Here is a 47,627-nt window from a genome sequence, read left to right as displayed (position 1 = left end):
GGCGTTGATTTTTGGCACGCTGTTGAGTTCTCAAGGAACGGTCGCTTCCTTTGTACTCACCCTCTCGGGCTTTCCTCCGGGCGCTTCCCTTCGGTGTTCCAAACTCTATCAGGGTTTTTCCGGCCCTCTGACCACCCTGCTGCGGACATGCAGAAGGGGATCCAGAGTTAGGATCCGACGAGTTTGGGTACTGCCGAGCGTGGTCGCTTTCGCGCCCCTCCGCCTCAGCAGGAGTTACGAATGTACACCCAGCCCGGAAGACGGTGCAAATCCATGAGGTTGGTGGTCTAGACCACTTCCTGGTAGCTTCCAGACGGAACGGCCCCTTCATATGACATACGCTGCTGCTCAGTGCCGGCAGCTCCACTCCTTGGAGGCTTCCCATGACCACCGTGACGTCCCCGCTCGCTGGACGCGCCATCGGACTGGCCGCCGTGCCGGATCCGGTCTTCTCCGGGGCCATGGTCGGCCCGGGCACTGCCATCGACCCGGTGCGCGAGCCCTCCGAAGCCGTGGCGCCCGTGGACGGCGTCATCGTTTCTCTGCACCCGCACGCGTTCGTCGTGGTCGACGGGAACGGACACGGCGTCCTTACGCATCTCGGCATCGACACCGTGCAGCTCAATGGCGAGGGCTTCGAGCTGCTCGTCAACAAGGGCGACACCGTGGCCCGGGGGCAGGCAGTCGTGCGCTGGAACCCCGCCGCGGTCGAGGCGGCCGGCAAGTCGGCGGTCTGCCCCGTCGTCGCGCTCGAGGCCACGGCCGAGGCCCTCTCCGACCTGCGGGACAGCGGTGATGTGAAGGCCGGCGACAGCCTCTTCACCTGGAACTGACGGCAGTGCCGTCGTGATGACGGCACACAGGACAACCATCGCGGCGGCGGGACCCGCCGCACTATCGGAGACGGGTGAGATGGAGACAACGCTGCGAGGCGTCGGCGTGAGCCATGGCGTGGCGATCGGCGAGGTTCGGCACATGGGTACGGCGGTGCTGGAGCCGCCCGCCAAGCAGATCCCGGCGGAAGAGGCCGAGCGGGAGCAGGGGCGCGCCCGCCAGGCCGTGGACGCGGTGGCCGCCGACCTGATGGCGCGTGGCAACCTGGCCGGTGGCGAGGCCCAGGCGGTGCTCGAGGCGCAGGCCATGATGGCCCAGGACCCCGAGCTGATGGCGGACGTGGACCGGCGGATCGCCGTCGGCAGCACGGCCGAGCGTGCGGTGTACGACGCCTTCGCCGCGTACCGGGAGCTGCTGGCGGCTGCCGGTGAGTACCTCGCCGGCCGGGTGGCCGACCTCGATGACGTGCGGAATCGTATCGTCGCCCGGCTACTGGGCGTGCCGATGCCGGGCGTGCCGGACAGCGACGAGCCGTATGTGCTCGTGGCGCGGGACCTGGCGCCTGCGGACACCGCCCTGCTGGACCCGTCTCTGGTGCTCGGTTTCGTGACCGAGGAGGGCGGGCCGACCAGTCACAGTGCGATCCTGGCGCGGGCGCTGGGTGTGCCGGCCGTCGTGGCGCTGCCGGGGGCCGGTGAGCTGGCCGAGGGCACGGTCGTCGCGGTGGACGGCAGCACGGGTGATGTCTTTGTGAACCCGAGCGAGGAGAAGAAGGCGGCCCTGGAGGCCGCAGCTGCCGAGCGCAAGGCCGCGCTGGCCGCCTCGACCGGTCCGGGTGCGACCGCGGACGGGCACAAGGTGCCGCTGCTGGCGAACGTGGGCGGCCCGGCGGACGTCCCCGCGGCCGTGGAGGCCGGGGCCGAGGGCGTGGGTCTGTTCCGTACCGAGTTCCTGTTCCTGGACGACAGCAAGAGCGCTCCTTCCGAGGAGAAGCAGGTCGAGGCGTACCGGCAGGTGCTGGAGGCGTTCCCCGAGGGCCGTGTGGTCGTGCGGGTGCTGGACGCGGGTGCGGACAAGCCGCTGGACTTCCTGACTCCGGCGGACGAGCCGAACCCGGCGCTGGGTGTGCGGGGTCTGCGGACGCTGCTCGACCACCCCGAGGTTCTGCGTACGCAGCTGACCGCGCTGGCGAAGGCCGCCGAGGGTCTGCCCGTCTACCTCGAGGTGATGGCGCCGATGGTGGCGGACCGTGCGGATGCGAGGGCGTTCGCCGACGCGTGCCGTGAGGCGGGGCTGCGGGCGAAGTTCGGTGCGATGGTGGAGATCCCGTCGGCCGCGCTGCGGGCGCGCTCGATCTTGCAGGAGGTCGAGTTCCTGTCGCTGGGGACCAATGACCTCGCGCAGTACACGTTCGCGGCGGACCGGCAGGTGGGTGCGGTGTCGCGGTTGCAGGATCCGTGGCAGCCGGCGCTGCTCGACCTGGTGGCGATGGCTGCCGAGGCGGCCGGAGCCGAGGGCAAGAGCTGTGGTGTGTGTGGCGAGGCGGCGTCCGACCCGCTGCTGGCGTGTGTGCTGACCGGTCTGGGTGTCACCTCCCTGTCGATGGGTGCGGCGTCGATTCCGTATGTGCGGGCGACGCTGGCGAAGTACACGCTGGCGCAGTGCGAGCGTGCCGCGGCTGCCGCGCGGGCGGCGGACAGCGCCGCGGATGCGCGCAGTGCGGCGCAGGCGGTGCTGTCCGGCGAGTAGTCGGTCGGGCCGGTGTGCCGGGGTTTCAGGGGCGTCCCGCCTTCGGGTGGGACGCCCCTGGCGTGTCCGGGCTGGTGGGGCCGGGCGGGTCTGCGCTGGGTGCTCAGTGGCGGTGCTCGGCGGCTGTGCCTTCCGTTCCGAGGTCCGGGGGCTCGCCGTAGTCGACGCCGGACTCCGGTGGGATGAGGTCGCCGGAGATGGCGTCGGTGCAGTAGGCGTCGAAGACCTCGGAGGCGGTGAGGGGCTCCAGGCCGCCAGCGCGCAGTCGCCAGCCGTAGACGCGGTCGGGGTTGCCGGGCGCGGTGGTGCGCAGGACCAGTCCGCCGGGGCTGCGGGTGGCGAGGCCGAGGGCGAGGACGCTGGTGAATTCCAGGGCCTCGGCCTCGTCGAGGTGGAGGGCGCCCTGCTGGTCCTGGTCGGCGTGCAGGGCGGAGATGAGGGTGTCCGGTGGTCCGGAGACGCTGCACACGAGGTGCCGGTCGCCGGCCGGTGCGGTGTCGAGGATGCGGACCAGGAGTTCGGAGGCCCGGGTGAAGGCGGCCCTGCCGATGTCCTCGCCGCAGGTCGGGCAGGGGCCGAGGCGGGTGAGCAGGGTGCTTGCGTACTCCCAGGTGGCTTGGCGTACGGCTTCGTCGACGAGGGCGGGCAGGAGGGTGGCGAGTGGGCGGCCGTCGTAGGGGATGGTGGGGCCGGTGGCCGCGAGTTCCGCGGTGAACCGGGTCCGGCTGGCGGGCTGGTCGGGGTCGAGGCCGGTGTCGGCGCAGAATGCCGCGTAGTCCTCGGGGTCGAAGAGGGCCAGGGTGGTGTGGCTGCCCTGGGCGGCTCGGGTCTTGAGGAGGGCCTCCACCTGTCGGAGGTAGGTGCTGTGGTCGTCGAAGGTGAAGCTGCGGTAGCGCCGCATCGCCCGGAAGTCGTGTTCGTCGGTGAGCAGGCCGATGGTGCCGGCGATCTCGCGGCGCAGGACGCGTCGCATGCTCAGGTGGTCGGTGTGCGCCATGATTCCCCCAGTGCGCAGTCGATCAATGCTCACTCACCGTAACCGACGGCACTGACAACGGGGACGGCTGAAGCCTGTCGCGGACCAGGCGGTGCGGGTTTACGCAGGTCACGGCGGTAGCGGCACCGAGGAGCCGTCCGGGCGAGTGGACGGCTCCCGATGACGGTGGTGACGCCGAGTGGGCCGATGGGGCGCTGGGTCCGGGGAATCAGGCGCGCTTGCGAGCCAGTTCCTCGTAGAAGCCGAGCAGGGCGAGGTTGTCGATGGACCCCGGGTTGACCGCCTTCTCCAGGGGGGTGCCCTGGAGAAGACGCTTGACGGGGACCTCGATGCGCTTGCCGGTGAGGGTGTGCGGGACGCCGGGTACCTCGATGATCTCGTCGGGTACATGGCGCGGTGAGAGCTGTTCGCGGATGGCCTGCTTGACGCGGTTGAGGAGTGCCTCGTCGAGGACGGCGCCCGGTGCGAGATGGACGAACAGCGGCATCCAGTAGCCGCCGTCGGGCTGTTCGACGCCGATGACCAGGGATTCCTTGATCTCCGGCAGACGTTCGACGACCTCGTAGATGTCGGCGGAGCCCATGCGCACGCCCTGCCGGTTGAGGGTGGAGTCGGAGCGGCCGTGGATGATCACGGTGCCCCGGGTGGTGAGGGTGATCCAGTCCCCGTGGCGCCAGACGCCGGGGTAGGTGTCGAAGTAGCTGTCGTGGTAGCGGCTGCCGTCGGGGTCGTTCCAGAACCGGATCGGCATGGAGGGCATGGGGTTGGTGACGACCAGCTCGCCGACCTCGTCGAGGAGGGGCTTGCCGCTGGGGTCCCAGGACTGGAGGTCGGTGCCGAGGCCGGGCGCCTGGAGTTCGCCCGTGTAGACCGGGAGGGTCGGTACGGCTCCGGCGAAGCAGGAGCAGACGTCGGTGCCGCCGCTGACGGAGGCGATCCACAGGTCGTCGCGGACCTCGTCGTGCAGCCAGCGGAACCCGTCGGGCGGCAGTGGCGAGCCGGTGGTGGCGACGCACTTCACCGTCGAGAGGTCGAAGTCGCGGGCGGGGTGGACGCCGGCCTTGCGGCAGGCCATGACATAGGCGGCGGAGGTGCCGTAGAGGGTGGCGCGGGTGCGTTCGGCGATCCGCCACTGGGCTCCGGTGTCCGGGTAGCCGGGGCTCCCGTCGTACAGGACGATCGTGGTGCCGGTGAGCAGGCCGGAGACGAGGAAGTTCCACATCATCCAGCCGGTCGAGGTGTACCAGAAGAAGCGGTCCTCGGGGCCGAGGTCGCAGTGCAGGCCGAGCTGCTTGAGGTGCTCGACCAGGATGCCGCCCTGGGACTGGACGATGGCCTTGGGCAGGCCGGTCGTTCCCGAGGAGTAGAGCACCCACAGCGGGTGGTCGAAGGGCACCTGCTCGAAGACGGGCTCGGTGTCCCGGGCGGTCAGCGCCGACCAGTCCAGGGCGTCTTCGGGTGCCGGGGTGCCGAGGAGCGGGATGTGGACGACGGCGCGCAGGGTGGGCAGTTCGCGGCGCAGCTCGGCGACGGTCTCGCGGCGGTCGTGTTCCTTGCCGCCGTAGCGGTAGCCGTCGACGGTGAAGAGGACGACGGGTTCGACCTGCTGGAAGCGGTCCAGGACGCTGCGGGCCCCGAAGTCGGGGGCGCAGGAGGTCCAGACGGCGCCGACGGCGGCTGTGGCCAGGAGGGCGACGACGGCCTCGGGGATGTTGGGCAGGTAGCCGCTGATCCGGTCGCCGGGGCGGACGCCGAGGGCGCGGAGTTCGGCGGCGAGGGAGCCGACCTGGCGGCGCAGTTCGGACCAGGTCACCGGGCGCGGTTCGTGGGTCTCGTCCACGTGGAGGAGGGCGGGTTCGTCCGCGCGGTCCGCGGCGGCGCGCAGGGCGTGTTCGGCGTAGTTGAGGGTGGCTCCGGGGAACCACTGGGCGCCCGGCATGGCCCGGTCGCCGAGCACGCGCGCGTAGGGGGTCGAGAACCGTACGTCGAACCACTCGGTGACGGCTTTCCAGAAGGTCTCCAGCTGGTCGACGGACCACCGGTGCAGAGCCGGGTAGCCGTCTTCGGCGGGGGCGCCGTGGTGTTCGGCGGCCCATGCCTGGAAGCGGGTGATGCGGGCCTGGGCGATCCGCGCGGGATCGGGCTGCCAGAGCGGCTGAGGATTCGCGGTCGACATGGGGGCGGCTCCCGGGCTGTGCGCGTCGTGTGCGTCGTCCGCGCACGGGCTGGGGTGTGCGCGTGACACGGCTGACAGGGACGATGCCATGTGATCGACTTCTGCACCAGGGTGTGCCCCACATAGTCCCCCTCTTGAAGATGTGGTGCCAGCACGGGTGAACGGCAGTTGAACGACACGCGCGGGCGGGTCGCGGGGTGGCAGGGTGAGCAGCATGGACGGTCGTGACCTGGTGCGTTCGGTGAGTGTGGTTGGTTCGGGGAGGGCGGTTCGGGGGTTGCGTACCGTACGGGCCGCGTGGCGCAGGAGGCGGATCGATGCCGCCGGGCTGCCGCGGCGGGGGGCCGAGCGGGCGCGGGTCCCGGGTCGGGTGGAGGCCGTGGAGCCGGGGCCCGGGGGCGGGGTGATCCGGTTCAGCCGGTCCGAGCTGCGGATCACCGTGGCGGTGAACGGGGCGGTGTTCTGGGGGTGGGACGGCGCCGACCCGCATCCGTCGTACGCGCTGGCCGGGAAGTGTCCCGAGCCGGATCCCCGGGCGGTGCTGGAGCCGGACAAGGACGGCGGCTGGCGGGTCGTGGCCGAGCGGGTGACGGTGGTGGTCTCGCGGCACGGCGCGGTGGAGGTGTGCACGCCGGGCGGTGTGACCTTGCGGCGGGATCTGCCGCCGCGCTGGTGGGAGCCGGTGGGCGGGGGCGCGGCGCGGTGGATGCAGCGGTCGGAGGTGGCGGCGGACGCCCGGTTCTTCGGGCTGGGCGGACGGGCGTCCGGGCCCCGGCTGCGGGACGGGGCGTACCGGTTGTGGAACACCGATCCCGGGCGCGCGTTCGGCCCGGCTGACGATCCGCTGTATCTGACCATGCCGGTGCAGCTGGTGGTCGCGGACGCCGGCACGCATCTGGTGTTCCACGACACCACGTGGGACGGCGTGGTGGTCCTGCGCGAGGGCGAGGAAGGCGCCGGGTCCGGGCACGACCGGGCGGGACGCTGCGAGGTGCGGATGGACGGCGGTCCGCTGCGCTGTTGGGTGATGGCGGGGACTCCCGCGCGCGTGCTGCACACGTGGGCCTCGCTGACCGGGGCGCCCGCGCTGCCGCCCGCGTGGGCGCTCGGTTACCAGCACGCGCGGTGGGGCTTCGGCAGCGAGCAGGAGGTGCGTCGGATCGTCGCGGGCTACCAGGAGCGTGATCTGCCGCTGGACGCGGTCCATCTGGACATCGATCACTACGACGACCATCAGGTGTTCACCGTCGACCAGGAGCGCTTCCCCAAGCTGCCGGTGCTCGCGGAGGAGCTGCGCCGGGACGGGATCCGGCTGGTGTCCGTCGTGGATCCGGCCGTGAAGGCGGCGGCGGGCAATGCCGTGTACGACAGCGGCTCCGCCCTGGACGCCTTCGTACGGGACGCCACGGGGCGCGAGGTGCGGGGCGTGGCGTGGGCCGGAGAATCGGTTTTCCCGGACTTCACGCGCGCGCGTGTGCGCGCGTGGTGGGGCGGGCTCTACGAGGAGCGGCTGGGCCAGGGGTTCGCCGGGTTCTGGCACGACATGAACGAGCCGACCTCGTTCAACGCCTTCGGTGAGTCGACGCTGCCGCGCTCGGCCCGGCACGCGCTGGAGGGGCGTGGGGGCGACCATCGGGAGGCGCACAACGTGTACGCGCTGTGCATGGCCCGGGCGGCTTACGAGGGACTGCGCGAGCTGTCGCCCCAGGAGCGGCCTTTCCTGTTCTCCCGCTCGGGCTGGGCGGGCATGCAGCGGTACGGCGGCACCTGGTCGGGGGATGTGGCGACGGGCTGGCCAGGGCTTCGGGCGTCCCTGTCGCTGGTGCTGGGGCTCGGGCTGTGCGGGGTGCCGTACTCGGGTCCGGACGTGGGCGGGTTCGACGGCAGTCCGTCGCCCGAGCTGTATCTGCGGTGGTTCCAGCTGGGCGCGTATCTGCCGCTGTTCCGCACCCATGCGGGCCTGCGGGCCGGGCGGCGGGAACCCTGGGAGTTCGGTGCCGAGGTGCTGGAGCACGCGCGCGTGGCGCTGCTGGAGCGCCGGCGGCTGTTGCCGTATCTCGTGACGGTCGCGCATCTCGCCCGGCGGACCGGGGCGCCGTATGTGCGCCCGGTGTGGTGGGGGGCGCCGGAGGACCGGGCGCTGCGGGACTGCGAGGACACGTTTCTGCTCGGCGACGGTCTGCTGGTCGCTCCGGTGCTGGAGCCGGGGGCCGTCCGGCGTGCGGTGCAGCTGCCGCGGGGCCGCTGGTACGACACGGCGACGGAGGCGGCGTACGAGGGCCCGGCGCAGGTGCTGGTGGACGCGCCGCTGTCCCGGATACCGGTGTTCGCGCGCGCGGGATCGGTGATTCCGGTGCGCGAGGCCGACGGTGCGCCGGCACTCGAGGTGTGGGCGCCGGCCCGTGGCCGGACGGGGGGCGGGCTGGTCGTGCCGGACGCGGGCGACGGGTGGGACGAGCCGGAGCTCGAACGCTACGCCGCCCGCTGGCAGGGCCGGCGGGTGGTGGTCACCAGGGAACGCGAGGAGGGGGCGGCCGAGCCGGATCGCCCCGTTCGCGTGCGGGGGCTGGGGTGAGCCGCGCGGCTCAGACGTACCGGCCCTCGAACCAGGCCCGCACGGCTGCGGTGTGCAGCGGGAACGCCAGTTCCTCGGGCCTGCGCAGCAGGTGCCAGCCCTCGGTCTCGTCGGTGGGGCCGGAGGGCGGCAGCCCCTCGGCCGGACGCTCCGGGAGGAGTCCGAAGAGCAGCAGATGGCCGTCGGGTGAGCTCATGGCGTCGACGAGCCGCACGTCGCGGGCGGCGGCGTCGATCCCGGTCTCTTCCTTGAGTTCACGGACGACGGCCTGTTTCCAGTCCTCCCGGTCGTCGATGTAGCCCCCGGGCAGGGCTGTGCCTCCGCGCGCGGGTGCGATGGTTCGCGTGATGACGACCAGGGACGTGCCCCTGGTGTCGTACACGGGCTGGAGCGCGATCGCGACCGGCAGCGGGTTGCGGTAGGCGACGCCGCCGCAGGAAGGGCAGGTGCGCGGCCAGCCGATGACGCCCTCTCCATAGGGCGCTCCGCAGCGCGAACAGTGGGAGTCCGGTACGGAGTTGGCAGTGGGTTGCTGAGTTTCGGACACGCGCGGACTGTATCCGATCAGAGGAAGGGCGTCTTCCGGTCGCGGCATGCCGAGAAACGAAGGGCACGCGCGAGGGGCGGCCGGAATCACCCCCGTCGACCCCGGCCGCCCCTCCTGTACCAGGACGCCGGGAGCGGACGTTCGGTTCACACGGGCGCCCTGCCCTTTTACTGCCTTCCGTGGCAGACTTCTGACGCTTCGTCAGATTCCTCGGTGGGGAGGGATTTTGCCACGCAGACACACGCCCGAGGTGGCCGGATGGTTCACCGGTGAGGGTGACGGCTTCCGGCTGCTGGGCACGCGCTGCTCGTCCTGCGCCTCGGTCTTCTTCCCGCGCGAGGACGGCCACTGCCGCAACCCCTCCTGCCCGGGCGGGACGCTGGAGGAGGTGCCGCTGTCCCGGAGGGGGCGGATCTGGTCGTACACCGACAGCCGCTATCGGCCACCGTCACCCTATGTGAGCAATCCGGAACTTCCCTGGGTGCCGTACGCGTTGATCGCGGTGGAGCTGGCCGCCGAGCGGATGGTGGTGCTGGGGCAGGCGGCTCCCGGGGTCACCGTCGCCGATCTGACGGTGGGCATGGAGGTCGAGGTCGTCGCCGGGGTGCTCCACGAGGACGCGGAGACGGCCTGGACGACCTGGCAGTGGCGGCCGACGGGGGTGGCGGTGTGACCAAGGACGTGGCGGTGCTCGGCGTCGGCATGCACCCCTGGGGCAAGTGGGGGCGGTCCTTCGTGGAGTACGGGACGGCGGCGGCCCGTGCGGCTCTCGCGGACGCCGGTCTGGACTGGGCGGACGTCGGCTCCGTCGTCGGCGCGGACACGGTGCGTGGCGGCTATCCCGGGTATGTGGCCGGTGCGACGTTCGCCCGGGCTCTGGGCTGGCAGGGGGCGCGAGTCTCCAGCGTGTACGCCGCCTGCGCGTCCGGGGCGCAGGCGATCGCCACCGCGCGGGCGCAGATCCTCGCCGGGCTCGCGGACGTCGTCCTCGTCGTGGGCGCGGACGCGGCGCCGAAGGGGTTCTTCCGGCCCGCCGGCGGTGATCGTCCGGACGACCCGGACTGGCTGCGCTTCCGCCTGCTGGGCGCGACCAATCCGGCGTACTTCGGGCTGTACGCGCGCCGGCGGATGGCGGTGCACGGCGACACGCCGGAGGACTTCGCCCTGGTGAAGGTGAAGAACGCGGCCATGGGAGCGCTCAACCCGTATGCCCGCTACCGCAAGCGGGTCACCGCCCAGGAGGTCGCGGCCTCGGCGGTGGTGGCCGATCCGCTGCGACTGCTGGACATCTGCGCCACCTCCGACGGCGGCGCGGCCCTGGTGCTGTCCGGCATGGACTTCGCCCGGCGGCACGGCGCGGACCGGCCGGTGCGCATCCGCGCGGTGTCGACGGTGACCCCGCGTTTCCCGAACCCGGTGCTGGACCTGCCGGACATCGCCACGGACTCCGCTGTCGCCGTCGAACCGGCCGGCGAGAGCTTCCGGGCGTCCATCGCCCGGACCGCGTACGAGGAGGCAGGCATCGGCCCCGAGGACCTGTCCGTGGCCGAGGTGTACGACCTGTCCACCGCGCTGGAGTTGCAGTGGTACGAGGATCTGGGGCTGTGTGCCGAGGGGGAGGGCGCGAAACTGCTGCGGGAGGGCGTGACGGCCCCGGGCGGCCGGACACCCGTCAACACCAGTGGCGGTCTTGCCTCCTTCGGGGAGGCGGTGCCGGCGCAGGCCCTCGCCCAGGTCTGCGAACTGACCTGGCAGCTGAGAAGCGCGGCGGGCGACCGCCAGATCGCTGGTGCGCGCGTGGGGATCAGCGCCAACCAGGGGCTCTTCGGGCATGGGTCGGCGGTGATCGCGGTGAGATGAGAGAGGGCGCGAGCTTGCGTCATGTGACTGCGGTGGCGGCTGTGACCCATGTGTTTGCCTACGCTCCGCGGTCACCTCGGAATGCTGCGTGAACGTCTTATGAACTGCGCCTGGGGGTACGCCCGCGGAGCCATCATGCTCCCGTGCACTCCTGGACGGATAATCTCCGCTTCGCCTTCCAGCCGGTGGTCAACCTGAGGACGGGCGTGGTCGCCGCTCTGGAGACGCTCGCCCGCCCGGAAACCGGTGACGTCCTTTCCGAGGCCCGCCGCGATCCGGACCTCGACGCGAAACTCGCCGTGCTGGCGCTGCGCGCGGCGACGCGGAAGGAGACGCTGCTGCCGCTGCACCTCAACGTGTTCGCGGCCACGCTCGCCGATCTCGGCGGCCTCACCCCCCTGCGGGACGCCGTTCGCGCGGCGGGGCGCATGCCCTGGGAGGTGACCCTCGACATCGTCCCGCCCTGCACGCACGTGCCGCAGCGGGCCCTGCTGGAGGCGGTGGCCGCGCTGCGCGAGCAGGGGTTCCGGATCAGCGCCGACGGGATCGGGGACGGCGACGTCCCGCTCAGGCTGCTCACCGACCTCGGCCCGGACCTGGTCAAGCTCGACGCCTCTCTGCTGGCCCGGCCGGCCGCCGTACGGGCCATGCGCACCCTGTGCGAGGAGCTGGGCGCCCTGGTGGCGGTGGAGGGCGTGGAGACGGAACTCCAGTACGCGTCCGCACTGTCGGCCGGCGCGCAGCTGGCACAGGGAGAGCTGTTCGCGCCGCCGGCGCGGATCCCCGCGGCGGACGTGTACATTCCGGCCCACTCCCCCGCCGTCCTGGCCACCCCCCGGTCGGGGCCGTCGGTGCGGGAGTTCGTGCGGCCCGCCGCCGTGCTGCCGGTGACCGCGGCGGCGGGGCAGGTGCGGGCGCTGCTCACCGGGTCACCGGACGTCTCCGGTGTGCTGCTGGTGGACCAGGCCGGCCGGCCCGTCCGGTCGGTGCACCGCTCACGCTTCCTGCTGTCGATGTCCGGCCGCTACGGGCATGCGCTGTACGCGGACCGGCCGGCCTTCAAGCTGGGCGACGTGCCGCGCACGGTGGGCATCGACGCCACGGCGTGGGAGGTGCTGGACGTGGTGGCGGTCGGCGGCCGGGACCGGACCTCCGACGACGTCGCCGTGGTCGACGCGCGCGGCCGGTGTGTGGGGGTCGTACGCCTCGCCGACCTGGTGCGGGCACTGGCGGAGAGCCGGGTCGAGGAGGCGGCCGGTCTCAATCCGCTGACGCGGCTGCCCGGTTCGGACGTGATCACGAGCGAGGTGGACCGGCGGATCGCGGACGGGCGGACGTTCGCGCTCAGCTGGCTGGACATCGACCACTTCAAGCAGGTGAACGACGGTGCCGGTTTCGCCGCGGGCGACGAGCTGATCCGTTCCCTGGGGCGGGCGCTCACGCAGGCGGCCGCGGGCCACGCGCGCGTGGGTCACATCGGCGGGGACGACTTCCTCGTCCTGGCCGACGAGGAGGCGCTCGAACCGCTGGTGACCGCCGTGCTCGACACATCCTGGTCCGCCGGCGGCCGGCCGGTCACCCTCTCGCTGGCGACCGTGGTGTGCGCTCCGGACAGCGTGCGGGACCACCGGCAGGCCGCCGCCCGGCTGGCTCCGCTGAAGCAGACGGCGAAGGCCCTGGCCGGGATGAGCTGGGTGCTCGGGCGCGCCGGGCTGCCCGGCCACGAGGTCCGGCGTGGCAGCCCGGCAGCGGCTCCGACACAGACCGGGTACGCGACGGCCGAGCCGGGATGACGAACCTCCTTGCACGGCCCACCCGTTGGCGGCCTCCGGGGTGCGGTCCGGGCCGGGGCGCCCGCTGTCACCGTCGCCGTCGACAGCCTTGACGCCCCCGTGGCACCGGTGAACACTTCCCGGTGTCAGCCGACATCGCCGTACATTCTCGGTGTTATCAGGCAATGCGCCATGGACTCGTCCTGTTCCTCGGCCTGCCGGGAGCGCAGGAATCGCCGTACGCGCGCGTGCCGCGCACCGGACCACGGCCCGCACCCCGGTCGGCGGGGGTGCGGGCCGTGCCGTGGCGTCCTGGCCCCGGTCAGCCGACGACCGCCCGGCGGCGGTCCGCGGCGTACTCCATGGCGTGCTCGACGACTCCGATGAGCACTTCCTTGACCGACTCCCGGTCCCGGGCGTCGGTCAGCAGGACGGGCACGTCGTCGTCCAGGTCGAGGGCCTGACGCACGGCCTCCGCCGGGTAGCGGGCGGCGCCTTCGAAGCAGTTGACCCCGACGAGGAAGGGTATGGAGCGCCGCTCGAAGTAGTCGACGGCGGCGAAGCAGTCCTCCAGCCGGCGGGTGTCGGCGAGGACGACGGCGCCGAGCGCGCCCTCGGACAGCTCGTCCCACATGAACCAGAACCGTTCCTGCCCGGGCGTGCCGAAGAGGTACAGCACCAGGTCCTCGCGCAGGGTGATGCGGCCGAAGTCCATGGCCACGGTGGTGGTGTGCTTGGCTTCCACGCCCCGCGTGTCGTCGACCGGCCGTCCGGCCTCGGTGAGCAGCTCCTCGGTGCGCAGCGGCCTGATCTCGCTGACCGCGCCGACGAGGGTCGTCTTGCCCACGCCGAAGCCGCCGGCCACCAGGATCTTGAGCGTGACGGGCTCGACCGGGGGCTTGCCGCGCTCAGAACGCCCGAAGATCATCGGTCTCTTCTCCTGCTCGCTGGGGGTCGGGCGACGGTCGGCCGTAGCCGCCGCCACCGGGGGTTTCGATGACGAGTACGTCGCCGGGACCGACGTCCGCGGAGCCGCTCCCGCCGAGGTCCGTGACCGTGCCGTCGGCTCGCTCCACCCGGTTGCCGCCGAGCGCTCCGGGCGCGCCGCCGGCCATGCCGTACGGGGGCACGCGGCGGTGCTGGGAGAGCGTGGAGACGGTCATCGGCTCGAGGAACCGGATGCGGCGTACGGCGCCGTCGCCGCCGGGCCAGCGCCCGGCGCCGCCGCTTCCCGGGCGGACGGCGAACTCCTCCAGCCGGACCGGCAGCCGCCACTCCAGGACTTCCGGGTCGGTGAGCCGCGAGTTGGTCATATGGGTCTGGACGACCGCGGCGCCGGGAAAGCCGTCCCCGGCTCCGGATCCGGAGCCGACCGTCTCGTAGTACTGGTGGTTCTCGTTGCCGAAGGTGACGTTGTTCATGGTGCCGGAACCCTCGGCCTGGACCCCGAGCGCGGCGTAGAGGGCGCCGGTGATGGCCTGGGAGGTCTCGACGTTGCCCGCGACCACGGCGGCGGGCGGCTCGGGCGCGAGCATCGAACCGGGCGGGACGACGATGTCCAGCGGCCGCAGACAGCCGTCGTTGAGCGGGATGTCGTCGGCGACCAGGGTGCGGAAGACGTACAGGACGGCCGCGTTGACGACGGCGAAGGGGGCGTTGAAGTTGGTGGCCAGCTGTGCCGAGGTGCCGGTGAAGTCGATCGTCGCCCGGCGTTCGGCGCGGTCGACACGGACGCGCACGCGGATGACGGCGCCCGCGTCGGTCTCGTAGGCGTAACTGCCGTCGCCCAGGGCGTCGATGACACGCCGGACCGCTTCCTCGGCGTTGTCCTGGACGTGCCGCATATAGGCCTGCACGACATCGAGGCCGAACTCGGCGATCATGCGGCGGACTTCGTCGACCCCCTTGCGGTTGGCGGCGATCTGGGCGCGCAGGTCGGCGAGGTTGATGCGGGGGTTGCGGGAGGGGTAGCGGGCCTCGGTCAGCAGGCGGTGGGTCTCCTCCTCGCGGAACCGGCCCCGCTCGGCGAGGAGCCAGTTGTCGAAGAGGACTCCCTCCTCCTCGATGGTGCGGCTGTTGGCCGGCATGGAGCCCGGAGCGATGCCGCCGATCTCGGCGTGATGGCCGCGGGAGGCCACGTAGAAGAGGATCCGCGGGTCACGCTGCGTGTCCGTTGCCGCGTCGGTGTCGAAGACCGGGGTGATCACGGTGACGTCGGGCAGGTGGGTGCCGCCGTGGTACGGGTCGTTGACCGCGTAGGTGTCACCCGGCTGCATCGCGGTGCCGCGGCGACGGATGACCTCTTTCACGCTGGTGCCCATGGAGCCCAGGTGGACGGGGATGTGGGGGGCGTTGGCGACCAGGTTGCCGTCGGGGTCGAAGAGGGCGCAGGAGAAGTCCAGGCGTTCCTTGATGTTGACGGACTGGGCCGTGGACTCCAGCCGGGCGCCCATCTGTTCGGCGATCGACATGAAGAGGTTGTTGAAGACCTCCAGCAGAACCGGGTCGGCTTCTGTGCCGAGATCGGAACTCTGCGTGATCGCCGTGCGTTCCACCACCAGATGCCCGTCGTCGGTCGCCACGGCCCGCCAGCCGTCGTCGACGACGGTCGTGGCACTGGTCTCCGTGATGATCGCGGGGCCGGTGACGGTCTCGCCGGGAGGAAGGGCCTCGCGGCGGTGGAGGGGTACGTCGCGCCAGGCGCCCCCGGTGTGCAGGCGGACGGTCTCGGGTGCGGCAGGGCGGCCCTGGTAGGGGGCGAGGGCGGACAGATCGGGGGGTGCGGTGATGCCGATGGCTTCGACGGAGAGGGCTTCGACGACGATCGGGCGGTCGAGCGTGAAGGAGTACGTGGCGCGATGACGTTCTTCGAAGGCCCGCTTCATGGTGGCGGGCTCGGTCAGCTCGACGGTGAGGGTGGTGTCGGTGCCGTCGTAGCGGAGCTGCGCGCGGCGGGTGACCTCGATGGTGTGCTGCGGGACGTCCTCGGCGGCGAGTTCCGCGCGTGCGGCGGCCTCCAGGTCGTCGGCGGTCTGCCGGATGCCGGGCATGGCGGCGGCTTCCAGGGGCGCTTCGACGGACTGTTCACGCATGGCCGTGGTGTCCGCGAGACCGATGCCCAGCGCGGACAGGACGCCCGCCATGGGCGGTACCAGGACGGTGCGGATCCCGAGCGACTCGGCGACCCGGCACGCGTGCTGGCCGCCCGCGCCGCCGAAGGTGGTCAGCGCGTAGCGGGTGATGTCGTGGCCCTTCTGCACGGAGATCCGCTTCACGGCGTTGGCGATGTTGGCGACGGCGATCCGGAGGTAGCCCTCGGCGACCTGCTCCGGGGTGCGGTCGTCGCCGGTTTGCCGGTGGATGTCGTCGGCGAGGGCGGCGAACCGGTCGCGGACGAGGGCGGTGTCCAGGGGCTGGTCGCCGCCGGGGCCGAAGACCGCGGGGAAGTGGGCGGCCTGGATGCGGCCGAGCATCACGTTGGCGTCGGTGACGGTGAGCGGGCCGCCCGCGCGGTAGCAGGCGGGGCCCGGGTCGGCGCCGGCCGAGTCGGGGCCGACCCGGTAGCGGGAGCCGTCGAAGTGCAGCACGGAGCCGCCTCCGGCGGCGACCGTGTGGATGTCGAGCATCGGGGCGCGGAGCCGGACGCCCGCGATCTGCGTGGTGAAGACGCGCTCGTACGCTCCGGCGAAGTGCGAGACGTCGGTGGAGGTGCCGCCCATGTCGAAGCCGATGACGCGGTCGAAGCCGGCGCGCTGCGACATCCGGGCCATCCCGACGATGCCCCCGGCCGGCCCGGAGAGGATGGCGTCCTTGCCGCGGAACCGCCCGGCCTCCGTCAGCCCGCCGTTGGACTGCATGAACATCAGCCGGACACCGTGCAGTGCGTCGGCGACCTGGCGCACGTAGCGGCGCAGGACCGGCGAGAGGTAGGCGTCCACCACGGCGGTGTCCCCGCGCGGCACCACCTTCATCAGTGGGCTGACCTCGCTGGACAGCGAGATCTGCGGAAAGCCGGTGCGGGCGGCGAGTTCGCCGACGGCACGCTCGTGGCCGGGGTACAGATGACTGTGCAGGCAGACGACGGCGACCGCGCGGATCCCGTTGTCGTACGCCTGCCGCAGCGGGCCCGCGAGGGCGTCGAGGTCGGGTGCGCGCAGGACGGTGCCGTCGGCGGCGACGCGTTCGTCCACCTCGATGACGCGCTCGTGCAGCAGCTCGGGCAGTTCGATGCGGCGGGCGAAGATCTGCGGGCGGTTCTGGTAGGCGATGCGCAGCGCGTCGCGGAAGCCGCGGGTGACGATCAGCAGGGTGCGCGCGCCCGTGCGTTCCAGCAGTGCGTTGGTGGCCACCGTGGTGCCCATGCGGACGGCCTCGACGGGCTCCGGGGAACCGTCGAGGAGCGCGCGTACCCCGGCGACGGCCGCGTCGGCGTACCGTGCCGGGTTGTCGGACAGCAGTTTGTGGGTGAGCAGCCGGCCGTCCGGGCGACGCGCGACGACATCGGTGAAGGTGCCGCCGCGGTCGACCCAGAACTGCCAGCCTGTCACGTCACCACTCCGCTTCCGCGCCGGTCACAGCGCCCGCAGGCCGTTGATCACGTCGCGCAGAATACTCTCGTCCGGCAGCTCGGCCGGAGGCACCGGGCGCGTCACATGGACGAGTTCCGCGTTCACCAGGTCGCCGATAAGCACACGGACCACACCGATGGGCAGGTCGAGTTCCGCGGCAAGTTCGGCGACCGACTGCGGCGCTTCCCGGCACAGCCCGACGATGTCCACGTGCTCGGGGGACAGCGTCGGGTCCTTTTCCGGGTCGTCGGCGTCGGGTTCCGTGACGACCACCGCGATCACGTCGAGGCGGTGCTGGGCCGGACTCGTGGTGCGGCCGCGCGTCATGGCATAGGGGCGGACGACCGGTCCGGCGTCGTCGTCGAACCAGTGGCTGCTTCCCTGACCGTCTCCGCTCATGCCATCCCACTACCCGCCTGCGGGCAGATCGGTGCGCGGAGCGGTGCCGAGATGCACGCCGACCCTCTTGACCAGCAGGGTCATCTCGTAGGCGACCTGGCCGACGTCGGAGTCGGCGTCCGAGAGGACCGCCAGGCAGCTGCCGTCGCCGGCGGCGGTGACGAACAGGAAGGCGTCGTCCAGCTCGACGACCGTCTGCCGCACGCTCCCCGCGTCGAAGTGCCGTCCGACGCCCTTGGCCAGGCTGTGGAAGCCGGAGGCGACGGCGGCCAGATGCTCACTGTCCTCCCGGCTCAGGTCCCTGGACACCCCGGTGGGCAGACCGTCGCCGGACAGGACGACGGCCTTGCGGATGCTGGCGACCCGGTCCACCAGCTCGTCGAGCAGCCAGTTCAGTTCTCCCTTGTCGGTCGCCGTGTGGCCGGTGGCCCTCGGTTCGGTCATCGACCGTCCCCCTTTGTCGTTCCTTGTGCTGTGCCGTTCCTGGCGCTGTCGCCCGCGGCGTTCTCCTCCCGGCCGCGCTGCCAGCCGCGCTGGAGCGAGGCCATTCGGCTGCGGACCTCGTCGGCGTCGCGGTCGGCGGCCGGCTCCGCCGACCGCTGTGCGCGCCGCTCGGTGTCCTGCTTGAGCTGCGGAGCCAGGCTGGCCTGCCGTACGCGCCGCGGCAGCGGCCCGGTGGCCGGGTCCGCTCCGGCGCCGGTGGGCGGCGTGGTGTCGCCGGCAGGCGAGGTCGTGTCGCCCGCGGGCGGGGCGGTGCCGCCGCGCTGCGGGCCGGTGCCGTCCCGGCCGGGGCCGCCCGGGGCGGGCTCGGGGCGGGTGCGCCGGGGCAGCGGCGGGGCCTCGGGCGTCTCGTGGGCGCCGTCGGCCGAGGAGGCGTCGTGTTCCTCGGTCCGGCCGGAGAGTCCGGCGGGGCGCCGGGAGGGCGTACCGCGGCGGCGGGCGGGCAGCGGGGCGAGTCCGCCGGTCTCGGGGTCGCGGGGGCCGTCGTCGGGCCGCGGTTCCGTCTCGCCCCGGCGGGAGCTCTGGTCGGTGACGGGCCTGCCGTGCGAGCTGACCAGCTTGGGCGTCTGCCGGCGGGGCAGGGGGACGGGGCCGCGGTCACCGGTTCCGTACCGCGCCGGGCGGTCGGTCGCCCGGAGGGCCGGCGCGGGATCGCCGGTCTCGTCCTCGGGCTCGTCCGTGGCCGGGTCGGCGGCGCGGGCGAGGGGACGGCGCGGGCGGAACAGCCCGCCGCGCTCGCTGTCCTCGTCGGTCAGTGCGCCGGGGAAGTCGTCGGCGGCGTCGAGATCGACGGGCGCCTCCAGCTCGACGGGGCCGTCGAGCAGGGAGGTCGGCAGGCCGGGCAGCCGCAGGGGCGTGCGGGAGCCGGCGGGCCGGTCCGCCGTCCGGTCGCCGCCCTTCGCCGGGCGGTCCCGGTCGAGGCGGAAGCCGGTCCCGTTGGTGTCCGGGACGTCGTCGGTGAGCAGCGCGTCGGGGATGAAGACGACGGCGGTGGTGCCGCCGTACGGCGACGGCTGGAGGGAGACGCGTACGTTCTGCCGCTGGGCGAGCCGGCTGACGACGAACAGACCGAGGCGGTCGGTGTCGGAGAGTTCGAACTCGGGGGTCTCGGCGAGGCGCAGATTGGCCTCCAGCAGTGCCTCGGCGGTCATCCCGAGACCCCGGTCGTGGATCTCCAGGGTGAAGCCGTTGGCGACCCGTTCACCGATCACCTGGACGGCCGTGTGCGGGGGTGAGAAGACGGTGGCGTTCTCCAGCAGCTCGGCGACGAGGTGGGTCAGGTCGGCGACGGCCGGGCCGGTGACGGCGACCCGGGCGAGCCGGCGGACCTCGATGCGCTCGTAGTCCTCCACCTCGGCGACGGCGGCCCGGACCACGTCCATCAGCTGGACGGGGCGCCGCCACTGCCGCGACGGTGCGGCGCCGGACAGGATCACCAGGCCCTCGGCGTGCCGGCGCATACGGGTGGTCAGATGGTCGAGGCGGAACAGATCGGCGAGTTCGTCGGTGTCCTCGGTCCGCCGTTCCATGGTGTCGAGCAGCGTGAGCTGCTTGTGCAGCAGCACCTGGCTGCGCCGGGCGAGGTTGACGAAGACCTCGGCGACCCCGGCCCGCAGCTCGGCCTGTTTCACGGCGGCCTCGACGGCGGCACGCTGGAGCGTGTTGAGCGCCTGGCCGACCTCGCCGATCTCGTTCTTGTCGTACTCCAGGCGCGGTACCTCGGTCTCGACGTCGACCTGTTCCCCCGCGGAGAGCCGGCGCATCACGCTGGGCAGCCGGACGCCGGACGCCTCGTGCGCCTCCAGGCGCAGCTGCCGCAGATCGCGGATGAGGACGCGGCCGATCCGGACGGAGAGGAGGATGGACAGCAGTACGGCGACCAGGCCGAGCAGGCCCGCGACGGCGGCCTGTGCGATGACGCCCATGGCCACCGAGCGCATACGGTCCTGGAAGCGGTCGGTGGCCTGGTCGTCCAGGGTGCCGAGTCCGGCGAGGGTGCCCGCCGCGGCGGAGTCCCAGCGCCGGGCGGTCAGTTCGCGGGGCGCGCCGGAGTCCATGCCGGTGATGCTGTGTTCTGCCGCGCGCAGCGGGGCGGTGGTGGCGTTGCCCCAGAAGCGTTCGTAGCGCTCCCGCTCCGAGTCGGGCAGCAGCGGCAGGCTGATGTCGTAGATCAGCGTGCGCTGGGCGATCAGGCCGGAGATGGCGCGGGTCTCGTCATGGGTGAGCCGGCCGACGACGAGGGAGGAGCCGAGCAGGGCGTCCTCCCGGGAGAGCAGCTCGCGGGCGCGGATCAGGGAGACCAGGGAGCGGGCCTGGCGGTCCATCGTGACGTCGTCGGGGCTGTCGAGGTCGTCGAGCACCGCGAAGCAGGGGTCGACGAGGTGGTTGTACTGGTCGAAGGCCTGGGCGCGGGTGACCGTGCCCTGCTCGACGTTGCGGCGCAGGGAGTCCAGGCCGTCGAAAGCGTCCAGGACGGCGGCCAGGCGCTCGGTGTCGCCGGCGCCCAGGCCCCCGAAGATGTCGTGGTCCTTGATGTTCGTGCGCAGCGTGGTGATCGCCCGGTCCGTGGCGGTGCGGGTGCGGTGCAGCGCGGAGAGGGCGTCGGCGGCCCGCGGGTCGGCGAGATAGACGAGGGTCTGGCGGCGCTCCTGCTGGAGGACGCGGATGGTGTCCTCGGTGGGGTAGCCGATCTCCTGGACGACGTCGGACACATGGAACAGCTGGGCGACGTCGCGGCCCGTGAGGACCGTGGCGAAGCCCCAGATCGCGGTCAGGCACACCAGGGGCACGAGAAGCAGCGCCACGATCTTCCGGCGGATCGACTTCCCGCGAAACCGCATGGCCTCCCCCAGCTCGCCCCCCGCCGGCCCGCGGGTGTCATGTGCGTCAACAAACGGCGCGAGCCTACTACCGCCTCACAGATAACTCGAAGACATGTCCGGAGGCTGAACTTCCGCACCGGCGGCGAGAGATGGCGAGTTGTCCGGGCATTGCGGGAGATTGCCCCCGTGATTCGGCGGCCCGTCACCGGGCGGATGCCGCCGTCAGGTTGGCTGGTTGGCTGGTTTTTTTCGGCGGCCGGGAATCTTCGGGGGATCCCGTTCGTCCTTCTCTACGGGAAATGGGGGCGGAATGGGCCACAGGAGCCGTATCCCGCACCCCGGCGGCGTAAAACTGCGCAAGCCGGGCAGCCACTGGGGAGTCGGGGCCTGCGGGCGCCGGGGCGAGCGGTCTGTCGGCGGTGGGGAGTGACACGGTGATGGGCACGGCGGAGCGGCGCAAGGCGCCCGGGAAGAGCGTGGCGGACCGCTCGGCGCGAGGGGGTCATGAGATGCCGGACCGCGGCATTCCGGCGCCACAGCGCGCCAGGGAGTCGGCCGGGACCGAACAGCGGCAGAGCTATCGGCCGTTGTGGATCGAGGAGCCCGCGAAACGGCACCCACTGCCGGACCCGGTGCGTACGGCGGCGGTGCGCGCGGTCCTGGTCATCTCGGTGACGCTGATCCAGGCGATGGTGGCGTTCCTGTGCACGATGGCCGGGTCCTGGCTGGCGTTCCCCATGGTGGTCAGCAGTGTGGCGAGCACCATGGTGGCCACGTGGTCGGTGGTCGACGTATGGGTGACCCGCCAGGTCTGGAACCAGCGGTACGGCGTGGTCTCCGAGCCGAGCAGCACGGCCCGGGCGCTGCGGCGCGAGCGGCGGGCCCGCCGGCGCCAGGAGCGGGCGGCCCTGCGGGAGCAGGAGCGGATACGCCGGCGGGGCGGTGCGGGGCAGTTGTCGCACTCCTGAGGCCGCCCCCAGGGGCCCGGGTCCCGCCGGTGAGGGCCGGCGGGAGCCGAGAAGGGCGCGGTGCGTCCGGCGCGCCCTAGGACGCGGTGGGTGCCGGCCTCTTGAACATCCGGGTGGCCGTGATCTCGCTGTGCCCCGCTTCTCCGGCCTGGGGCTGCTGCGGCAGACCGGGCCGGAGGTGTTCCTCCACGCTGATGTACTTCAGACCCGCCCTGAGGTCGGCGTCGTTGCGCAGCCGGATGACCAGCGGGAACTCGGCGAGCGCGGTCGTGTCGAACAGGCCGGTGGTGTACAGGAGCTGCACGCCCAGCGCGTCGGACACGGCCCGCTGGAGTTCCAGCAGGTACGTCGCGTTGGCGCGGCCGATCGGGTTGTCCAGGAACAGGGTGCCCGCGTGGCGGTGCTTGTCGCGGCCCCGGTCGTTCGAGCGCAGGGCGGCCATCGTGCAGTACAGGGCGATGGCCGCGGTGAGCAGCTGGCCGCCCGAGAAGACATCGCCCATCTGTCCGACGGGGACCCGCTCGGCGCGCAGTACGGCGTCCGGCTTGAGGATCTCCACGGCCACGCCCTTGGGTTCGAGGGCCGCGGCGACTCCGCGCAGCAGCAGGGACATGCCGTCCCGGCGCAGGTCGGAGTTCTTCTTCACGGCCGCGCGGGTGGCGTCGTCGATGACCTCGCCGAGCCGCTCGGTGAGCGTGGCCTGGTCGGGTTCCTCGAAGCGGATGCGCAGGAACTCCTGCCCGGACCACTCGCCGAGGCCCTCGGGCAGCCGGGAGAGCCGCTGGGCGGAGCGCAGCGTCGCCAGTGAGGACTCCACGAGTCCGCGCAGCCGGTCCACGATCGAGTCGCGGTTGCGCTCCAGCTGGGCCAGCTCGTCGGTGAGGACCCGCAGGCGCGGCGCGAAGGCGTCCGCCCACTTCTGGGCGTGCTCGGGCAGCGCGGAGGCGGGCAGTTCACGGATCTGCTGCCGGGCGGGGGTGCGGACCTGCTCGTACCGCGTGGAGTTGGCGTGCCGGACGAGGACGTCGCTCGCCTCGCGTACGGCCGCCTCGGCGGCGGACAGGTCGGCGGCGCAGCCGCGCAGCGAGCGGCGGGCCTCGGCGGCGGAGTGCCGGGCCTCCTCCAGGGTGCCGGGGTAGGGCTCCGGCTCCTCCGGCTCCTCCTCCGGGGTGTGTTCGCGCAGCAGGTCGCGGAGCATCGCGGCGATCTCGTCGAAGCCGCCGGCCGCGTCCTCGGCGGCCCGGTGGGCGTCCAGCAGCTCCGTGTGCGCCTCGCGGGCCTCGGCCACCGCCTCGGTGCGGGTGGCGAGTTCGGCGGTGGCGGTGCGCAGCAGGGCCTGGGCGTGTTCGGCGTCGCGCGGGTGCAGTTCCTCGGGCAGCGCGGTGTGCGCCTCGCCGTCCTCGGGCGCGAGCCGCTCGGCCTCGCCGCGCAGCCGGCCGAGCTGCTCGCTGGCGGTCGACATCCGGGTCTCCAGGAGCTGCACCAGCTCCTCCGCACGCGCGGCGGCGGCCTGCCGGGACGGCCCGTCGGAGCCGTCGGGCGATTCGAGCAGCTGCTCGGCGCGGGTGCGGACCTTGTTGCTGAGCCGGTCCAGTTCGGCGCGGGCGGCGCTCTCGTCGCTCTCCGCGCGGGCCTGTTCGGCGCGCAGGTCCGCGCCGACGCCGACCTTCTCGTACAGCTGGGAGGCGGCTCGGTAGGCCTCGCGGAGGGCGGGCAGGGAGGCCTTGGGGGTGTCGCCCTCGGGCTCGGGCAGGTCGTCGGGGGCGCCGGCGATCTCGGCGCGCTCGGCGCGCAGGGCGCGCGCGGTACGGCGGGCGTCGTCGGCGGCGCGCTGGGCGGCGCGGCGGTCCTCGTCGGCGGCCCGGGCTCGCTCCAGGCAGGACTGGGCGCGGGCCTCGGACTCGGTGGCCTCGTCGGCGAGTTCGCGCAGCCGGGCCTGCCAGCCTGCGCGCTCGCGGAGCCGGAAGGCGAGGCCGGCGAGGGCGTCGGCGGCGCGCCGGGCCTTCTGTGCGGTCTCCTGCCGTTCGTCCCGGATCTGTGCGGCCTCGGCGGCGGCTTCGTCGGCCTCGGCGCGCAGGGTGCGTGCCTCGGCCAGCTCGGCCTCGGCCTCCTCGGCGAACGTGCGTGCCTCCTGGGCGGTTCCGGCCAGTTCGGTGAGGCGTCCGGCGGGGCAGCCGGTGCGCCAGGAGGTGAGCCGGGCGGCCAGTTCGCGGTCCTTGCCGAGGCGGGCGGCGAGGGCGCGGATCTCCTCGTCGCGCTCGGTGGCCCGCACGCGCAGGGCCTGCCGCTCCTCGTCGGCGGCGTGCTCGTCGTGCATGGCCGGGTTCGGCGGCACCAGGAAGACGTCCCCTGAGGCCGCGTCCGCGGCCGGGGCGGGCGCGAGCAGGGCGGCGGCCGTGCCGACCGCGACGGCGGAGCGGGGCAGCAGGGCGGCGTCGCCGAGCGCCTCGCGGGCCCGCGCGTGGGTGTCCGGGTCGGTGATGATCACGCCGTCGACCAGTTCGGGCCGGGCGGCGAGCACCCGTGCGTGGTCGGCGGGGTCGACGGCCTGGGCGAGGTAGCGCCAGCCGGGCAGCGCCGGGATGCCGTGCTCGCCGAGGAACTCGACGGTGGCCAGCACGTCCGGGCCGGGCGGCAGCAGCCCGCCGTCACCGAGGGCGCCGAGGATCCGGGCGTCGTCGGCGGCGGCCGTACGCAGTTCGAAAAGGTGCCGTTCGGCGGTCGTGACGGCGTCGTCGAGCAGTTCGCGCAACTCGTCGGCGAACCGGTCGAGTTCTTCGGGGGTGAGGGAGCCCTCGGTGGTGGCGGTGGCCGGCGCGGTGCCGCCGGCGTCCTCCGTCCTGGGCGCGGGCACGGCCACGCGCGCGGGTGCGCCCGGCAGGCTCAGCAGCTCGGCGAGGCGCTCCTCGGCGGCCAGTGCCTCGGCCAGGCGGCGCTCGGCGTCGTAGGCGCGTGCGGCGGCGGTCGCCGCGTCGGCCGCGCGGGCCGCGGTCAGCTCGGCGCGGGACTCCGCGGCGGCCGCCTCGCGGGCGTGCTCGGTGGCCTTGCGGGCGGCTTCGCGGGCGAGGTCCCAGGCGGCCACGGCGGTCTTCTCGGCGTCGCTGGCGGCGAGCGCGGCCCGGGCCGGGTCGGCGTCCGGGGCGCTGTCGTCGAGCCAGCCCGCGCGGACCGCCTCGGCGGTCTCCTGCTCGACCTCGGCGAGGCGCTGGCGCAGGTGCCCAACCTCGCTGCGGGCGCGCTGTGCCTCGGTGGCGGCGGTGGTGGAGTCCCGGTAGGCGGAGTCGCTGACCTCCTGGAGGGCGGCGGACCGCTCTTCCTCCTCGTTGGCGAGGTTCTCGGCGCTCCCGGCGGCGGCGTGCAGGGCCCGTACGAGGTCCACGGCGGCCTTGGCGCGGGCGGCGAGCGCGGGGGCCGCGTCCCGTTCGGCCTCCTGGATGGCGGCGGACACGCGCGCGACCCGGTCGGCGGCGGCGCGGTGGCGCAGCACGGCCTCGGCGGCCTGCCAGGCGGAGTGCAGGGTGCGGGCGTCGGCCAGCTCGCGCTTCTGCGCGGCGGCGGCCTTCTCGGCGGCGGCGAGCGCCAGCGAGGCGTGCCGGTAGGCGAGTTCGGCGGCGATCAGGGCGCTGCGCTCGCGGGCGCCCTCGGAATGCGTGACGGTGTACGCGGCGGCGGTGACCCGCTGGGCGAGGTCGGCGGCCCGGACCCGCTCCTGCACGGCCCGCGCGGACAGCCGCCGGGCCAGGGTGCGGGTGCGGCGCTCGGCGGCGCCGTGCACGTCACGCGCGCGTGAGCGGGCCTCCGCGGCCTCCACGATCCGCCCGAGCAGATCGGCCGAACCGGCGGTGAAGTCCCGTTCGGCGATCAGTTCGGCGCGCCGGCCGAGCTTGTTGCCGAAGCCGCTGACGAGGTCGGCGAGGCCGTCGGTGTCGCGGGTGTCGGTCACCGCGCGCAGCAGCAGGTCGGTGAAGTCGGAGTCCTTCTTGACCGCGAAGAGACCGGCCGCCTCGCCCTCGTCGGCGTTCATCTCCCGCTGGTAGCGGAAGAGTTCGGGGTCGAGGCCGAGCTCTCCGAGGTGTTCGGTCCAGCGCTCGTGGATCTCCTCCCAGTGCACCTCCAGGTGCGGGTAGGCCTTGCCGGCCTCCATGAGGGCGTCGCGGAAGCCCTTCATGGTGCGGCGGCGGCCCTGCGCGCCCGAGGTGCCCTCGACGGGCGGCCGTACGGCGGTGGACTCGGCGACGGGCAGGTTGTCCAGGCTGAGCCCGGGGCCGGGCCGGAAGGAGAACCAGGCCTCGGCGAACTTGCGCGGGTCGTTGGAGACCTGCCGGCCGCGCCACTCGCTGACCTTGCCGACGACCACGCACTCGCCGGTCTGTACGTGCTGCCACTCCAGCGCCACATGGCCGCAGTCGTCGGCGAGCAGGAACTTGCGCAGCACGCCGGAGCTGGCGCCGCCGAGGGTGTTGCGGTGGCCGGGCAGCATCACCGAGAAGATCAGCTTGAGCAGGACGGACTTGCCGCCGCCGTTCTCCAGGAAGAGCACGCCGGCGGGCGCGGGCCGGCGCGGCGGCCCGGACGGCTCCTCCTCGAAGAACTCCGCCTGCGTGGGCGCCGGGTCGGGCACGGGCGCGCCCACTCCCCGCAGGTCAAGCACGGTGTCGGCGTAGCGCGCACCGGCGGGCCCGATGGAGTAGAGGCGGACCCGGGACAGCTCGTACATGGCGGACTCTCGTAAGTCTGGTGAAAGGTGCGGTGGTTCGGGGTTCTGCTGAGCCGGCGCTCAGGAGTGGAACGGCAGCCCGGCGTCGGCCACCAGTTCCAGGTCCTCGGTGTCCTCGGCGGGCAGCAGGCTGGCCGTGCCGTCGGTCACCGGGACCACGCCCAGGTCCAGCAGTTCGGTCAGCGCGGCGCTGCCGGCGAGGTCACGGACCTGGAGCTGGTAGCGGGCGGTGGTGCGGTAGGTGCCGCCGTGGTCGTCGCCGGTGCGCTGGAGGAAGCCCGAGTCGGTGAGGAAGGCGAGGGCCTTGGCCACGATGCCGGTGGTGGAGGCGGCCGGCCGGCGGGCGTCCTTGGTGGCGCCGGTGGCGCTGCGTCTGGCCCAGATCCGCCAGGCGGCCTCCAGGCCGGGGGCGTCGGTGGCCGGGTCGGTGTTCTCGCCCTGTTCCTCGGCACGCTCCTCCAGGCGGCGGCAGGCCTGCCGGACGAAGGCGTCGACGCCGTTGACCGTGACCCGGCCGATGTAGGTGTCGTCGGCCAGGTCCTCGGGGCGCGGGAAGGCCAGCGCGGCGACGGCGAGGTGGGCGAGTCCGTGCAGGAAGCGGTCGTTGGAGTCGGCGGCGGTGCGACGCGCGTAGTCGCCCATGCGGACGGCGAACACCGAGTCCTCCGCGGCCGTCACGGCCATGCCCGCGCGCGGGGACACCTCCAGCACGACGAGTCCCAGCCCGGCGGCGACGGCGTCGGCGAGGCGCGCGAACGCCGGGTCGTCGCGGTAGCGGCGCAGCAGCTCGGTGTACTCCTGGTCGCGCGCGGGCTGCAACTTGGGTTGCAGCCCGAAGGCGACGAGCCGCGCCGCGTCGGCGGCGTCGGCGGGGGTGACGGCGGCGGATGCCGACGGGGCCGGGGGCTCCGTGTCACTCCACTCGACGTGCTCGCTCACGGTTGGGACTCCTTGTCGCGTTCTCGGGTGCTCATGCTGCTTCCGTCCGGTCGGCCGCCATGCCCGCCGCGTCCAGCAGGGCCGTGCCCACGATCAGATCGGCGCCGCCGAAGTCGGGGTCGTCCAGCTCGGTGCCGTCGTCCACGGCGAACAGCAGCTTCTCCTCGCCCTGCCGGTAGGCGGTGCCGACAGCGGGGCTGGCCGCGTGGATCGCCAGCAGGGCGACCAGGTAGGCGAGATCGAAGCCGCCGGACGCGCGCGCCTCGGCCAGCAGGCCGGACAGTCTGCGCGGCGCGTCGGCCGGCAGGTCGAGCAGCTCCTTCGCCGCGGCCAGCTGCTCCTCGCTGAACCGGCTGTCGTCCGGCGTCGCGATCAGGTCGGGCTCGGGCATCTCGGCGCCCAGGTGCTCCCGCTCCACGGGCGGGGTGAGCAGTATGCCGACGAGGTCCACCACCCGCACGGACACCGGCGTCCGCAGCCCGGTGCCGTGCGCGAAGAAGGCGTCCGTGACCCGGACCGCCTGCTCCACGGGCAGGGGCAGCACCGGCGCGAGCAGATGGCCGTAGAGGTCGGTGCCGGAGGTCGTGGTCGGTGTGGCGAAGGCCTGCCGGTCCTGTTCCGCGCGGAACAGCGGGCCCGCCTCCAGCAGGCGCGACTGGAGCTGGGTGTGGCGCCGGATGCAGTCCTTGACGATGTCGACCAGTTCGGCGGCGCGGCGCTTGTGCTCGGGCTCCTCGGTCTCGTCGCGGGCCTTGCGGATGTTGGTGAGGATCGCGTTCTCGTGGCGGTAGCGCTCGGCGACGTGGTCCAGGGCCTCGGCGATCATGTCGGGCACGGTGTTGAGCCAGTCGACGGCGCGGACGTTGCGCCGGGTGGCCTCCAGGGCCCGGCGCAGGGTCTCGGAGTACTGGACGGTGCGGTAGCGGGCCTGTTCCGCCGCGAGCTGGGCGTCGGCGAGCCGGCCTCGGCTGATCAGCACCTCCAGCTTGACCTCGGCGGCGATCTGGGCGCTGGTGACGTCGGTGTCGAGGGCGCCGACGAGGACGTTGACCGCCTCGTCCGTGGTGCGCAGATAGACCGTGCCGCCGGGGCCCGGGACCTCCTCGATCAGCTTGAAGTCGTAGTCCCGGCGGACGTAGGTGCCGTCGGGCGCGAAGGTGCCGTACACCGCGCGGAAGCCCCGGTCGACGCTGCCGACGTTGATCAGGTTCTCCAGGACCCAGCGGGCCACCCGCTCGTGCTCGGCGGCGGGGCGGTGCGGGGCCTGGGCGGCGATGCGCGGGACGAGGCGGGCGACGATCTGCTCGTGGTCGGCGCCGGTGTCGAAGTCCATGTTGAGGGTGACGAGGTCGATGGCGGCCAGCGCCACTTCGGCCATGCCGTACACCGAGTACTCGCCGGCCAGGTTGGCCTTGCGCGCGTCCAGGTCGTGCAGCGGCGCGGTGCAGGCGAGCGCGCGCAGCCGGCGCGCCAGCCCCTCGTCGGCCGCGGGGCCCAGAGCAGGGCGCGGCGCCGCGCTGAGCTGGGGCGGAGCGCTGTCCGTCGATGCAGGCGAAGTCACGGTGCACAGCCTAGGTCCTGGGTCTGACATCCACCCAAACGACGCAGGACGACTCGGCCGGGAGGCCGGGGAGCGCGGCGGCTCTCCGGGTACGGACCGCTCGCGGCGGGGCGGCGCCACGGGAGGCACCTGAGGCGGGACGCGGGAAGCGCCTACGGCGGGCCGTGGAAGGCGTCTATGGCGTGCCGTGGAAGGCACCTATTGCGTGCCCTCCTCGCCGACCCGCCTGCGGTACACCTCCACGATCCGCTCCAGCGAGTCCGTGAGATAGGTCGCGAGCAGCCGCTCCGCCCCGCTGCGGTCCCCGGTCTCGAGCGCCTGGAGGATCCGGCGGTTGCGGACGAGGTAGGGCTCGTGCAGCCGGCGGGGGTCGTCCACCACGTGGAAGGCCAGCCGCAGCTCGGCGAAGACGCTGCGCATCAGCTCGTCGGTGCGTTCGCTGCCGGCGAGGGCGACCAGCTCCTGGTGGAAGTGGATGTTGGCCGTGCCCGTCGCTTTCCAGTCGTGTTCGACGGCCGCCTGCTCCCCCTCGGCCACCGCCGCGGCGAGCCCGTGGAGCGGGTACGGCGGCTCCCCGAGCCCCCGGACCACGGCGCACTCGACCAGGGCGCGGGTGCGGTAGATGTCCTCGACGTCCTCGACGGTCAGCACCCGCACGAACACGCCCCGGTTGAGCTCGTGGACGAGCAGGCGTTCGTGGGTGAGCAGCCGGAAGGCCTCGCGCAGGGTGTTGCGGGAGACGCCGAGCGCCCCGCCGATGCCGTCCTCCGACAGCCGGGTGCCGGGCGGGAAGTATCCGTCGGCGATGCGGCTCCTGAGGATGTCCGCAACCCGCTCCGCCGTGCTGGTACGCCCCAGGAGAGCGCGGTCGTCGGCCAGTCCCGTCAGCTGCTCTGCCATGCCCGGAATTCAATCGCAGACACCGGAACGAAACAACGCGGGTATTGAAGGATCGTTGAACGATCCTCTACGGTGCTCGGCACGGCCCTGGTTCCGTACGGCAACTGCTCGCCCCCCGCACCCTCCGTCCCCCTTCTGCGAGGTGCCCATGAGCACGACCCCTCCCCCACCGGCCCTCAACTCCGACCCTCGCCCGGGCAAGGGCGAACGCGCCCCGGAAGACGGCGCGTTCGGTTGGCTGCGCGCCCTCGGCCCGCACGGACGACGCGCGTTCGCCGGAGCTTTCGGCGGATATGCCCTGGATTCCTACGACTACTTCACGCTGCCGCTCAGCATGGTGGCGCTCGCGGCCTCCTTCCACCTGGACAGCGCCCAGACCGGGCTGTTCACCACCGTCACGCTGGTCGTCTCGGCGGTCGGCGGCGCCCTGGCCGGTGTCGTCGCGGACCGGGTGGGCCGGGTCCGGGCCCTGATGATCACCGTGGCCACCTACGCCGTCTTCACCGTGGCCTGCGGCTTCGCGCCCACCTACGAGACGCTGCTGGTCTTCCGCGCTCTGCAAGGACTCGGGTTCGGCGGCGAGTGGGCGGTCGGGGCGATCCTGGTCGCCGAGTACGCCTCCGCGCGCCACCGGGGCCGCACGCTCGGCGCGGTGCAGAGTTCCTGGGCGGTCGGCTGGGCGCTGGCGGCGGTCGTCTACACGCTGGTCTTCTCCTTCGTCGGCCAGGACCTGGCCTGGCGGGTGATGTTCTGGACGGGCGCACTGCCCGCGCTGCTCCTGGTCTGGCTGCGCCGCCGGGTGCATGACGCGCCCACCGCGGTGGCGGCGCGCGAACAGGACCCCGCGCGGGGCTCCTTCACGGCGCTCTTCCGGCCGGACCGGGCGGGCGTCCCGGGTCTGCTGCGCACCACGGTCTGCGCGAGTCTGCTGTCCACCGGTGTGCAGGGCGGCTACTACACGCTGGCCACCTGGGTGCCGACCTATCTGAAGTCCGAGCGCGGCCTGTCGGTCGTCGGCACCGGCGGCTATCTGACCTTCCTGATCTCCGGCGCGTTCCTGGGCTACCTGACCGGCGGCCACCTCACCGACCGGCTCGGCCGGCGGAACAACATCTGGCTCTTCGCGCTGCTGTCGGCCGTGTGTGTCCTGGCCTACGCGCACATCCCGCACGGCGCCGACACCCTGCTGCTGGTGCTGGGCTTCCCGCTCGGCTTCTGCATGTCGGCCATCTTCAGCGGCTTCGGCTCCTATCTGAGCGAGCTGTACCCGACGGCGGTGCGCGGCACCGGTCAGGGCTTCACGTACAACACGGGCCGCGCGGTGGGCGCCGTGTTCCCCACGCTGGTGGGCTTCCTGGCCGACAGCTGGGGCGTGGGCGGCGCGCTGGTGTTCGGTGCGCTCGGCTACGGCCTCGCGGCGCTGGCCCTGATCGGGCTGCCGGAGACGCGCGGGAAGGAACTGGCATGACCCGGCCGCAGGGTACCGAGGACCGGCCCGTCTGCGCCGTCGACGCGCACGCGCACGCGTGGAGCCCGAAAACGGCGCGGGCCCGGTTCCGCGAGGGGCTCACGGGCCCGACGGCCGGGGTGGCGGCGGGCCACACGCAGGCCAACCTGATCGCCGTACCGGCCGACTGGGCCTATGACATGCTGCTGTTCTGTCAGCGCAATCCCAAGCCCTGCCCGGTGCTCGACGTCACGGACGCCGGCTCCCCTGTGACCGCCCTCGCCGAGGGCGCCGACCTGCGCACCGACCTGCCCCGCTACCGGGTGTGGCAGGACGGCGAGCTGGCCGAGGAGCCCACGGATGTGCGGGCCCACTGGCGGGACGACCTGGTGTCCTTCCTGATCGGGTGCAGTTTCACCTTCGAGTGGGCACTGAGCCGGGCCGGGGTGCCGATCCGCCATGTCGAGCAGGGCCGCAACGTGCCGATGTACGTGACCGGCCGGGAGTGCCGGGCCGCGGGCCGGCTGCGCGGGCCGATGGTGGTGTCCATGCGGCCGGTGCCGCCGGAGCATCTGCGGGCCGCGATCCGGGAGAGCAGCCTGCTGCCGGCTGTGCACGGCGGCCCGGTGCATTGCGGGGACCCGGCGGCGCTCGGCATAGCCGACCTCGGCCGGCCCGACTTCGGCGATCCGGTGACCGCCGACGAGGGCGACATCCCCGTCTTCTGGGCCTGCGGGGTGACTCCGCAGGCGGCGGTGATGGCCTCGCGGCCGCCCTTCGCCATCACCCACGCCCCGGGCCAGATGTTCCTGACCGATGCCCGCGACGAGCAGTACCGGCTGGTCGGCCTCGACTGACCGGCCCGCGGCAGACCCACGAGATACCGGAGAGACGACGACACCATGACCGCGATCGATCTGAACGCCGACCTCGGCGAGGGCTTCGGCCGCTGGCGGCTGACCGACGACGAACAGCTGCTGACCGTCGTCACCAGCGCCAATGTGGCCTGCGGTTTCCATGCCGGGGACGCGGCCACCATGCGCCGGGTGTGCGAGCTGGCCGCCGCGCGCGGGGTCGCGATCGGCGCCCAGGTCTCCTACCGGGACCTCGCCGGGTTCGGGCGGCGCGCGATGGACGTGCCGCCCGCCGAGCTGGCGGCGGAGGTGGCCTACCAGATCGGGGCGCTGGAGGTCTTCGCGCGCGCGGCCGGCGCACGCGTGGCGTACGTCAAGCCGCACGGCGCGCTCTACAACCGGGTCGTGCACGACCCGGAGCAGGCCCGCGCGGTGGTCGACGGCGTGCTGCTCGCGGACCCGTCGCTGCCGGTGCTGGGCCTGCCCGGCTCGCGACTGCTGGAGCTGGCCGGCGCGGCGGGGCTGCGGGTCGTCACGGAGGCGTTCGCCGACCGCGCGTACACCGAGGAGGGCACTCTGGTGCCGCGCGGCCGGGACGGCGCCGTGGTGACCGACCCGGTGGCGGTGGTGGAGCGCTCGGTGGATCTCGCACGCTCCGGCACGGTCACCGCGCACTCCGGCGCGCGGATCCAGGTGCGCGCCCGCTCGCTGTGCCTGCACGGCGACACTCCCGGGGCGGTGGACCTCGCACGCCGGGTGCGCGAACAGCTGACGGCAGCGGGCGTACGGGTGGAGGCCTTCGCATGAAAGCGCTTCCCGTGGGTGATGACGCGCTGCTGGTCGAGGTCGGCTCGGGCACGGAGGCGCAGGCCCTGCACGCGGAGCTGCTGCGGCGCCGCGCGGAGGGCTCGCTGGTGGTGCGGGAGCTCGTCCCCGCGGCACGGACGGTCCTGCTCGACGGCCTGGCCGACGCGGACCGCTGGGCGTCCGAGCTGACCTCGTCCGCCGTACCGCCCACTCCCCCGCCCGCGCGCGAGCTGATCGAACTGCCGGTGCGCTACGACGGCCCGGACCTCGCGGAGGTCGCCGCGCACTGGGACGTCCCCGAGCGGGAGGTCGCCCGGATCCACGCGGGCACCGAGTTCACGGTCGCCTTCTGCGGCTTCGCCCCCGGGTTCGGCTATCTCACCGGCCTTCCCGCCCGCTACGACGTCCCGCGCCGGGCCACCCCGCGTACGGCCGTCCCCGCCGGCGCGGTCGCCCTGGCGGGGCCGTACACGGGCGTGTACCCGCGCTCCTCGCCGGGCGGCTGGCAGCTGATCGGCAGCACGGACGCGGTGCTGTGGGACCACGCGCGTGTGCCGGCCGCGCTGCTGGCTCCGGGGGTGCGCGTGCGCTTCGTACCGGTGGAGGACGCGTGAGCGGGGCAGGGACGCCGGGTGCCGCCGGCCGGCGCCGCGCGGCGGGGGAGGGCGCATGAGCGACCGTGCGCTCGTCGTGGTCCGTGCCGGGGCGCTGACCACCGTGCAGGACCGGGGGCGGCCGGGGTACGCGCATCTCGGCGTGGCGCGCTCGGGGGCGCTCGATCCGCCCGCGGCGGCGCTCGTCAACCGGCTGGTGGGCAACGGTCCGGACGCCGCCGTGCTGGAGACGACGGTCAACGGCTGTGCGCTGCGGCCGCGTTCGACGGTGACCGTGGCGGTGGGCGGCGCGCCCTGTCCGGTGACGGTGGACGGCCGTCCGGCCGCGTGGGGCGCCCCGGTCGTGGTGCCGGCCGGCGCGCTGCTGGAGGTGGGCACGGCCGTGGCCGGCGTCCGCGCCTACGTGGGTGTCGCCGGCGGTGTCGCGGTGGAGCCGGTGCTGGGCAGCCGTGCCACGGACCTGCTGTCGGGCCTCGGCCCGGCCCCGCTCACGGACGGCGCGGTGCTGCCGCTCGGTCCCCCGGCCGGTCCGCCCGGGCGGGTGGACGGCGCCCCGCAGCCGGGTCCATCGGCCGAGCTGGTGCTCCGGGTGACACCGGGTCCCCGGGCGGACTGGTTCACGCCCGGGGCGCTGCGGGATCTCACCACGCGCGCGTACCGGGTCTCCCCGGCGAGCAACCGGATCGGGCTGCGCACCGAGGGCCCGGCGCTGGAGCGCGCCCGGCCCGGGGAACTCGCCAGCGAGGGCATGGTCCTGGGCGCGGTCCAGGTACCGCCGGACGGCCGGCCGGTGGTCTTTCTCGCCGACCACCCGACCACCGGGGGCTACCCGGTGATCGCGGTGGTCCGCGCCGCGGACCTCCCGGCGGCCGCGCAGGCGGTGCCGGGAACCGCGGTGCGGTTCATCCCGGTACGGCGCCACTGAACGCCTGGTCCGTCACCGGTACCGCGTGTTCCGTCACCGGAACCGCGCCGCTGAACGCCTGTTCCATCACCGGTACCGTGCCACTGAACGCCTGGTCCGTCACCGGAACCGCGCCGCTGAGCCCCCGTCCCTCCGCCGCGCCCTCCGGGGAACCGACGGCGCGGCTCCCTCCCCCACCGCGCCGCTGAACCCCCACACCGTCACCCGCGCCCTCCCCGAGGGCCGCCAACGCGGCCGAGACCTCCGCTGCGGCGCCGAGGTCGAGGCGGGCGTCGGTGCCCCGGGCCCGGTGGTGCACTTCGTCGGCGGCCAGGCGCAGCAGTTGCGGGAGCAGGTCGGTGCAGCGCCGGGCCACCCAGCCGGTGCCGGCGGTGGCCAGCCACCACAGGTTCGCCGCCCGGGTCGGCGCCGGTGAGTCGGGTTCGGGCGACGGCGGGGCGCCACAGGCCAGGCCCGCCTCCACCAGCAGCGCGTGGCAGCGGACGGCGAGCCGACGGTGCCCGCGTTCGCCCGGGTGGAGCCGGTCCGCGCTCCACAGGGACCGGTCGGTGATCCAGTCGCCCTCGGCCCCGTGCAGGTGGACGGCGCCGTACCGGTCGGACAGTGCGTGCACGACCGAGTTGACGGCACGTTGCCGACGGGCCAGCGGGCGGGCCAGGGCGCTCGGCAGGCCCAGCATCGCGCCCGGGTCGGGGAGGCAGGCGGTGAGCAGGGTCGCGCCGTGCCGGGTGCAGGACGCGTAGACGTGGTCGAGGTGGGCGGCCACCGCGCGGATGTCGAAGGTGCTGCGCAGCGTGTCGTTGACGCCGACGATCACGGACACCAGGTCGGGGCGCAGCTCCAGGGCGGCCGGGGTCTGCCGTTCGCGCACGTCGTGGGTCCGGGCGCCGCTGACCGCGAGGTTGGTGAACTCCGCGCCCTCGCCCAGGGAGGCCGCCAGCAGCGCGGCCCAGCCCCGCAGGCCGCCCCCGGCCGGGTCGCCCACGCCCTCGGTCAGCGAGTCTCCGAGGGCGACGAACCGGACGGGGCTCATGCCACGCCCTCCGGGACGGCACCGGGCCTGCGGTCGGTCACCGGGGCGTCGTGTGCGGCGAGGAACGCCTCCACCGCCGTACCCCAGCCGAAGCACTCGGCACGCGCGCGTGCGGCGTCCCGTCGCTCCCGCTCGCGGCGCTCCAGCAGGAGTTGCACGGCGTCCGCGAAGGCCTCGCCGTGGTCGGCCGCGGTGGCGCCGGCGGAGCCGATGACTTCGGGCAGTGCGGAGGAAGCGCTGGCCACCACGGGGGTGCCGCAGGCCATGGCCTCCAGGGCGGCGAGCCCGAAGGTCTCGGCGGGCCCGGGCGCGAGGCAGACGTCGGCGGACGCCTGGAGCGCGCCCAGGGCGTTCCGGTCCGAGACATGGCCGAGGAACGTCACCGGCAGCCCGCGCTCCCGCGCGCGGTGTTCCAGCCGGGCGCGCAGCGGCCCGTCCCCGGCCACCACGAGCACCGCCTGCCGCCCGCGCCGCACCAGCGCTTCCAGGGCGTCGAGGGCCGTGCCGGGCCGCTTCTCCACGGACAGCCGGGAGCACAGCACGAGCAGTGCCTGCTCCGGGCGCGCGTGCCGGGCGCGCACGCCGGGGTCGCGCAGCCCGGGGTGGCGTTCCATCAGGTCGACGCCCAGGGGGGCGCGTACGACGTTGCGCGCGCCGATGCGGACGAACTCGCGCTCGGCGAACTCCGTGGTGCACACCACCCGGGAGTAGACGTGCGCGGTGCGGGTGTTGAGGGCGTCGGCGGCCCGGCGGGAGAGGTTCTCGGGCAGTCCCCAGGTGCGCAGCACGCCGTCGGCGGTCTCGTGCGAGACCATCACGGCGGGCACGCGCGCGCGGCGGGCCCAGCGGCCGGTCCAGCGCAGGGTGGTCCGGTCGGAGACCTCCAGCCGGTCCGGGGCCAGCTCCTCCAGGAGCGCGGCCACCCGCCGCCGGTCGGTCAGCACGCGGTAGCCGCCGGTGCCGGGGAGCAGCGGGCCGGGCAGGGTGATGACCCGGCCCTGCTCGGTGTCGCGGTCGGTGTGCCGTTCGCCGGGCACGATCAGCACCGGTTCGTGGCCGGCCGCCCGGAATCCCCGGCCCAGTTCGCGCAGGGCGGTGCGCAGGCCGCCCGAGGCGGGGGCGACGAAGTTGGCGAGCCGGACGATGCGCAGGGACTGGCCGGTCATGCCGCCACCACCGTCTTCCGGGCCGCGAGGACCTCGTCGTAGTGGGCGATCAGCTGGTCGCCGACCGCAGCCCAGGTGCGCCCTTCGACCATGGCCCGCGCGGCGGCGCCGTACTCCGCCCGGCGGGCCGGGGCCGCAGCCAGTTCCCGTACGGCCTCCCGGACCGCGTCGGCGTCCCGCGGCGGGACGAGCAGGCCGGTGCGGCCGTGGGCGACCAGGTCGAGCGGGCCGCCGGCGGCGGGCGCGACGACCGGGACGCCGCTGGCCATGGCCTCCTGCACGGTCTGGCAGAAGGTCTCGAAGGGGCCGGTGTGCACGAACAGGTCCAGCGAGGCGAAGATCCGGGCGAGGTCGGCGCCGGTGCGGCGGCCGAGGAAGACGGCGCCCGGCAGCGCCTCGGTCAGCTGGGGGTGGCTGGGTCCGTCGCCGACGACCACGACGCGGACGCCGTCCAGTGCGCACACGCCGGCGAGCAGTTCGACGTGCTTCTCGGGGGCGAGCCGGCCGACGTAGCCGACGATCAGTTCGCCGCCCGGGGCGAGTTCGCGGCGCAGCGCCCTGTCACGGAGATCTGGCCGGAAACGTATGGTGTCGACCCCGCGCGGCCACAGCCGTACCCGTGGCACTCCGTGCGTCTCCAGATCGTGCCGGGCGGCGCTGGAGGGGGCCAGGGTGCGGTCGGCCGCGGAGTGCACGGAACGGATCCGCCGCCAGGCGGCCGCCTCTCCGGCGCCCATGTAGGTGCGGGCGTATCCGGCGAGGTCGGTCTGGTAGACGGCGACGGCGGGCACGCCGAGCCGGGCGGCGGCGGCCATCCCGCGGACGCCGAGGACGAAGGGACTGGCCAGGTGGACGACGTCGGGCCGGTGGTCGAGCAGGGCCGCGGCGAGACGTCGGCTGGGGAGGGCGACGCGCACCTGGGGGTAGCCGGGGAGAGGGAGGGAGGGCACGCGGACGACCGGGCAGGGGGCGTCGCTGTCCGGCGGACTGCCGGGCGCGGGGGCGGGTGCGACGACGAGCGGGGAGTGACCGCGATCTACGAGGTGCCGGGCGGTCTGGAGCGCGCAGTGGGACACGCCGTTCACATCGGGGGGAAAGGATTCGGTCACGATGACGACACGCATAGGGGTGTTGTCGCCGTGCCGGACGTTGCCGCGCCGACTTCGATCTTTCCGCCCGGGGAACGTCCCATGAGCGTTGGGCTGCCACCCGAGCGGGTCAGACGGCCGTCATGACCGCCTGACCCGCGGGTCATCCCGTGTTCACCTGCCGGGCGGTCGTCGGCCCGGCCGGCTGTGCGCAGAGGTCAGCCGGCAGCGGTGTCGGGGCCGATGCGGCTGCGCACCGCCGTCTGTACCTCGTCCTCCTCGGCCGGGTCGGCGGCCAGCCGGCGGAGCCGTTCCACGACACGGGTGTCACCGGTCTCGGCGTGCCGGGCGGCGAGTTCGCGGGTGGTCTCCTCGCAGTCCCACAGGCATTCGACGGCGAAGCCCGCGGCGAAGGAGGGGTCGGTCGCGGCCAGGGCGCGGGCGGCACGGCCGCGGAGGTGCGAGGAGGCCGTCTCGCGGTAGATGTGGCGCAGCACGGGGGCCGCGCAGGCGATGCCGAGACGGCCGGTGCCGTCGACGAGGGTCCACAGGGTGGGGGCGTCGGGGCCCTCGCCGCGCACGGCCTCGCGGAGGGCGCCGAGGACGAGGTCGCTGTCGCGGGTGCCGCCGCGGCAGGCGAGCACGCGTCCGGCGGCGGCGCCGAGCGCGTCGGGGCGCTGGGCCCAGCCGCGCGCGCGGTCGACGGCGGCGACACTGCGCATCCGTTCGAAGGCGTCGACGGCGGCCTCCACGACGAGCGACGAGCCGTCGGTCACCGCGGCCTCGATCAGATCGAGGGCGGCGGGGTCGTTGCCGTCGGCGAGGTAGCGCAGTGCGGTGCAGCGGGCTCCGTCGCCGCCGTCCCGGGCGGCCTGGAGGATCTCGGTCCGGTCCTCCGGGCCGACGACGGCGGCCAGGCAGCGGGCGGCGGGGACATGGAGCGCGGCGCCGCGGTCGATGCCCTGCTGGGCCCACTCGAAGACGGCGCGCACACTCCATCCCGGGCGCGGTCCGGTGGGCCGCATCTGCCGCTGCCAGCGGTCGAAGCAGCCGGTCTCCTGGGCGGCACGCACACGCGTGGCGATCGATTCGCGCGGATCGTCGGCCCACAGCCGCCAGGGGCGCGGCTCGAAGGCGTCCCGGACGGCGGCGGCCAGCTCGGCCTCGCCCTCGGGGTCGGTGGTGAAGCGGGCCAGCACCGGGGCGGCGAGGGCGCGCAGGCCCGCGTCGTCGTCGCGCAGGGCCAGCTCGTCCAGGGCCCAGGCCCAGTTGGCGCCCGTGGCGGCGTAGCGCCGCAGCAGTGCGAGCGCGTCCCGCCGGCCGTAGGAGGCGAGGTGCCCGAGGACGGCCAGGGCGAGGCCGGTGCGGGACTCGTCGGTGTCGAGGATGTCCTCGGGACCGAAGAGGTGCGCCTCGATCTCGTCCAGCTCGCCGTTCAGGTCGAGGTAGAGCCGGGCGTAGTACAGGGAGCGGTTCTCCACCTGCCAGTCGTGGCGGGGATCGCGCAGCACGCAGTGGTTCAGGGCGGCAAGCGCTTCCGCGCGGGGGGCGGTGAGTGCGTGCAGTGTGCCGTCGCCGCGGCCCCGCTGGAGCAGGCCGAGCAGCGTACCGCTGGGCGCTATGACCGGATCGAACATGGGAAACAGCCTCACATCAAGCGTCGACGCAACCGGGGAACACGCACTTACCTGGCCGCGTGACACAACGTCGGAGCGCCCGCCGTCTCTTGCTTGCTGTAGACCATCTCTCTCTGCCTCTCGTCGGTGGCCCATGCGGACCGCATCACGGCCCGCGCGGTGCGGCAACACTTGCCCAGCCATCGCGTCCGTGAATCACGACGTCATGATGACCCGCGGTGTGTGCTGCCGCGACCGTATTTCCGGCGGCCCTTTACCGCCTCCCCCGTTTTCAGTGTCGTACCTGGTCAGGACGTTCTTGTCAGTGGACGCCGAACAACTCCAGAAGCTCCTTCTTGCCGAACATCCGGGCCGTGTCGACGGCTGACGGCGTGCCCGCGGAAGGATCGGCTCCGCCCTCCAGGAGGGCCTTGATGACCTCCGTCTCGCCCTTGAAGACCGCTCCCGCGAGGGGAGTCTGGCCCCGGTCGTTGACGTGGTCCGCCGCGCCGCCCCGGGCGAGCAGGGCACGCACGGTGTCCGCGTGTCCGTGGTAGGCGGCGAGCATCACCAGGGAGTCGCCGCGGTCGTTGGTGAGGTTGGCCGGAACGCCCGCGTCGACGTACGCCACGAGCGGCTCGGTCTGCCCCTGCCGGGCCAGATCGAAGATCTTGGTCGCCAGCTCCACGACCTCGGGGTCGGGGGCTTCACTCATCGGCCGGACCGCCTCTCCTGCGCACGTCGGTACTTCGGGAACCTCTGGAGCGTACGGCAGCGAGTTGAACGCGGCCGTACGAGTGAATCGTCAGCGTACTGGCTGTCGCGGCACATGACCCGTTGTGCCCGAGGTAAAGATCAGCAACACCTCCGCCGGAGTCAACAGTCCTGGTCAAACGGGCAGGAACAGCTCGACCAAGTGGGGGAAATCTGCCGTATTTCACTCATTTGCACCTTTTATCGTATGGATACATCCTGTGATCCTGGAAGAACTCATGGTGACTGTCCCCCCTCGACACCAGGAGGCCCCAAATGATCCTCTCCATGTCCGGCGTGGTCCTGCTCGGCATCATCGTCTTCCTGTTCTTCCGCAAGGACGGGCTCAAGGGCTCGCACGCAGCGGTCTCGGCCCTGTTCGGCTTCTATCTCTCCAGCACGGCCATCGCCCCGAGCATCAAGGCAGGCGGCGAGAGCCTGGCGAGCCTGCTCGGCGGCATCAAGTTCTGACCCAGCCCGTCCCGCCCGCACACACCGTCAGGAGACAGCAGTGGCCCGGCGCCCTCTCCCCCGCATCCTGAGCAAAGACAGCGCCCAGATCGCCCGGACGCAGCTCGCCCGGAGCCGGGAGCTGGCCCGGACGGCGGCCGACAGTGCCACCGACGTCCTCCACCCGCTGATCACCGTCACGCGCGGGTTGCGCCGGCTGGCCTCGGCCGGGCGGCGCAAGTGGGCGGACACCCCCAAGGACAAGCGCGGACCACTGCTGTTCCTGGTGGCCGCCCTGATCCTGGTCGTGGCGCTGGTGCCGTACGGGCCGCTGCTCGCCGTCATCACCGTGATGGCGGCAGCGGCCTGGCAGGGGCGCGACCGCACCCCGCCGGCGCCCGAGGGCCCCGACGACTCCCAGACCGAGCGGCTCCAGGCGCTCTACGAGGCCCTGGTGCCGTACTTCTCCAGCCCCGAGGACCCGGCACCGCTGTACGCGCACGGCGGGGAATGGGAGAAGGCCTTCAGCACGCACGAGTTCGACGACGCCGGGCGCGTCGGCCACCTCGTGATCCGCTACCCCGCCTACTTCCCGGACGGCGAACCCCCGGCCCGCGCGCGGATCGAGCAGCTGCTCACCGCCAAGGCCGGGCGGGGCCGCGAGTACCACTTCGCGTGGGACGAGGCGGGCAACCAGCTCACGGTCACCGCGCTCGCCCCGCTGCCCACCGACATCGTCGCCCAGCGCTTCGTGACCGCGCCGGGCGAGACCGTCCTCGGCTTCACCGACCACAGCGAGGTGCAGCGCACGCTCCCCCTCGCCTACGGAGAGGAGCAGGTCGACGTCCCGCCGGTGGTGTGGCGCACCGGCATCCGCTCCACCGAGCCGCACCTGCTGGCCATGGGCCACCCGGGCAGCGGCACCTCGACACTGCTGCGCTCGGTGGCGCTCCAGGCCCTTCAGTACGGCGACATCCTGATCGTCGACGGCGGCGGCACCGGCGAGTACGCCTGCCTGACCGGCCGGGACGGCGTGCTGGGCGTCGAGTGCGCCCTGCCCGGCGCGCTGGCCAGCCTGGAATGGGCCGCACAGGAGACGGAACGGCGGCTCATCGCGATCAATCTGGCACGGCAGGTGGGCGACCCGCCCCCGGCGGACACCCGACGCCCGCTGTGGATCCTGCTGGACCGCCCGAGCGTCTTCGCGCATCTCGCGGCGGCGGACGGCCGCAAGGACCCGCAGGCACTGCTCCAGGTGCCGCTGCGGCACGGCCGCGCGGCGAACGTGACCGTGGTGGTCGCCGAGCAGTTCGACAGCGCGGAGGCCTTGAGCGACGCGGTACGGCAGCACACGCGCGCGCGTGTCGTGCTCGGGCCCGCGACGCCGCAGCAGGTGGAAGCGGTGCTGGGCATGCCGCCGCACACGACACCGGTGGTGCACGTCCCGCCGGGGCGCGGCTACGCCCGGCTGGGCACCGGCCCGGTGCACCGGTTGCAGGTGCCGCGCACCCCCGATCCGTACGACGACGCCACGAGCGACGCCGACCGGCAGGCGGTGCTGGAGTTGCTGCCGGGGCGGACGATGCCCGCGGACGCCGAGCAGGCCGAGCCCGTCGAGGCGGCGGAGCCGGCCGAGGGGGTGTCGCTGGTGAAGCCCGCGGTGGCGGCGGAGGCCGTGGGGGCCGAGACGGCGTAGGGCGCCCGGCGCCCCGCACCGCTCACGCCACGAACGTCCGCGGCGCCTCCGTCATCCCCGTCGCGCCCGTCCTGACCAGATGGGCCGCGGCGGCGAGTCGTACCGCGGCCTCCTGCGCCACCGCTCCCCCCACCGTGAACGGAAGGCGCACATACCCCTCGAAGGCGCCGTCCACGCCGAAGCGGGGGCCGGAGGGCACCCGGACACCGACCCGCTCCCCCGCCTCGGCCAGCCGGGAACCGGACAGGCCGCCCGCCCGGACCCACAGGGTCAGGCCGCCCCGCGGCACCTCGAACTCCCAGTCGGGCAGCTCCCGGCGGACCGCCGCCACCAGGGCGTCCCGGTTCTCCCGGGCCTGGGCGCGGCGCAGCTCGACGGCCTGTGCCCAGCCCCCGGTGGAGAACAGCCAGTTGACGGCGAGCTGCTCCAGGACCGGGGTGCCCAGGTCGGCGTACGCGCGCGCGGCGACCAGGCTGCGGATGACGTCGGGCGCCGCCCGCACCCAGCCGATCCGCATGCCCGCCCAGAACGCCTTGCTGGCCGAGCCGACCGTGACGACCGTCGAGCCGGCCGGGTCGAAGGCGCAGACCGGGCGGGGCATGCCGGCCTGTCCCAGCTCCTCGTCCAGCCACAGCTCGGTCATCGTCTCGTCGGCGACCAGCACCGTCCCCGCCGAGCGGGCCGCGTCCACCAGCCGGCGCCGCTGGTCCTCGTCGGCGAGCGCCCCGGTGGGGTTGTGGAAGTCGGCGACCACATAGGCGATGCGCGGCGCGGCCTCGCGCAGCACCTGGCGCCAGCGGTCCACGTCCCAGCCCGACAGGCCCTCCGCCATCGCGACCGGGACCAGCCGGGCCCCCGCCTCGCGCATCAGCTGGAGGATGTTGGCGTACGACGGGGACTCCACGGCGATCCGCTCGCCGCGGCCGCCGAAGAGGTGGCAGATCGCGTCGATGGCCCCCATCGCGCCGGTGGTCACCATGATCTGCTCGGGCATGGTGGGGATCCCGCGCGCGGTGTAACGCTCGGCGATCATCTCGCGCAGGGCGGGCAGCCCGGCCGGATAGTCGCCGTGGGTGTGGGCGTAGGGCGGGAGTTCCTCCAGGGCGCCCTGGACGGCGCGGGTGAGCCAGGGTTCGGGGGCCGGGAGCGAGGCGCAGCCCAGGTCGATCATGGAACCCAGCGCCTCCGGAGGCAGGGGTTCCAGGCCGCGCGCCGGCAGCGGGTTGCCGGCCGGTACGGCGGTCCAGCTGCCCGCGCCGCGCCGTGACTCGAGGAAGCCCTCGCTGCGCAGGGCCTCGTAGGCGGCGGCGACCGTGGTGCGGCTGACGGAGAGGCCGAGGGCGAGTTCGCGTTCCGCGGGCAGCCGGGCGGCGACCGGGACACGCCCCTCCAGGACCAGCAGCCGGATGCCGTCGGCGAGGGCGCGGTAGGCGGGCGGGCGGCGGGTGCCGGGGCCGGCCGGGCGCTCCTGCTGGGAGGTGAGGAGCCGGGCCAGCTGCGCGGCCCCCACTGCTGAGGTCCACTGCGCCATGAGATCAGTCCACCTTCCCCGGATTGGCCATGGATCAAGGTTCTTCCCAAGCCACAGAGTGACATGCGTCAGTCCACCGCCACCACCCAGGGGGGTACGTCGTGTCCATTCCTAGCCGCCGTCTCGGGCGGCGGTTGAGCCAGCTGTACGCCGGGCTCGTCCTCTACGGCGCCAGTTCCGCCCTGCTGGTGCGGGCGGACCTCGGCATGGAGCCGTGGAACGTGCTGCACCAGGGGCTCGCCGAGCTGACCGGCCTCACCATCGGTGTGGTGTCGATCGTCGTCGGGGCCGCGGTGCTGCTGCTGTGGATCCCGCTGCGCCAGCGGCCCGGTCTGGGCACGGTCTCCAACGTCTTCGTCATCGGGCTCGCCATGGACGGCACGCTCGCGCTCGTCCCGGACGTCCGCTCCCTCGCCGTACGCGTCCTGCTGCTGCTCGCGGGGATCGTGCTGAACGGCGCGGCCACCGGCCTCTACATCGCGGCGCGCTTCGGGCCGGGTCCGCGGGACGGGCTGATGACGGGTCTGCACCGGCGCACCGGGCGCTCGCTCCGGCTGATCCGGACGGCGATCGAGGTGGCGGTGGTGGTCACCGGCTTCACGCTGGGCGGCACCGTCGGTGCGGGCACCGTGCTCTACGCCGTGTCGATCGGCCCGCTGGCCCAGCTGTTCCTGCGGGTCTTCGCCGTCCCGGCGGCACCGGGCGGCAGCACGGTGGTTGCCGCCGGGACACCGGAAGGGGCCATACTGCGGCCGTGACCCTCACGACACCGCCCCTGCGCCACCCGTACCTGGACCATCCCGGCCCGATCGCCTTCGCCCACCGGGGCGGGGCCGCCGACGGGATCGAGAACACCGTGGCGCAGTTCCGGCGCGCGGTGGAGCTGGGCTACCGGTACATCGAGACGGACGTGCACGCCACGGCGGACGGCCGGCTCGTCGCCTTCCACGACACGACCCTGGACCGGGTCACCGACGGGGCCGGCCGGATCGCCGAGCTGCCGTGGGAGGAGGTGCGCCGCGCGCGCGTGGGCGGCCGGGAACCGGTTCCGCTGTTCGAGGAGCTTCTGGAGACCTTCCCCGAGGTCCGCTGGAACGTCGACGTCAAGGCGGAGCCCGCGCTGCGGCCGCTGCTGGAGCTGATCGAGCGCACGGCCGCGTGGGACCGGGTCTGTGTGGGCTCCTTCTCGGAGGCGCGCGTGCTGCGCGCCCAGCGGCTGGCCGGGCCCCGGCTGGCCACGTCGTTCGGCACCCGCGGGGTGCTGAACCTGCGGCTGCGGTCCTGGGGGCTGCCGGCCGCGGTGCGCCGGTCGGCCGTCGCCGCGCAGGTTCCCGAGGCCCAGTCGGGCGTTCCCGTGGTCGACCACCGCTTCGTCCGCGCCGCCCACGCGCGCGGGCTCCAGGTACATGTGTGGACGGTCAACGAACCGGCGCGGATGCACCGGCTCCTGGATCTCGGGGTGGATGGCATCATGACCGATCACATCGACACGTTGCGCAAGGTCATGGAGGACCGCGGCGCCTGGGTCTGAGCCCCGGCCGCCACCGGCCGAGCCTTCGCAGTCCAGGGGAGAGCGAGGGCTCGGGTGAGCACCGACACCGTGCGGCCGGCGGCGGACGACACCGCGGGCCGCAGACGCGAGCAGCGCGGCTGGTACTTCTACGACTGGGCCTGCTCGGTCTACTCGACCAGCGTCCTGACCGTGTTCCTCGGCCCCTATCTGACCTCGGTCGCCGAGCACGCGGCGGACGCGGACGGCTATGTGCATCCGCTGGGCGTCCCGGTCCGCGCGGGCTCGTTCTTCGCCTACTCGGTCTCCCTCTCGGTGATCCTCGCCGTGGTGGTGATGCCGCTCGTGGGCAGCGCGGCCGACCGTACGGGCCGTAAGAAGCCGCTGCTCGCGGCCGCCGCGTACACCGGGGCCGCCGCCACCACCGGCATGTTCTTCCTCGACGGCCACCGCTATCTGCTCGGCGGTGTGCTGCTCGTCGTGGCCAACGCGGCGCAGTCCGTCGGGATGATGCTCTACAACTCCTACCTCCCGCAGATCGCCCCGCCCGAGGAGCGCGACGCGGTCTCCTCCCGGGGCTGGGCCTTCGGCTACGCGGCGGGGTCCTCGGTGCTCGTCGCCGACCTGGTGCTCTACTCGGCGCACGACTCCTTCGGCCTCGGCGAGACGGCCGCGGTCCGGATCTGCCTGGCCTCGGCCGGTCTGTGGTGGGGCGCCTTCACGGTCGTCCCGCTGCGCAGGCTGCGCGACCGGCACGCGCGCGTGGAGCGCTCGGCGACGGCACCCGGGCTGCGTCAGCTGGCGGCCACGGCGCGGGACATGCGCCGGCATCCGCTGACCCTGGCCTTCCTGCTGGCGTACCTCGTCTACAACGACGGCATCCAGACGGTGATCTCCCAGGCCTCGATCTACGGCTCGCAGGAGCTGAGGCTCGGGCAGTCGACGCTCATCGTGGCGGTGCTGCTGGTGCAGGTGCTGGCCGTCGCCGGGGCGCTGGCGATGGGGCGGCTGTCCCGGACGTACGGCGCCCAGCGCACGATCCTGGGCTCGCTGGTGGCCTGGACGGTCACGCTCGCGGCCGGCTACTTCCTGCCCGCGAAGGCACCGGTGTTCTTCTTCGTGCTGGCCGGCGGGATCGGCCTGGTGCTCGGCGGCAGCCAGGCGCTGTCCCGCTCGCTGTTCTCGCATCTGGTGCCGCCGGGCAAGGAGGCCGAGTACTTCTCGGCGTACGAGCTGAGCGACCGCGGGATGAGCTGGCTCGGGCCGCTGCTGTTCGGGGTGACCTACCAGCTGACCGGAAGCTATCGCTCCGCGATCGTCTCCCTGGTGGCGTTCTTCGCCATCGGCTTCGTGCTGCTCGCCAGGGTGCCGGTGCGGCAGGCGATCGCCGAGGCGGGCAACCCGGTTCCGGAAAAGATCTAGCGCCGATTTAGCGTTCAACCTAGTGCCGATTTAGCGTTCAACCCGAAAGGGCGGTAGTGTACGCCTTTGGCCTGCCAGGCGTACCGTTACTGCGCGTCAAAGATGCCGAAACGCTGGGTGACATCTGCTAGCAGATGTGACAAACCGGGCGCCGGTGGGTACGACATTTGTCAGCAAGGCTGCGGCTACGACGGCGACGCATGACCCGGAACGGGACACGGGACGGGAATCTTTACCGCCGACCGGACGTTGACCGGATGACGACGACAGCGACACCTGTCCTGTGGGCGACAAGCCCGGGAGGCACGATTCATGAGTGAGCGAGCTCTTCGCGGTACGCGCCTCGTGGTGACCAGCTACGAGACGGACCGCGGCATCGACCTGGCCCCGCGCCAGGCCGTGGAGTACGCATGTGAGAAGGGGCACCGGTTCGAGATGCCCTTCTCGGTCGAGGCGGAGATCCCGCCGGAGTGGGAGTGCAAGGTCTGCGGGGCCACGGCGCTCCTGGTTGACGGCGACGGCCCGGAAGAGAAGAAGGCCAAGCCCGCGCGTACCCACTGGGACATGCTGATGGAGCGGCGCACCCGTGAGGAGCTCGAAGAGGTCCTCGAGGAGCGCCTGGCGGTTCTGCGCTCGGGGGCGATGAACATCGCGGTTCACCCCCGCGACAGCCGCAAGTCGGCCTAGTCCTCCGGGACCGGGCGGGAGACTCAGCGCATACAAGAGACCGCGGGGGCCCGACCTCAGTTGGGTTACGCCCCCCCGGGGTGCGGGTGTGCGCAAGACCCGGGGGACCCCCCCGCGCCCCCAGGCCCGCCACCGGGGCCCGG

Annotated in this window: 35 protein-coding genes and 1 pseudogene; 18 read left to right on the top strand and 18 right to left on the bottom strand. The window is 73.5% G+C overall.

All coding sequences use genetic code 11. The annotated features are described in order from the left end of the window. Positions 1-383 precede the first annotated feature (383 nt). Positions 384-833 carry a PTS glucose transporter subunit IIA gene (locus tag ACFVIU_RS31715; RefSeq protein WP_385846740.1) on the top strand — a complete coding sequence of 150 codons (450 nt, stop codon included), beginning with the start codon at positions 384-386 and terminating at the stop codon, positions 831-833. A gap of 79 nt (positions 834-912) precedes the next feature. Beyond that, positions 913-2,583, top strand: a complete 1,671-nt coding sequence (gene ptsP, locus ACFVIU_RS31710; protein ID WP_385846739.1) for a phosphoenolpyruvate--protein phosphotransferase — start codon at positions 913-915, stop codon at positions 2,581-2,583. A gap of 103 nt (positions 2,584-2,686) precedes the next feature. On the opposite strand, the gene ACFVIU_RS31705 is transcribed toward ptsP, so the two are convergent. Together ACFVIU_RS31705 and ACFVIU_RS31700 are read right to left on the bottom strand one after the other, a co-directional pair. Further along, positions 2,687-3,580 (bottom strand): hypothetical protein, encoded by an 894-nt coding sequence (locus ACFVIU_RS31705; protein ID WP_385846737.1) that lies wholly within the window; start codon positions 3,578-3,580, stop codon positions 2,687-2,689. Positions 3,581-3,788: 208 nt separating this feature from the next. Continuing rightward, positions 3,789-5,756 carry an acetoacetate--CoA ligase gene (locus ACFVIU_RS31700; RefSeq protein WP_385846736.1) on the bottom strand — a complete coding sequence of 656 codons (1,968 nt, stop codon included), beginning with the start codon at positions 5,754-5,756 and terminating at the stop codon, positions 3,789-3,791. Positions 5,757-5,970: 214 nt separating this feature from the next. On the opposite strand from ACFVIU_RS31700, the gene ACFVIU_RS31695 reads away from it, so the two are divergent. Next, positions 5,971-8,331, top strand: coding sequence for a glycoside hydrolase family 31 protein (locus ACFVIU_RS31695; protein ID WP_385846734.1), 2,361 nt, complete (start codon positions 5,971-5,973; stop codon positions 8,329-8,331). A 10-nt stretch (positions 8,332-8,341) separates the two neighbouring features. On the opposite strand, the gene ACFVIU_RS31690 is transcribed toward ACFVIU_RS31695, so the two are convergent. Then, positions 8,342-8,878: an NUDIX domain-containing protein gene (locus tag ACFVIU_RS31690; RefSeq protein ID WP_385846733.1), complete on the bottom strand. Its 537-nt coding sequence runs from the start codon at positions 8,876-8,878 to the stop codon at positions 8,342-8,344. Between the two features lie 226 nt (positions 8,879-9,104). On the opposite strand from ACFVIU_RS31690, the gene ACFVIU_RS31685 reads away from it, so the two are divergent. From ACFVIU_RS31685 to ACFVIU_RS31675, 3 genes are all read left to right on the top strand, one after another. Then, positions 9,105-9,551, top strand: coding sequence for a Zn-ribbon domain-containing OB-fold protein (locus tag ACFVIU_RS31685; protein WP_385846732.1), 447 nt, complete (start codon positions 9,105-9,107; stop codon positions 9,549-9,551). Next, a complete protein-coding gene (locus tag ACFVIU_RS31680; RefSeq protein WP_385846730.1) occupies positions 9,548-10,738 on the top strand; it encodes a lipid-transfer protein in 1,191 nt (396 codons plus the stop codon). Before ACFVIU_RS31685 ends, ACFVIU_RS31680 begins: the two co-directional genes overlap by 4 nt. Before the next feature lie 143 nt (positions 10,739-10,881). After that, positions 10,882-12,531: a GGDEF domain-containing protein gene (locus ACFVIU_RS31675; protein WP_385846729.1), complete on the top strand. Its 1,650-nt coding sequence runs from the start codon at positions 10,882-10,884 to the stop codon at positions 12,529-12,531. A 301-nt stretch (positions 12,532-12,832) separates the two neighbouring features. Here the strand turns inward: ACFVIU_RS31675 and ACFVIU_RS31670 are convergent, their stop codons facing one another. The 5 genes from ACFVIU_RS31670 to ACFVIU_RS31650 are packed head-to-tail and all read right to left on the bottom strand — an operon-like array spanning position 12,833 to position 20,818. Beyond that, the gene (locus tag ACFVIU_RS31670; protein WP_385846727.1) at positions 12,833-13,438 is read right to left on the bottom strand and encodes an ATP/GTP-binding protein; all 606 of its coding nucleotides are present in this window, start codon (positions 13,436-13,438) and stop codon (positions 12,833-12,835) included. After that, positions 13,419-17,057: a hydantoinase B/oxoprolinase family protein gene (locus tag ACFVIU_RS31665; protein ID WP_385846726.1), complete on the bottom strand. Its 3,639-nt coding sequence runs from the start codon at positions 17,055-17,057 to the stop codon at positions 13,419-13,421. Before ACFVIU_RS31665 ends, ACFVIU_RS31670 begins: the two co-directional genes overlap by 20 nt. 24 nt (positions 17,058-17,081) lie before the next feature. Continuing rightward, entirely contained in the window at positions 17,082-17,477 is a 396-nt protein-coding gene (locus ACFVIU_RS31660) for a DUF742 domain-containing protein (protein ID WP_385846725.1), read from the bottom strand. A gap of 9 nt (positions 17,478-17,486) precedes the next feature. After that, a complete protein-coding gene (locus tag ACFVIU_RS31655; protein ID WP_385846724.1) occupies positions 17,487-17,921 on the bottom strand; it encodes a roadblock/LC7 domain-containing protein in 435 nt (144 codons plus the stop codon). Next, entirely contained in the window at positions 17,918-20,818 is a 2,901-nt protein-coding gene (locus ACFVIU_RS31650; RefSeq protein WP_385846722.1) for a nitrate- and nitrite sensing domain-containing protein, read from the bottom strand. The genes ACFVIU_RS31655 and ACFVIU_RS31650 overlap by 4 nt, the downstream gene beginning before the upstream one ends. Positions 20,819-21,237: 419 nt before the next feature. Between ACFVIU_RS31650 and ACFVIU_RS31645 the strand changes: the two genes are divergently transcribed. Continuing rightward, positions 21,238-21,768: a hypothetical protein gene (locus tag ACFVIU_RS31645; protein ID WP_385846721.1), complete on the top strand. Its 531-nt coding sequence runs from the start codon at positions 21,238-21,240 to the stop codon at positions 21,766-21,768. Between the two features lie 76 nt (positions 21,769-21,844). On the opposite strand, the gene ACFVIU_RS31640 is transcribed toward ACFVIU_RS31645, so the two are convergent. The 4 genes from ACFVIU_RS31640 to ACFVIU_RS31625 all read right to left on the bottom strand — a co-directional run bounded on the left by ACFVIU_RS31640 (position 21,845) and on the right by ACFVIU_RS31625 (position 29,885). Further along, positions 21,845-26,485 carry a hypothetical protein gene (locus ACFVIU_RS31640; protein WP_385846720.1) on the bottom strand — a complete coding sequence of 1,547 codons (4,641 nt, stop codon included), beginning with the start codon at positions 26,483-26,485 and terminating at the stop codon, positions 21,845-21,847. Between the two features lie 60 nt (positions 26,486-26,545). After that, entirely contained in the window at positions 26,546-27,424 is an 879-nt protein-coding gene (locus ACFVIU_RS31635; protein WP_385846719.1) for a hypothetical protein, read from the bottom strand. A gap of 31 nt (positions 27,425-27,455) precedes the next feature. Beyond that, the gene (locus tag ACFVIU_RS31630) at positions 27,456-28,985 is read right to left on the bottom strand and encodes a hypothetical protein (protein ID WP_385846718.1); all 1,530 of its coding nucleotides are present in this window, start codon (positions 28,983-28,985) and stop codon (positions 27,456-27,458) included. Between the two features lie 198 nt (positions 28,986-29,183). Continuing rightward, positions 29,184-29,885: a GntR family transcriptional regulator gene (locus ACFVIU_RS31625; protein ID WP_385846717.1), complete on the bottom strand. Its 702-nt coding sequence runs from the start codon at positions 29,883-29,885 to the stop codon at positions 29,184-29,186. 148 nt (positions 29,886-30,033) lie between these two features. Between ACFVIU_RS31625 and ACFVIU_RS31620 the strand changes: the two genes are divergently transcribed. From ACFVIU_RS31620 to ACFVIU_RS31600, 5 genes are read left to right on the top strand one after another with little or no spacing between them, the layout of a single operon-like run. Next, positions 30,034-31,353: an MFS transporter gene (locus tag ACFVIU_RS31620; protein ID WP_385846715.1), complete on the top strand. Its 1,320-nt coding sequence runs from the start codon at positions 30,034-30,036 to the stop codon at positions 31,351-31,353. Then, positions 31,350-32,189: a putative hydro-lyase gene (locus tag ACFVIU_RS31615; protein ID WP_385846714.1), complete on the top strand. Its 840-nt coding sequence runs from the start codon at positions 31,350-31,352 to the stop codon at positions 32,187-32,189. Before ACFVIU_RS31620 ends, ACFVIU_RS31615 begins: the two co-directional genes overlap by 4 nt. Positions 32,190-32,234: 45 nt before the next feature. Further along, positions 32,235-32,993, top strand: a complete 759-nt coding sequence (locus ACFVIU_RS31610) for a LamB/YcsF family protein (RefSeq protein WP_385846713.1) — start codon at positions 32,235-32,237, stop codon at positions 32,991-32,993. Further along, on the top strand, positions 32,990-33,607 hold the full coding sequence (locus tag ACFVIU_RS31605) for an allophanate hydrolase subunit 1 (protein ID WP_385846711.1): 618 nt from the start codon (positions 32,990-32,992) through the stop codon (positions 33,605-33,607). The genes ACFVIU_RS31610 and ACFVIU_RS31605 overlap by 4 nt, the downstream gene beginning before the upstream one ends. Before the next feature lie 55 nt (positions 33,608-33,662). Next, the gene (locus ACFVIU_RS31600) at positions 33,663-34,532 is read left to right on the top strand and encodes a biotin-dependent carboxyltransferase family protein (protein WP_385846710.1); all 870 of its coding nucleotides are present in this window, start codon (positions 33,663-33,665) and stop codon (positions 34,530-34,532) included. A gap of 217 nt (positions 34,533-34,749) precedes the next feature. On the opposite strand, the pseudogene ACFVIU_RS31595 reads toward ACFVIU_RS31600, so the two are convergent. From ACFVIU_RS31595 to ACFVIU_RS31575, 5 genes and pseudogenes are all read right to left on the bottom strand, one after another. Then, positions 34,750-35,565, bottom strand: a pseudogene (locus ACFVIU_RS31595) (SGNH/GDSL hydrolase family protein); the annotation flags it as partial. After that, the gene (locus tag ACFVIU_RS31590) at positions 35,562-36,731 is read right to left on the bottom strand and encodes a glycosyltransferase (protein WP_385846709.1); all 1,170 of its coding nucleotides are present in this window, start codon (positions 36,729-36,731) and stop codon (positions 35,562-35,564) included. The gene ACFVIU_RS31590 and the pseudogene ACFVIU_RS31595, both read right to left, overlap by 4 nt. Then, positions 36,728-37,855, bottom strand: a complete 1,128-nt coding sequence (locus ACFVIU_RS31585; protein WP_385846707.1) for a glycosyltransferase family 4 protein — start codon at positions 37,853-37,855, stop codon at positions 36,728-36,730. Before ACFVIU_RS31585 ends, ACFVIU_RS31590 begins: the two co-directional genes overlap by 4 nt. Positions 37,856-38,037: 182 nt before the next feature. After that, complete coding sequence (locus ACFVIU_RS31580) at positions 38,038-39,456, bottom strand: HEAT repeat domain-containing protein (RefSeq protein ID WP_385846705.1); 1,419 nt, start codon at positions 39,454-39,456, stop codon at positions 38,038-38,040. 301 nt (positions 39,457-39,757) lie between these two features. Continuing rightward, positions 39,758-40,150: an ankyrin repeat domain-containing protein gene (locus tag ACFVIU_RS31575; protein WP_385846704.1), complete on the bottom strand. Its 393-nt coding sequence runs from the start codon at positions 40,148-40,150 to the stop codon at positions 39,758-39,760. Between the two features lie 314 nt (positions 40,151-40,464). On the opposite strand from ACFVIU_RS31575, the gene ACFVIU_RS31570 reads away from it, so the two are divergent. After that, positions 40,465-40,659: a hypothetical protein gene (locus tag ACFVIU_RS31570; protein ID WP_385846703.1), complete on the top strand. Its 195-nt coding sequence runs from the start codon at positions 40,465-40,467 to the stop codon at positions 40,657-40,659. A 40-nt stretch (positions 40,660-40,699) separates the two neighbouring features. Next, a complete protein-coding gene (locus ACFVIU_RS31565; RefSeq protein WP_385846701.1) occupies positions 40,700-42,334 on the top strand; it encodes an ABC transporter ATP-binding protein in 1,635 nt (544 codons plus the stop codon). A 22-nt stretch (positions 42,335-42,356) separates the two neighbouring features. Here the strand turns inward: ACFVIU_RS31565 and ACFVIU_RS31560 are convergent, their stop codons facing one another. Further along, complete coding sequence (locus ACFVIU_RS31560; protein WP_385846699.1) at positions 42,357-43,865, bottom strand: PLP-dependent aminotransferase family protein; 1,509 nt, start codon at positions 43,863-43,865, stop codon at positions 42,357-42,359. Positions 43,866-43,966: 101 nt separating this feature from the next. On the opposite strand from ACFVIU_RS31560, the gene ACFVIU_RS31555 reads away from it, so the two are divergent. The 4 genes from ACFVIU_RS31555 to ACFVIU_RS31540 all read left to right on the top strand — a co-directional run bounded on the left by ACFVIU_RS31555 (position 43,967) and on the right by ACFVIU_RS31540 (position 47,484). Next, complete coding sequence (locus tag ACFVIU_RS31555; protein ID WP_385846698.1) at positions 43,967-44,623, top strand: YitT family protein; 657 nt, start codon at positions 43,967-43,969, stop codon at positions 44,621-44,623. After that, a complete protein-coding gene (locus ACFVIU_RS31550) occupies positions 44,620-45,396 on the top strand; it encodes a glycerophosphodiester phosphodiesterase (protein WP_385846696.1) in 777 nt (258 codons plus the stop codon). The genes ACFVIU_RS31555 and ACFVIU_RS31550 overlap by 4 nt, the downstream gene beginning before the upstream one ends. Positions 45,397-45,450: 54 nt before the next feature. Then, a complete protein-coding gene (locus tag ACFVIU_RS31545; RefSeq protein ID WP_385846694.1) occupies positions 45,451-46,797 on the top strand; it encodes an MFS transporter in 1,347 nt (448 codons plus the stop codon). Between the two features lie 312 nt (positions 46,798-47,109). Beyond that, complete coding sequence (locus tag ACFVIU_RS31540) at positions 47,110-47,484, top strand: RNA polymerase-binding protein RbpA (protein WP_150943815.1); 375 nt, start codon at positions 47,110-47,112, stop codon at positions 47,482-47,484. Positions 47,485-47,627: the final 143 nt, after the last annotated feature.

Origin of the sequence: Streptomyces sp. NPDC127190 (assembly GCF_042672505.1) — a bacterium.
Taxonomy (GTDB): domain Bacteria; phylum Actinomycetota; class Actinomycetes; order Streptomycetales; family Streptomycetaceae; genus Streptomyces.
The sequence above is the reverse complement of the archived record's forward strand: the minus strand, read 5'-3'. Positions and strand labels throughout refer to the sequence as shown.

Excerpts from the sequence above, each read along its gene's own strand:
- ACFVIU_RS31695 (WP_385846734.1), top strand. The coding sequence starts at position 5,971 with ATGGACGGTCGTGACCTGGTGCGTTCGGTGAGTGTGGTTGGTTCGGGG.
- ACFVIU_RS31715 (WP_385846740.1), top strand. The coding sequence starts at position 384 with ATGACCACCGTGACGTCCCCGCTCGCTGGACGCGCCATCGGACTGGCC.
- ACFVIU_RS31590 (WP_385846709.1), bottom strand. The coding sequence starts at position 36,731 with ATGACCGGCCAGTCCCTGCGCATCGTCCGGCTCGCCAACTTCGTCGCC.
- ACFVIU_RS31540 (WP_150943815.1), top strand. The coding sequence starts at position 47,110 with ATGAGTGAGCGAGCTCTTCGCGGTACGCGCCTCGTGGTGACCAGCTAC.
- ACFVIU_RS31645 (WP_385846721.1), top strand. The coding sequence starts at position 21,238 with ATGGGCACGGCGGAGCGGCGCAAGGCGCCCGGGAAGAGCGTGGCGGAC.
- ACFVIU_RS31670 (WP_385846727.1), bottom strand. The coding sequence starts at position 13,438 with ATGATCTTCGGGCGTTCTGAGCGCGGCAAGCCCCCGGTCGAGCCCGTC.
- ACFVIU_RS31580 (WP_385846705.1), bottom strand. The coding sequence starts at position 39,456 with ATGTTCGATCCGGTCATAGCGCCCAGCGGTACGCTGCTCGGCCTGCTC.
- ACFVIU_RS31700 (WP_385846736.1), bottom strand. The coding sequence starts at position 5,756 with ATGTCGACCGCGAATCCTCAGCCGCTCTGGCAGCCCGATCCCGCGCGG.
- ptsP (WP_385846739.1), top strand. The coding sequence starts at position 913 with ATGGAGACAACGCTGCGAGGCGTCGGCGTGAGCCATGGCGTGGCGATC.
- ACFVIU_RS31605 (WP_385846711.1), top strand. The coding sequence starts at position 32,990 with ATGAAAGCGCTTCCCGTGGGTGATGACGCGCTGCTGGTCGAGGTCGGC.
- ACFVIU_RS31600 (WP_385846710.1), top strand. The coding sequence starts at position 33,663 with ATGAGCGACCGTGCGCTCGTCGTGGTCCGTGCCGGGGCGCTGACCACC.
- ACFVIU_RS31655 (WP_385846724.1), bottom strand. The coding sequence starts at position 17,921 with ATGACCGAACCGAGGGCCACCGGCCACACGGCGACCGACAAGGGAGAA.
- ACFVIU_RS31625 (WP_385846717.1), bottom strand. The coding sequence starts at position 29,885 with ATGGCAGAGCAGCTGACGGGACTGGCCGACGACCGCGCTCTCCTGGGG.
- ACFVIU_RS31575 (WP_385846704.1), bottom strand. The coding sequence starts at position 40,150 with ATGAGTGAAGCCCCCGACCCCGAGGTCGTGGAGCTGGCGACCAAGATC.
- ACFVIU_RS31640 (WP_385846720.1), bottom strand. The coding sequence starts at position 26,485 with ATGTACGAGCTGTCCCGGGTCCGCCTCTACTCCATCGGGCCCGCCGGT.
- ACFVIU_RS31620 (WP_385846715.1), top strand. The coding sequence starts at position 30,034 with ATGAGCACGACCCCTCCCCCACCGGCCCTCAACTCCGACCCTCGCCCG.
- ACFVIU_RS31560 (WP_385846699.1), bottom strand. The coding sequence starts at position 43,865 with ATGGCGCAGTGGACCTCAGCAGTGGGGGCCGCGCAGCTGGCCCGGCTC.
- ACFVIU_RS31615 (WP_385846714.1), top strand. The coding sequence starts at position 31,350 with ATGACCCGGCCGCAGGGTACCGAGGACCGGCCCGTCTGCGCCGTCGAC.
- ACFVIU_RS31705 (WP_385846737.1), bottom strand. The coding sequence starts at position 3,580 with ATGGCGCACACCGACCACCTGAGCATGCGACGCGTCCTGCGCCGCGAG.
- ACFVIU_RS31610 (WP_385846713.1), top strand. The coding sequence starts at position 32,235 with ATGACCGCGATCGATCTGAACGCCGACCTCGGCGAGGGCTTCGGCCGC.
- ACFVIU_RS31570 (WP_385846703.1), top strand. The coding sequence starts at position 40,465 with ATGATCCTCTCCATGTCCGGCGTGGTCCTGCTCGGCATCATCGTCTTC.
- ACFVIU_RS31585 (WP_385846707.1), bottom strand. The coding sequence starts at position 37,855 with ATGCGTGTCGTCATCGTGACCGAATCCTTTCCCCCCGATGTGAACGGC.
- ACFVIU_RS31650 (WP_385846722.1), bottom strand. The coding sequence starts at position 20,818 with ATGCGGTTTCGCGGGAAGTCGATCCGCCGGAAGATCGTGGCGCTGCTT.
- ACFVIU_RS31660 (WP_385846725.1), bottom strand. The coding sequence starts at position 17,477 with ATGAGCGGAGACGGTCAGGGAAGCAGCCACTGGTTCGACGACGACGCC.